This window comes from Actinomadura spongiicola (genome assembly GCF_003432485.1).
GTDB lineage: Bacteria > Actinomycetota > Actinomycetes > Streptosporangiales > Streptosporangiaceae > Spirillospora > Spirillospora spongiicola.
Map to the genome: position 1 here is coordinate 230,687 of NZ_QVNQ01000007.1, position 57,186 is coordinate 287,872.

General features: G+C 68.8%; 51 protein-coding genes, 1 tRNA gene and 1 pseudogene (1 of these 53 running past the window's edge). 24 read left to right on the forward strand and 29 right to left on the reverse strand.

The window, feature by feature from the left end:
- Positions 1-274: 274 nt before the first annotated feature.
- Positions 275-1,438: an FKBP-type peptidyl-prolyl cis-trans isomerase gene (locus D0T12_RS23060; RefSeq protein ID WP_117401765.1), complete on the reverse strand. Its 1,164-nt coding sequence runs from the start codon at positions 1,436-1,438 to the stop codon at positions 275-277.
- A 280-nt stretch (positions 1,439-1,718) separates the two neighbouring features.
- On the opposite strand from D0T12_RS23060, the gene D0T12_RS23065 reads away from it, so the two are divergent.
- Positions 1,719-2,546, forward strand: a complete 828-nt coding sequence (locus D0T12_RS23065; RefSeq protein WP_117401766.1) for an exodeoxyribonuclease III — start codon at positions 1,719-1,721, stop codon at positions 2,544-2,546.
- 30 nt (positions 2,547-2,576) lie between these two features.
- On the opposite strand, the gene D0T12_RS23070 is transcribed toward D0T12_RS23065, so the two are convergent.
- From D0T12_RS23070 to D0T12_RS23100, 8 genes are all read right to left on the reverse strand, one after another.
- Positions 2,577-3,338 carry a class I SAM-dependent methyltransferase gene (locus D0T12_RS23070; protein ID WP_158581600.1) on the reverse strand — a complete coding sequence of 254 codons (762 nt, stop codon included), beginning with the start codon at positions 3,336-3,338 and terminating at the stop codon, positions 2,577-2,579.
- Between the two features lie 26 nt (positions 3,339-3,364).
- Positions 3,365-4,411: a hypothetical protein gene (locus D0T12_RS23075; RefSeq protein ID WP_117401768.1), complete on the reverse strand. Its 1,047-nt coding sequence runs from the start codon at positions 4,409-4,411 to the stop codon at positions 3,365-3,367.
- A gap of 176 nt (positions 4,412-4,587) precedes the next feature.
- Entirely contained in the window at positions 4,588-4,758 is a 171-nt protein-coding gene (locus D0T12_RS35495; protein WP_158581601.1) for a hypothetical protein, read from the reverse strand.
- Complete coding sequence (locus D0T12_RS23085) at positions 4,755-5,273, reverse strand: ATP-binding protein (RefSeq protein ID WP_158581602.1); 519 nt, start codon at positions 5,271-5,273, stop codon at positions 4,755-4,757. Before D0T12_RS23085 ends, D0T12_RS35495 begins: the two co-directional genes overlap by 4 nt.
- A 225-nt stretch (positions 5,274-5,498) precedes the next feature.
- The gene (locus tag D0T12_RS23090; RefSeq protein WP_233526237.1) at positions 5,499-7,661 is read right to left on the reverse strand and encodes a transcriptional regulator; all 2,163 of its coding nucleotides are present in this window, start codon (positions 7,659-7,661) and stop codon (positions 5,499-5,501) included.
- Between the two features lie 20 nt (positions 7,662-7,681).
- Positions 7,682-7,753: transfer RNA gene (locus tag D0T12_RS35500), tRNA-Glu, on the reverse strand.
- Complete coding sequence (locus tag D0T12_RS23095; RefSeq protein ID WP_158581603.1) at positions 7,744-8,844, reverse strand: restriction endonuclease subunit S; 1,101 nt, start codon at positions 8,842-8,844, stop codon at positions 7,744-7,746. The genes D0T12_RS35500 and D0T12_RS23095 overlap by 10 nt, the downstream gene beginning before the upstream one ends.
- A 16-nt stretch (positions 8,845-8,860) precedes the next feature.
- Complete coding sequence (locus D0T12_RS23100; RefSeq protein WP_117401971.1) at positions 8,861-10,279, reverse strand: type I restriction-modification system subunit M; 1,419 nt, start codon at positions 10,277-10,279, stop codon at positions 8,861-8,863.
- Positions 10,280-10,348: 69 nt separating this feature from the next.
- On the opposite strand from D0T12_RS23100, the gene D0T12_RS23105 reads away from it, so the two are divergent.
- From D0T12_RS23105 to D0T12_RS23135, 8 genes are all read left to right on the forward strand, one after another.
- Complete coding sequence (locus D0T12_RS23105) at positions 10,349-11,512, forward strand: glycosyltransferase (protein WP_117401773.1); 1,164 nt, start codon at positions 10,349-10,351, stop codon at positions 11,510-11,512.
- 71 nt (positions 11,513-11,583) lie between these two features.
- Positions 11,584-11,958, forward strand: coding sequence for a DUF6221 family protein (locus D0T12_RS23110; RefSeq protein ID WP_147339604.1), 375 nt, complete (start codon positions 11,584-11,586; stop codon positions 11,956-11,958).
- Between the two features lie 179 nt (positions 11,959-12,137).
- On the forward strand, positions 12,138-15,740 hold the full coding sequence (gene metH / locus D0T12_RS23115; protein WP_117401775.1) for a methionine synthase: 3,603 nt from the start codon (positions 12,138-12,140) through the stop codon (positions 15,738-15,740).
- A gap of 19 nt (positions 15,741-15,759) precedes the next feature.
- Entirely contained in the window at positions 15,760-17,076 is a 1,317-nt protein-coding gene (locus tag D0T12_RS23120; RefSeq protein ID WP_117401776.1) for a HEAT repeat domain-containing protein, read from the forward strand.
- Between the two features lie 183 nt (positions 17,077-17,259).
- Positions 17,260-18,048, forward strand: a complete 789-nt coding sequence (locus D0T12_RS35505) for an RpnC/YadD family protein (RefSeq protein WP_158581604.1) — start codon at positions 17,260-17,262, stop codon at positions 18,046-18,048.
- A gap of 279 nt (positions 18,049-18,327) precedes the next feature.
- Positions 18,328-18,591, forward strand: a complete 264-nt coding sequence (locus tag D0T12_RS23125; RefSeq protein WP_117401777.1) for an RpnC/YadD family protein — start codon at positions 18,328-18,330, stop codon at positions 18,589-18,591.
- Between the two features lie 21 nt (positions 18,592-18,612).
- Entirely contained in the window at positions 18,613-19,431 is an 819-nt protein-coding gene (locus D0T12_RS35955) for a hypothetical protein (RefSeq protein ID WP_199487636.1), read from the forward strand.
- A 122-nt stretch (positions 19,432-19,553) separates the two neighbouring features.
- Positions 19,554-20,534, forward strand: coding sequence for a suppressor of fused domain protein (locus tag D0T12_RS23135; RefSeq protein WP_158581605.1), 981 nt, complete (start codon positions 19,554-19,556; stop codon positions 20,532-20,534).
- A 696-nt stretch (positions 20,535-21,230) separates the two neighbouring features.
- Here D0T12_RS23135 and D0T12_RS23140 read toward each other — a convergent pair.
- Positions 21,231-21,593, reverse strand: a pseudogene (locus D0T12_RS23140) (ATP-binding protein); the annotation flags it as partial.
- A 233-nt stretch (positions 21,594-21,826) separates the two neighbouring features.
- On the opposite strand from D0T12_RS23140, the gene D0T12_RS23145 reads away from it, so the two are divergent.
- A complete protein-coding gene (locus tag D0T12_RS23145) occupies positions 21,827-22,636 on the forward strand; it encodes a helix-turn-helix domain-containing protein (protein ID WP_267900421.1) in 810 nt (269 codons plus the stop codon).
- Complete coding sequence (locus D0T12_RS23150; protein ID WP_117401781.1) at positions 22,575-22,766, forward strand: DUF397 domain-containing protein; 192 nt, start codon at positions 22,575-22,577, stop codon at positions 22,764-22,766. The genes D0T12_RS23145 and D0T12_RS23150 overlap by 62 nt, the downstream gene beginning before the upstream one ends.
- 130 nt (positions 22,767-22,896) lie before the next feature.
- Here the strand turns inward: D0T12_RS23150 and D0T12_RS23155 are convergent, their stop codons facing one another.
- Positions 22,897-23,811, reverse strand: a complete 915-nt coding sequence (locus tag D0T12_RS23155; RefSeq protein ID WP_117401782.1) for a hypothetical protein — start codon at positions 23,809-23,811, stop codon at positions 22,897-22,899.
- Between the two features lie 584 nt (positions 23,812-24,395).
- Here D0T12_RS23155 and D0T12_RS23160 point away from each other — a divergent pair.
- Complete coding sequence (locus tag D0T12_RS23160) at positions 24,396-24,755, forward strand: hypothetical protein (RefSeq protein ID WP_233526238.1); 360 nt, start codon at positions 24,396-24,398, stop codon at positions 24,753-24,755.
- A 522-nt stretch (positions 24,756-25,277) separates the two neighbouring features.
- Here D0T12_RS23160 and D0T12_RS23165 read toward each other — a convergent pair.
- Both D0T12_RS23165 and D0T12_RS23170 read right to left on the reverse strand, forming a co-directional pair.
- Entirely contained in the window at positions 25,278-25,727 is a 450-nt protein-coding gene (locus D0T12_RS23165) for a hypothetical protein (protein WP_117401784.1), read from the reverse strand.
- Positions 25,724-26,182, reverse strand: a complete 459-nt coding sequence (locus D0T12_RS23170) for a hypothetical protein (RefSeq protein WP_147339607.1) — start codon at positions 26,180-26,182, stop codon at positions 25,724-25,726. The genes D0T12_RS23165 and D0T12_RS23170 overlap by 4 nt, the downstream gene beginning before the upstream one ends.
- Positions 26,183-26,357: 175 nt before the next feature.
- On the opposite strand from D0T12_RS23170, the gene D0T12_RS23175 reads away from it, so the two are divergent.
- A complete protein-coding gene (locus D0T12_RS23175) occupies positions 26,358-27,002 on the forward strand; it encodes a hypothetical protein (protein WP_147339608.1) in 645 nt (214 codons plus the stop codon).
- A gap of 354 nt (positions 27,003-27,356) precedes the next feature.
- On the forward strand, positions 27,357-27,521 hold the full coding sequence (locus D0T12_RS35510) for a hypothetical protein (protein WP_158581606.1): 165 nt from the start codon (positions 27,357-27,359) through the stop codon (positions 27,519-27,521).
- Positions 27,522-27,814: 293 nt separating this feature from the next.
- Here D0T12_RS35510 and D0T12_RS23190 read toward each other — a convergent pair whose 3' ends face one another.
- Entirely contained in the window at positions 27,815-28,654 is an 840-nt protein-coding gene (locus D0T12_RS23190) for a hypothetical protein (protein WP_117401789.1), read from the reverse strand.
- A gap of 922 nt (positions 28,655-29,576) precedes the next feature.
- Between D0T12_RS23190 and D0T12_RS23195 the strand changes: the two genes are divergently transcribed.
- The 4 genes from D0T12_RS23195 to D0T12_RS23210 all read left to right on the forward strand — a co-directional run bounded on the left by D0T12_RS23195 (position 29,577) and on the right by D0T12_RS23210 (position 33,415).
- On the forward strand, positions 29,577-29,756 hold the full coding sequence (locus D0T12_RS23195) for a hypothetical protein (protein ID WP_117401790.1): 180 nt from the start codon (positions 29,577-29,579) through the stop codon (positions 29,754-29,756).
- Between the two features lie 74 nt (positions 29,757-29,830).
- On the forward strand, positions 29,831-31,369 hold the full coding sequence (locus D0T12_RS37185) for a Scr1 family TA system antitoxin-like transcriptional regulator (RefSeq protein ID WP_158581607.1): 1,539 nt from the start codon (positions 29,831-29,833) through the stop codon (positions 31,367-31,369).
- Positions 31,369-31,884, forward strand: a complete 516-nt coding sequence (locus D0T12_RS23205) for a hypothetical protein (RefSeq protein ID WP_233526239.1) — start codon at positions 31,369-31,371, stop codon at positions 31,882-31,884. Before D0T12_RS37185 ends, D0T12_RS23205 begins: the two co-directional genes overlap by 1 nt.
- 127 nt (positions 31,885-32,011) lie before the next feature.
- Positions 32,012-33,415, forward strand: a complete 1,404-nt coding sequence (locus D0T12_RS23210; RefSeq protein WP_117401792.1) for a DHA2 family efflux MFS transporter permease subunit — start codon at positions 32,012-32,014, stop codon at positions 33,413-33,415.
- A 126-nt stretch (positions 33,416-33,541) separates the two neighbouring features.
- On the opposite strand, the gene D0T12_RS23215 is transcribed toward D0T12_RS23210, so the two are convergent.
- The 9 genes from D0T12_RS23215 to D0T12_RS23260 form a co-directional block, all read right to left on the reverse strand.
- A complete protein-coding gene (locus D0T12_RS23215; RefSeq protein WP_117401793.1) occupies positions 33,542-34,120 on the reverse strand; it encodes a snapalysin family zinc-dependent metalloprotease in 579 nt (192 codons plus the stop codon).
- Positions 34,121-34,204: 84 nt separating this feature from the next.
- Complete coding sequence (locus D0T12_RS23220) at positions 34,205-34,951, reverse strand: S1 family peptidase (RefSeq protein WP_199487637.1); 747 nt, start codon at positions 34,949-34,951, stop codon at positions 34,205-34,207.
- Positions 34,952-35,261: 310 nt separating this feature from the next.
- Entirely contained in the window at positions 35,262-36,488 is a 1,227-nt protein-coding gene (locus D0T12_RS23225) for an acyltransferase family protein (protein WP_199487638.1), read from the reverse strand.
- Between the two features lie 500 nt (positions 36,489-36,988).
- A complete protein-coding gene (locus D0T12_RS23230) occupies positions 36,989-39,553 on the reverse strand; it encodes a glycosyl hydrolase family 18 protein (protein WP_117401974.1) in 2,565 nt (854 codons plus the stop codon).
- 9 nt (positions 39,554-39,562) lie between these two features.
- Positions 39,563-40,195, reverse strand: a complete 633-nt coding sequence (locus D0T12_RS23235; RefSeq protein ID WP_158581608.1) for a DUF305 domain-containing protein — start codon at positions 40,193-40,195, stop codon at positions 39,563-39,565.
- Between the two features lie 190 nt (positions 40,196-40,385).
- Positions 40,386-41,282 (reverse strand): lytic polysaccharide monooxygenase auxiliary activity family 9 protein, encoded by an 897-nt coding sequence (locus tag D0T12_RS23240; RefSeq protein WP_117401796.1) that lies wholly within the window; start codon positions 41,280-41,282, stop codon positions 40,386-40,388.
- Positions 41,283-41,387: 105 nt separating this feature from the next.
- A complete protein-coding gene (locus D0T12_RS23245) occupies positions 41,388-43,154 on the reverse strand; it encodes a chitinase (RefSeq protein WP_117401797.1) in 1,767 nt (588 codons plus the stop codon).
- A 28-nt stretch (positions 43,155-43,182) separates the two neighbouring features.
- The gene (locus D0T12_RS35960) at positions 43,183-44,757 is read right to left on the reverse strand and encodes a chitinase (RefSeq protein WP_233526240.1); all 1,575 of its coding nucleotides are present in this window, start codon (positions 44,755-44,757) and stop codon (positions 43,183-43,185) included.
- Between the two features lie 248 nt (positions 44,758-45,005).
- On the reverse strand, positions 45,006-45,896 hold the full coding sequence (locus D0T12_RS23260; protein WP_117401976.1) for a phosphorothioated DNA-binding restriction endonuclease: 891 nt from the start codon (positions 45,894-45,896) through the stop codon (positions 45,006-45,008).
- Positions 45,897-46,160: 264 nt separating this feature from the next.
- Between D0T12_RS23260 and D0T12_RS23265 the strand changes: the two genes are divergently transcribed.
- Positions 46,161-46,634, forward strand: coding sequence for a nitroreductase family deazaflavin-dependent oxidoreductase (locus D0T12_RS23265; RefSeq protein WP_117401977.1), 474 nt, complete (start codon positions 46,161-46,163; stop codon positions 46,632-46,634).
- Positions 46,635-46,703: 69 nt separating this feature from the next.
- Here D0T12_RS23265 and D0T12_RS23270 read toward each other — a convergent pair whose 3' ends face one another.
- Complete coding sequence (locus tag D0T12_RS23270; protein WP_199487639.1) at positions 46,704-47,651, reverse strand: chitinase; 948 nt, start codon at positions 47,649-47,651, stop codon at positions 46,704-46,706.
- A gap of 481 nt (positions 47,652-48,132) precedes the next feature.
- Here D0T12_RS23270 and D0T12_RS23275 point away from each other — a divergent pair, with 481 nt between their 5' ends.
- Positions 48,133-48,969 (forward strand): N-acetylmuramoyl-L-alanine amidase, encoded by an 837-nt coding sequence (locus tag D0T12_RS23275; protein WP_233526241.1) that lies wholly within the window; start codon positions 48,133-48,135, stop codon positions 48,967-48,969.
- 56 nt (positions 48,970-49,025) lie between these two features.
- Here the strand turns inward: D0T12_RS23275 and D0T12_RS23280 are convergent, their stop codons facing one another.
- Positions 49,026-49,463, reverse strand: coding sequence for a MarR family winged helix-turn-helix transcriptional regulator (locus D0T12_RS23280; RefSeq protein ID WP_199487640.1), 438 nt, complete (start codon positions 49,461-49,463; stop codon positions 49,026-49,028).
- Between the two features lie 65 nt (positions 49,464-49,528).
- Between D0T12_RS23280 and D0T12_RS23285 the strand changes: the two genes are divergently transcribed.
- The 3 genes from D0T12_RS23285 to D0T12_RS23295 all read left to right on the forward strand — a co-directional run bounded on the left by D0T12_RS23285 (position 49,529) and on the right by D0T12_RS23295 (position 52,444).
- Positions 49,529-50,578 carry a substrate-binding domain-containing protein gene (locus D0T12_RS23285; protein ID WP_117401799.1) on the forward strand — a complete coding sequence of 350 codons (1,050 nt, stop codon included), beginning with the start codon at positions 49,529-49,531 and terminating at the stop codon, positions 50,576-50,578.
- A 48-nt stretch (positions 50,579-50,626) separates the two neighbouring features.
- Entirely contained in the window at positions 50,627-51,634 is a 1,008-nt protein-coding gene (locus tag D0T12_RS23290; RefSeq protein WP_117401800.1) for an alpha/beta fold hydrolase, read from the forward strand.
- Positions 51,635-51,766: 132 nt separating this feature from the next.
- Positions 51,767-52,444, forward strand: a complete 678-nt coding sequence (locus tag D0T12_RS23295; RefSeq protein WP_117401801.1) for a peptidylprolyl isomerase — start codon at positions 51,767-51,769, stop codon at positions 52,442-52,444.
- Between the two features lie 48 nt (positions 52,445-52,492).
- Here D0T12_RS23295 and D0T12_RS23300 read toward each other — a convergent pair whose 3' ends face one another.
- The gene (locus D0T12_RS23300) at positions 52,493-53,443 is read right to left on the reverse strand and encodes an aldo/keto reductase (protein WP_117401802.1); all 951 of its coding nucleotides are present in this window, start codon (positions 53,441-53,443) and stop codon (positions 52,493-52,495) included.
- 6 nt (positions 53,444-53,449) lie between these two features.
- Positions 53,450-53,782: an Atu4866 domain-containing protein gene (locus D0T12_RS23305; protein WP_117401803.1), complete on the reverse strand. Its 333-nt coding sequence runs from the start codon at positions 53,780-53,782 to the stop codon at positions 53,450-53,452.
- A 146-nt stretch (positions 53,783-53,928) separates the two neighbouring features.
- On the opposite strand from D0T12_RS23305, the gene D0T12_RS23310 reads away from it, so the two are divergent.
- The gene (locus D0T12_RS23310; protein WP_117401804.1) at positions 53,929-54,792 is read left to right on the forward strand and encodes a helix-turn-helix domain-containing protein; all 864 of its coding nucleotides are present in this window, start codon (positions 53,929-53,931) and stop codon (positions 54,790-54,792) included.
- A 59-nt stretch (positions 54,793-54,851) separates the two neighbouring features.
- On the opposite strand, the gene D0T12_RS23315 is transcribed toward D0T12_RS23310, so the two are convergent.
- Positions 54,852-56,315, reverse strand: a complete 1,464-nt coding sequence (locus D0T12_RS23315) for a benzaldehyde dehydrogenase (RefSeq protein ID WP_117401805.1) — start codon at positions 56,313-56,315, stop codon at positions 54,852-54,854.
- Between the two features lie 40 nt (positions 56,316-56,355).
- Positions 56,356-57,186 carry the 3' portion of an NAD(P)-dependent alcohol dehydrogenase gene (locus D0T12_RS23320; RefSeq protein ID WP_117401806.1) on the reverse strand. The gene runs 285 nt beyond the window's last position, so 831 of the gene's 1,116 nt are visible here — the last part of the coding sequence; the start codon falls outside the window, past its right edge; its stop codon occupies positions 56,356-56,358.

Here is a 57,186-nt window from a genome sequence, read left to right on the forward strand (position 1 = left end):
GGTGTGATCCGCGCCGTCCGGATCCTTCCTGCCGTTGCTCACAAGCCCCCCGTGATGAATGCGTTACCGACCATACCTGAGGGGGTAGGTGGGACGGGCCGCCCAATGCACAGTCCCGAGGCTTCCCTTTAGGAGGACGGGCAATACGCCACTCCGGTTGTCGTGACGGACGTCGCACCACGGACTTTTCGAAACGCCGAGCGGCGGGAACCCGTCCGGGTTCCCGCCGCTCGGCCGGTCCAGCGAGGGATGGCGCGGCCCTGCCGCGCCCGCCTCACTTCTTCTTGATCTTGTCGATGACGTCGATGACGAACACGAGGGTGTCGTCGCCCTTGATGCCCGCCTGGGGGTTGCCCTTCTCGCCGTAGCCCTCCTTGGGCGGCAGGATCAGCAGCAGCCTGCTCCCGATCTTCGCGCCGGTGAGGCCCTTGTCGAAGCCGGGGACGGTCGCGCCGGTGCCGACCGCGAACTTGGACGGCGCCTCGCCCGCCCAGCTGGAGTCGAACTCCTTGCCGGTCTTCCAGATCTTGCCCTGGTAGTGGACGACCGCCTCGTCGCCCTTGGCGAGCGCCGGGCCGGTGCCCTCGACGAGGGTCTTGACCTGGAGCTTGTCCGGCGCGTCCTCGTCCTTCGGGATCGTGACCTTGGGGGCCTTCCCGGCGCCCTGGTCCTCGACCTTCGGCAGCTTCTTGTCGTTGAGGGGCTTCTTGGCGCCCTGCGGGGACGTGTTCTTGGGGACGACGGCCTGGATGTCCACGACGAACACGACCCAGTCGGTCTGGGCGAGGCCGAGCTGTTCGGCCTCCTTGCCGAAGCCCTCCTTCGGCGGGATCTGCAACACGACCCGGCTGCCGCTGGTCTGGCCGACCATGCCCTGGTCGAAGCCCTTGATGCCGCTCTTGCCGACGACGAGCGGCCGCGTCGGCTGCCCCTGTGCCTCCTGCTGGTAGGACGAGCCGATCTGCTTGTTCTTGCTCTTCTTCGAGCGGTCCTCGACGTCCTTGTCCTTCGACCACTGGTAGAAGGTGTACTGGGCGAACAGCGTGTCACCGTTCGCGATCTTCTGGCCGGTGCCCCTGATCGGGACCGTCACCTTGCGTCCACCCGCGGGAGCGAGATCGGTGGGGATCTTGACCTTGGGCTCGGACCCGAACTTCCCGGTCACCTCGATCTTGGGACCGGGCCGGTTCGCCCACCACACGATCACGCCCGCGATCGCCACCGCGACGGCCACCGCGCCCGCGATCATCATCATCCGCCGTTGGCGGGCCTTCTTCGCGGTCAGCGCGGACGGCGTGGACCGCCGATTCAGGCCGCTGCCGCGCCCGGCGCTGATGCCGTGCGGGGTGAACTCGGGGCTGCGAATGTTCTTGGCGTTCGGGATCTTGGCTTTCGCTTTGATCGCCGGTTTGCCCCCGGGCTTGTCATCCTCGGACATGTTTCCTCACTCGCTCCGGGTTCGACGACATCACGAACGGGACCACCCTTCCAGGGCGGGTCTAAGCGCAGCGTGAAAACCACGCAAAAACGGCCGACCCGCAATCTATCGGTCACGCGGCCGTGCGTGGCGCCGTGTGACCGGGACGGAGCCGACCCGCAATCTACCGGTCACCCGGCCCTGCGAGGGCCGTGCGCCGGACGGCGGGGGGCCGCCAGGATACCGCCGTCCGGGGCCGCGATCACGTCCTCTCGTCAGCCCGTGGTGGCAGGCTTGGAGGATGCGCCTCGCGACCTGGAACGTCAATTCCGTCAAGGCCCGGCTACCGCGCCTTCTCACCTGGCTGGACGAGCACGAGCCCGATGTCGTCTGCCTCCAGGAGACCAAGTGCCGGGCGGACCAGTTCCCGGCCGCCGAGGTCGAGGAACTCGGCTACACCACCGCCGTGCGCGGTGACGGCCGGTGGAACGGCGTGGCGATCCTGTCCAGGGTCGGCGTCGAGGACGTCTCCACCGGCTTCCCTGGCGAGCCCGTCTACGAGGGCGCCGCCGAGGAGCCCCAACTCGAACTGACCGAGCCCGTCGTGCTGACCCCGGAGGCCCGCGCGATCGGCGCCACGTGCGGCGGTGTCCGGGTGTGGTCGCTGTACGCGCCGAACGGCCGCACGCCCGACTCAGCCCACTACGTCTACAAGCTCGAATGGTTCGCGGCGCTCCGCGAGGCCCTCGCGACCGAGCTGGCCTCCGGCGCGCCGCTGGTGGCGTGCGGCGACTACAACGTCGCCCCCACCGACGACGACGTCTGGGACCCGGCCGTGTTCGCCCACTCGACCCACGTCACCCCGCCCGAACGCCAGGCGCTCGCCGACCTACGGGCGGTAGGCCTCCACGACGTGGTGCCGACCCCCATGAAGGGCCCTCACCCCTTTACCTACTGGGACTACCGCGCCGGCGCGTTCCACAAGAACATGGGCATGCGCATCGACCTGTTCTACGCGAGCGAGGACGTCGCCGGTCGCGTCCGGTCCGCGTACGTCGACCGGGAGGCACGCAAGGGCAAGGGCCCGTCCGACCACGCCCCCGTCGTCGTCGACCTCGACCCCGCTTAGACTCCGTGCCCGCTCAGACCCGGCGCTCGCCTAGCGGAGCTCCGCGGTGAGCAGGATGAAGATCGCCGTGGGGAAGCCCTGGCGCCACCACGGGTCGTCGCGGAGCTGCTCCTCGGTGGGGTGCGGTTCGCGGAGGTCCGCGATGACGAAACCCGCGTCTCGGAGCGTTCCAGCGTAGAACTCCAGCGGCCGAAGCCAAGAAGTGATCATGGACGGGGACTCCAGCCCGTCCACAAGGAATCGCTGGTCGATCCCGCGCGCCCCGAAGTACTGCGTCGCCGGGACGCTGTCCCGCGCGCCCCGCTCGGAGTGGTGCACATAGAAGCAGGGATGCAAGGTCAGCAGGATCAGTCGCCCGCCGCTCTTCAGCACCCGGGCGAACTCGCGGAGCGCGTGCGTCGGGTCCGGCAGGTGGCTGAACAGATGGTTGCAAACGATCAGGTCGTAGACGTCGTCCTCGAACGGCAGATCATCGACGCTGGCGCAGACGAACCGCGCCGCCCCGGGCGGGGACGGGTACGCGTTCGCGGCGTCGATCAAGCTCTGGCAGGCGTCGACGCCATCGACGTCGGCGCCGTCACCGGCGAGTCGCCGGGACAGGTAGCCCTCGCCGCAGCCCGCGTCGAGGACGCGCAGGCCCGCGCAGGGGCCGATGGCGTCGAGGACGGCGGCGTCGGTCAGTTCGGTCCGGTACCGGTCGCGGCCCTCCCTGATGACCTTGACCCAGTAGTCCGCGTTGGCCTCCCATCTCTCCAGCGTCCGACTCGCGATGACCTCCGCAGTGTCCTCCACCCGGCTCCCCATTCTCCAAAGCCGGTTCAGACGATGCTCTTGAGTCGCCGAACCAGCGTGTTGCAGGTCTGTCTGATCCGTCTGTCCTGGCAGTCGATCCCGCGTAGCTCCAACGCCTGGATCAGCTCGGCGAGCTTGCCGCCGAACGCGAGGTCGCGGTTCAGCGCGAGCGGAATGTACGTCGACACCAGGTAGTAGAAGTAGGCGTCGTTGTACACGGCTATCTCGCGTAACACCTCGGTGGCCGTGTTGCGCAGCGACAGACGGCTCGGCAGGGTGAAATCGCTGCTGAGGCGGCCGTCCCGTGTGTAGGTCGGGAAGGCCCACTCCTCCAGCGCCCGGTACACCGGCGTCGCGTTCAACTCGCGGTGGTACTTCTCCGCCAGCTCGATGTCGTTGGAGCTGATCAGGGAGCCCATGATGACACCGCGGGTCGTGAACGCGGTCTGCCGTGCCGGGCCCTCCGTGCCGAGATCGGCCTCGATTCCGTCGCTGACCTTGCTGACCTGGTGCGAGATGACGTTGACGGCCAGGATCGAATGAAACGAATACGTCTTGCGGTTCAGCCGCGGCGCCAGATCGATGGACGACTCGCGAAGGATTTGCGGGTCGCGCAGAATTCCCCGGCCCGGCTCGTCCGAATAGACCAGTTCCAGGGCGCGGTCCTGTTCGCGTCCCCAGAAACGGGCGATGAAGGACGACGTCTTCTGCGTCGGCTCACCGCGGACGATGCACAGGGCCGCCTCAAGGGCGTTCAGCAGGTGCGGCTGCGGCACCGGCGAGTTCTCCAGGGCCTCCAGGTCGACGAGGAGCCCTTCGGCGCGCAGGTGGCCGAGGAGCACGTCGCGGCGTTTTCGGACGGAGTGCGCCTGCGAGTACTCGGCGATGCCGGGGATGGACGACATCAGGCTCTGGAGTGATCGTCCGCTGACCCGGTCGAGCCATTCGACGTTGTCCCAGAGCCGGAACACGGTGCTTTCGTCGAGGCCGGAGAAGGCCGCGACGTCGGACATGTTGAGGCCCATGTCCTTGGTGATCTCGGAGAGGGACTTCGGCTCGCCGTCCGGGGTCATCGCTCGCCCTAGATGTGGCACGTGTTGGCGCCTCGATCGTAGCGAAGCGCCGCGCCCTTGGCGCGAGCCGACGGAGGATATTTCCGTCGTTCTTTCGTCGATGACGGCGATCATCGCGAGCCGTCACACCCTTCCGGTCCCGTGGCGGAGCGGAAGGCGCGCGGGACACCTCTCCCTCATCGAGAGGCTCCCGCCGCCGCGCCGTCCAGGAAGCCCCTGTACACCTGGACGAACCGGGCGACGCCGGGGGCCGACGCGTCGAGCGTTCCGCGGGCGCCCGCCTCGCCCTCCCGCGGCTCGTCGAGCTCCGCCCGGAGGGCGAGGCTCGGCGTCGGCCCCTGCGTCACGGCAGTCGCCACCCTTCCCGGACACCCACACCGAACCAGAACGTGGCTCCGTTCTTGGTCCTGTGGGTGCCGAAATCGGTGGCGAGCGCCTTCATCAGCTGGAGCCCCCGCCCGTGTACTGGCAGTGGCTCCTGCACGCCGCGCGGACGTCCGAGCGCGGCGCCCCCGTCGGCGACCTCGACGCGGACGTACCGGTCGATGTGCATGACAGAAAGCGTGATGGTGCCGTCCTGACGCGGTCGCGCGTGCAGGACCGAGTTGGTCATGGCCTCACTGGTGAGCAGTTCGAGGTCGCGGAGCTCGGACCGGTCGGCGCCGAAGTGCTGCCCGACGAGTTCCCTGACGTAGGTTCTCGCGAGCCGTACCGCGGCGGGGGTCGCGGCGAGATCGAGTTCACCGATGAGGCGCCCGGACGACTTGCCGTTGTTCCAGGCGGACGGAATTCCGAGTTCCAGCGAGGGAGCGGGGGCCGGTACGAGCACGGGAGTCCCGGACCACGCGTCTGATGAGTTCATGGCGGTGTTGGCTTCACGTCTCCGTGTCGGGCTGTATGCGAACATGTGTTCTTCGGCCTGGTCGAAGTGTGGACGTGTAAGTGAGACAACACACACTCTGACGTACTGCGCTCTGCACAGTCACCAACGCTTGCACGCATGCAAGAGCCCTATCACACGCTGCGAACTCTCACCGTCCGCTTACAATCTAGTCACTCTCCGCAATTCCGTGGGATGTGACGTGTGTCACGTCGTCATCCAGTGCTTTCCGAGCGTCCAGCCGAGGAAGCGACGACGGTGCGGGTTCGGGTCGTCCAGGTCACCGCCGGCGAGCACGTGCCGGAGCCCGGCGAGGACGGGATCGAGGCGCCGTACGGTCGGCGCGGGCTGCCGGTCCAACTCGTCCTGCATCCACGCGACGACGGCGAACTGCTCCTTCAGCCCGCACAGGGCCAGGAAGAAGACCGTCTGCCGCCACGCGTAGGCGGCGTCCTTGACCGTGCGGAGCGGTCGCGGGTTCCCCTGCACCCTGCGGACCAGGCGACACGTGACGCCGAAGGCCCGCCGGGCGAGTCCGTCCCAGCCGTCCGCGGGGTCGACGCCGATCGGGTCGACGAGCGCGGCGAGGTTGTGCGTGGTCAGGATCTGCGCCTGCTCGATCACCGTGCCGTTGGCGGCGACCGACCACCCCCGGACGTCCTTGGTCCGCTGGCGGCAGAGCCGGTCGAACCCCTTCCCGAGCCTGAGGACGGCCGCGTAGTCGATGCCGTAGTACCGGTCGTAGAGCGAGTCTTCGAGGAGGTCGCCCGCGAGCTGGGCGGCGTCGAGGAACTTCGACGTGAACGTGCCCATGAAGATGTCGGCGGCGAGTTCCTCCACGAACGGCACCCGCAGCTCCGCCCGCCGGGCCAGCGCGTCGAACTCGGCGACCATCGGGTTGGGCACGATGCTTCCCGGGAAACCGCGCAGGGTCAGTTCGCCGAGTTGCACCAGCGTGGCGCGTGCGTTCTGCGTCGCGGCCCTGTCCGCCCGGCGGCGGTGCTTCCCCACGGCCTTCACCCAGGGCAGTTCACTCATCCGTACCTGATGCTCCAGGTTGAGGAGCAGCAGCGACCGCCGATTCCGGAACGCCCGGTAGACGGCGGCCATCAGACCCCGCAACGCGGGGTCCGGGTAGGACAGCGCCGTGGTCGACGCCACCAGTTGCGGCACAAGCTGCGCCAACACCTCCGCCGACGGAATGACGCCGCGTTCGACGAGCGTGCCGACCGATGCCTCCAGACAGTTCTCGACGATGCGCCGCACCGACTCCGGTATCTCGGTGCGGACGTCGCCGTCGATGACGGGCGCGACGAACGCGTCGACGGACGGCACGCCCGCGTCCTGCGGGAGGTCGTCCAGCCGCGCCGCCACGGCCTGCGCCAGCGCATGATGGGTGGGCCGGGCGGCGAGGGCCGCCTGCCCTTCGCGCAGAGCCGCGTGCTCCGCCGAGCCCGGCGTGCCGCGTTTCGCGACCATCGCGTCAACGGAACGTTGCAGCAGCCGGGAAGGCGGCCGTCCGGCGAGGACCTTCTCCAGGGACGTCCGCAGAATGGCGATGTTCTCCCGTGGCCTGCGATGCTTGCCGCACAGTTCGTGCTTCCGGGCGAGCGTCGAGTAGCGGGCGAGCAGTTCGGCGCCGTCCTCGCGCCAACCCTCGGGGATCTCGGCGAGCACCCGACCGTTCCGGACCGTCCTCAGCCAGTGGCCGAGCAGTTCGTCCGCGAACGGATTCCACACCGAAACGGCCTCGTTCATCCTGGCCACATCGATGTTGGAACGCTTGGCCTTGAGCCGCTCGGTGACCTCCCCGACCGTCTCCCGGCACACCAGGGAGGAGTCGGTAGGCGCTTTTCCTGGACGCGGCAGGAAACGCAGGCGACCCGCGAACGGGCCGATGGCCTCAAGGACGTCCAGGGCCCCGTTCCGGTCACCGGCGCGCAGCAGCCAGGCGACGACGAGCAGCGCCGCCTCCTCGGGCTGGACGATGTCGTAGCGGCCGCTGTCGAGACGGGAATGCAGCTCCCTCAGGCCCGCGTCCGTCAGGTGATGGTCGAACAGTTCGCGCCGATTCCGGTCGTCCAGGCCGAGGCGACGGGCGAGCTGCCGCTCGTCGTCTGCCAGCGGCCCTCCTGCGGCGGCGTTCCCGGTGGCGAACCCGCCGCGAACGACCTCGGGGGTGACCCAGGCGGGGAGGCCTTTGACGGGCGTCCTGGAACCGATGTCCAGGGAACCGTCCTCCATTCCGGAGATGACGCTTTCCCAGCGCCTGATCCTTTGCTCGGCCCTTCGGCGCGTCGCCGAGTCCTCATGGGCCAGTGCCGTGACGAACGCTTTGGCGAGCTGCCCACTCGCGTACTTGGAATTCACCTTGACTTCTTCGTTCATAGCCAGCGTGGCGGGTGCCGCCCCCGCTCCCTCCGGGTAGAGAGCCCGGTGCTCTGCTGCTGAGCTACACGCTGCCGTCGCCATTGACGCTAAAGTCCGCCAATGCGTTTCGCAACGCATTTATCGGGCCGGTCAGGGGGATCAGGACGGGCAGGAGCGTGTCCCGCAGATCCACCAGGATCCTGTTCTCGGTCATGGCGGCTTCAACCCTCACGACCAGTGGCTTCACCAGCTCGTCGAACCGGCGGGCGCGGTCGACGCCGGGCCAGGGAACCTCGTACGCGGCGATGTCCGGCCATTTGGCGCGCGGCATCCGCGTGCCCTCGGAGACGGCCGACGCGTGCGCCACCACGTCGTCGCTCGACAGGGCCGCCAGAAGCCAACTCCGGTGGACGTCCCGTTCCGGCCGGACGACGAGAATGTCCGTCGACGCCACACCGCCGACGAACGCGAGACCGACCTTGTGGAAGTAGGGGCGGAGCCTCCCGAACAGCACATCACCGGGTTCGAAACGCCTTTTCGCGCTCGTCGAAGCGGACGCGGCCGTCCAAGTCGAAAGCCACATGTTCCGTTTCGGCATGTGCTCCAGCGCGATGTAGTTCTCGTCCGCGCGTATCCGCCCGGCGGGGACGTTCGCCGTCACCGCCGACCCCAGCCTTCCGATGCGGATCGACTCCGTCGCCGTGGCCGCCAGCTCTTCGTAGCGGGCGCGAACGACCTGGTCGGCCAGGTCGGCGATGCGATCGTTCACGGCGATCTTGTCGTCGAGGGCGCCGAGGAGCGACGCCGCCGAGTCCTGCTCCGCCCGTGCCGTGGGCGCCACGGCGAGGCGGCTCAGAATCCCCTGGGTGAGAAGCGGCTGGCCCGATCCGATGCGGTACCGGTTCAGGTCGAGTCTCTTGAGCAGGTAGTAGACGTAGCGCGGATTCACGCCGTCTTTCGCGGTGGCGATGATGGCGTTGTCGGTGACCCAACACCGGTCACGGCTGTAATGGACGGCTCCGCAGTACGAGCCGACACGTCCGACGATGGTGGTGTGGGGGTCGGCGTTGGAAAGCCCGGTTCGGCCGATGACGCCGTTGGCGCCGTAGGTCGTGTACGCGCCACCGCCACTGCCACCGGGCGGTTTCGCCTTGCCGTTGGCGAAGTCGACAAGGTCGCCCAACAGCCTCGGAGTCGCATCAACCATTCAGCCGACCCAGTTCACTACGGACGACCTGGTCGAGGCGCGCCGATTCCTCGAACTGCGCGAAGAGTTCCTTGGTGAGCCGCTCGGCCCTGTCGGCGGCGGGCTCCTCGCCGGGGTCGGTCTCGGCGGTGCCGACATAGCGTCCGGGGGTGAGGACGTGGTCATGGGAACGAATCTCGTCCAACCCGGCCGAGTAACAGAACCCCGGCACGTCCGAATACGCGCGGTCGCGCCACGAGCGATACGCGCCCGCGATGGCGCCGATGTCGCCGTCCGACAACACGCGTTCCCTACGGTCGATCATCGTTCCCATGGCCCGCGCGTCGATGAACAGAACCCGATTCCGCAGCGCCTTTCCCTTGTCGAGTATCCAAAGGCACGCCGGTATCTGCGTGCTCCGGAAGAGTTGACCGGGCAGCGCCACGACGCACGCCACGAGATCCGCCTCCACCAGCGCCGCCCGAATGGCGCGCTCGGCGGACTGCCTGGACGACATCGACCCGTTGGCCATCACGACCCCCGCGACACCGGCCGGGCCGAGTTTCGCGACGATGTGCTGCATCCACGCGAAGTTGGCGTTCCCCGCGGGCGGGACGCCGAAGCGCCAGCGCGGGTCGCTCTCGTCCCGGTACCAGTCCGACATGTTGAACGGCGGGTTCGCGAGCACGAAATCGGCCTGGAGCGCAGGGTGCCCGTCGTCGTAGAAGGTGTCGGCCCACCGGCCGGAGAGGTCGCCGGTGATGCCGTGAACGGCCAGGTTCATCTTCGCCAGCCGCCAGGTGCGCTCGTTCGCCTCCTGCCCGTGAACGGCGATGTCGTCGCGGCGCCCCCGGTGGCTGAGAACGAACTTCTCCGCCTGCACGAACATGCCGCCCGAACCACAGCACGGGTCGTACACCCGCCCCCTGAACGGCTCCAGGATCTCGACCAGAACCTTCACCACGCTGGACGGCGTGTAGAACTCCCCGCCGCGTTTCCCTTCGGCCCGCGCGAACCTCTCCAGAAAGTATTCGTAGACCTCGCCGAGAACGTCACGCGCCGACCTGTGACCGTCCCCGCCGAAACGCAGATCGCCGATCAGGGCGACCAGTTCGCCGACGCGCCGCTGGTCCACTTCGTCCCGCCCGTAAAGCCGCGGAAGCACACCGGAAAGCGGGGGGTTAGACCGCATGACCGCGTCCATAGCCGCATCGACGCGCGACCCGATCGTCCCCGAATCAGGCCCCGCCGCAAGATCCGTCCACCGCGCCCCCTCCGGCACGCGGAAAGCGCCCTCGCCGGACGCGTCCGACACGTACTTGAGGAACACGAGCCCGAGCACGAAATCTCTGTACTGTGCCGCGTCGACGGAACCGCGCAGTTTGTCGGCGGCCTTCCAGAGGATCTCCTTGAGGTCCGGCTCAGGGTTCATGCGCTGATTCTCGCGTGCCCGGGCGCGGTCGTTGGACGGACGGCACGGCGTGGTGCGAAGCTGCCGAACGTGGTGGTCCTGGGCGTTCTCGCGCTGGCGGCGCTGGCGGGCTGGCTGTACCTGGCCCTCGGCCACGGCCGTTTCTGGGCGCCTGGCCCGGGGCTTCCCGACGCTCCCGACCCGCCCGCCGGGCCGGACGTGGTCGCCGTCGTCCCAGCCAGAGACGAGGCGTCCGTCCTGCCCGAGACGCTGCCGACCCTCCTCGAACAGCACTATCCCGGCCGTTTCCGTGTGGTCCTGGTCGACGACGCGAGCAGCGACGGCACCGCCGAGACAGCCGAACGCCTCGCGGGCGGCGCCCCGACCCTCCACGTCGTCCGGGCGAGGGAACGTCCCGGCGGCTGGGCGGGCAAGGTGTGGGCGATGGCGGAGGGCGTCCGCGCGGCGGGCGAACCGGAGTTCCTCCTGTTCACCGACGCCGACATCGCCTACGCGCCCGGCACCGTGACCCGGCTCGTCCGGGCCGCGCTGGCCGACCGCCGCGATCTCGTGTCGCAGATGGCGACGCTCCGCACCCGCACCGGCTGGGAACGCGTGATCGTCCCGGCGTTCGTGTACTTCTTCGCGCAGCTCTACCCGTTCCGCCGCGTAACCCGCGACGGGGCGCGCACCGCCGCCGCGGCGGGCGGCTGCATGCTCGTCCGCCGCGAGGTCCTCGCCCGCGCGGGCGGGCTCGAAGCGATCAGCGGCGCGCTCATCGACGACGTGGCGCTCGGACGCCTGGTCAAACGCGGCGGCGGGCGCTGCCGCCTCGACCTGAGCCGCGACGTCGTCAGCCGCCGCCCCTACCCTCACCTGTCCGACCTGTGGACGATGGTGGCCAGAAGCGCCTACGTGCAGCTGCGCCGCTCACCGGTCCTGCTGGCGGGCACGGTCCTCGTTCTGTTCCTGATGTACGGGGTACCGCCCGCCGCGACCCTCGCGGGTCTGACCGGCCTCGCGGTCGGCGTCGCCGACGCCGCGCTCCCCGCCACGGCGGGCCTCCTCGCCTGGACGATCATGGCGGCCACGTACACGCCCATGCTCCGCCACTACCACCTGTCGCCCCTCCGCGCCCCGGCCCTGCCCCTGGTCGCCGTCCTGTACGCGGCCATGACCGTCGACTCGGCCCGCAGGCACTACGCGGGCAAGGGCGGCGCCTGGAAGGGCCGGACGGCGCCGTCCCCGCCCTGAACCACCTGGCCCGTTTCAGTCTCCGGAACGGTCGAAGAGCCTTCGGAACCCGCGCTGTGCAGGATGGCCGCATGGAATTAGTGGAGTTCCTCCGTGACCGGCTGGCCAAGGACGAGCAGCTCGCGCGGGCCTGCGCCGCCTCTTCGTGGCGGGCCGAGCCGTCCGGAAGCGTCGCCGTGGACGCCGAAGACCCCGCCTTCGTCGCGACGGCGGAGAACCAGGCGTACGTCGAGCACATCGCCCGCCACGATCCGGCCCGGACCCTGCGGGAGGTCGCGGCCGCCCGTCAGATCGTCGACGACTACGAGAAGGAGAGCTGGATCCTCGACCAGGGCCACCGGACCCCGGAACTCGTAGCCGCCCACGCCGCCCGCGAATCGGTGCTGCGCCTGCTCGCCCTTCCGCACGCCGCTCACCCCGCCTACCAGGAGGAATGGCGTCCCTGACCCGCCCGCAAGGGTTCGGCCGTCCAACTATGCGGGACGGGACTGACACATCAGACCGTCGCCCTGTAATCTCGGTGGGGGGGCCGAGAGGCGCTGCAACGGGCGGGAGCCCGCCACGCTCGGCCCCGAACTCCGGTACGAAACAAGGGCGCCTCCCACGTCACTGGGAGGTGCCTGAAATGACCGAGAACAAACTCCGCGAGCTGCTGGACGACCGTATCGCCGTCCTCGACGGCGCCTGGGGCACGATGCTCCAGGGCGCGAAGCTCACCCCGGACGACTACCGCGGCGACCGCATCGGCGGCGACCACCCGAAGGACGTCACCGGCGACCCCGACCTGCTGAACCTGACCCGCCCCGACGTGATCCTGGACGTCCACCGGCAGTACCTCGACGCCGGAGCCGACATCACCACCACGAACACGTTCACCGCGACGAGCATCGGCCAGGCCGACTACGGCCTCGAACACCTCGTCCACGAGATGAACGTGCGGGGCGCCCGGCTGGCCCGCCAGGCCGCCGACGAGTTCGGCGGACGTCTCGTCGCCGGATCCGTCGGCCCCCTCAACGTCACGCTGTCCCTGTCGCCCCGCGTCGAGGACCCCGCCTACCGCGCCGTCACGTTCGACCAGGTCAAGCACGCCTACGCGGGCCAGATCACCGGCCTCGCCGAGGGCGGCGTCGACTTCCTCCTCATCGAGACGATCTTCGACACGCTGAACGCGAAGGCCGCGATCGCCGCCGCCCGCGAGGTCGCCCCGCACCTGCCGCTGTGGATCTCGGTGACGATCGTCGACCTGAGCGGACGGACGCTGTCCGGCCAGACCCCCGAGGCGTTCTGGCGTTCCGTCGAGCACGCCGGACCCACCGCCGTCGGCCTGAACTGCTCGCTCGGCGCGGAGGAGAACCGCTCCCACGTGGAGGAACTGGCGCGGGTCGCCGACACCTTCATCGCCTTCTATCCGAACGCCGGTCTCCCCAACGCGTTTGGCGGCTACGACCAGTCTCCCGAGGAGATGAGCCGCAAGCTCGCCGAGTGCGCCACGTCCGGCCTGGTCAACGCGGTCGGCGGCTGCTGCGGGACGGGCCCCGCGCACATCGCCCGCATCGCCGACGCCGTCCGCGGCACCACCCCCCGCACGGTGCCGACGCCCGCCTCCGCGCCCCGCTTCAGCGGCCTCGAACCGTTCGAGATCGGCCGCGACACCGGCTTCGTCATGATCGGTGAACGCACCAACGTCACCGGCTCCAAGAAGTTCCGCAACCTCATCGAGGCGGGCGACCACCAGGCCGCCGTGGACGTGGCCCTCGAACAGGTCCGCGGCGGCGCGAACCTCCTCGACGTCAACATGGACGCCGACCTGCTCGACAGCGAGCGGGAGATGACGACGTTCCTGAACCTCATCGCGACCGAACCCGAGGTCGCCCGCATCCCGATCATGGTCGACAGTTCCCGCTGGTCGGTGCTGGAGGCCGGGCTGAAGGCCGTCCAGGGCAAGGGCGTAGTCAACTCCATCAGCCTGAAGGAAGGCGAGGGCCCGTTCCTGGAGCAGGCCCGCCGCATCCGCGACTTCGGCGCGGGCGTCGTCGTCATGGCGTTCGACGAGACGGGCCAGGCCGACACCACCGAACGCAAGGTCGAGATCTGCGCCCGCGCCTACGACCTGCTCACCCGCAAGGCCGGGTTCCCCGCCGAGGACATCATCTTCGACCCGAACGTCCTCGCCGTCGCCACCGGCATCTCCGAGCACAACGGCTACGCGAAGGCGTTCATCGACGCGCTTCCGCTCATCAAGGAACGCTGCCCCGGCGCCCGCACCAGCGGCGGCATCTCGAACCTGTCGTTCTCCTTCCGCGGCAACGAGATCGTCCGCGAGGCGATGCACTCGGCGTTCCTGTTCCACGCCGTCCGCGCCGGACTCGACATGGGCATCGTCAACGCCGGACAACTCGCCGTCTACGAGGACATCCCCGCCGACCTCCTCGAACTCGTCGAGGACGTCCTGTTCGACCGCCGTCCCGACGCCACCGACCGGCTCGTCTCCTTCGCCGAGAACGTCAAGGGCAAGGGCACCAAACGCGAGGTCGACCTGTCGTGGCGGGACGCGCCCGTCGCCGAGCGCCTCTCCCACGCCCTCGTCCACGGCATCATCGACTTCATCGAGGCCGACACCGAGGAGGCCCGCGCCCAGGCCGCCCGTCCCCTCGACGTCATCGAGGGCCCGCTGATGGACGGCATGAAGATCGTCGGCGACCTGTTCGGCTCCGGCAAGATGTTCCTCCCGCAGGTCGTCAAGAGCGCCCGCGTGATGAAGCGCTCCGTCGCCTACCTGGAACCCTTCATGGAGAAGGAGAAGCAGGAGGCCCTCCGCGCCGGACGCGTCACCAGCGACCGCGGCCAGGGCAAGATCGTCCTCGCGACCGTCAAGGGCGACGTGCACGACATCGGCAAGAACATCGTCGGGGTCGTCCTCGGCTGCAACAACTACGACGTCGTCGACCTCGGCGTCATGGTCCCCGCCGCGAAGATCCTCGACACGGCCATCGCGGAGAACGCCGACGCCATCGGCCTGTCCGGGCTGATCACCCCGTCCCTGGACGAGATGGTGTCCGTCGCCGCCGAGATGGAGCGCCGTGGCCTGCGGCTCCCGCTGCTCATCGGCGGCGCGACCACGTCCAGGCAGCACACCGCCGTGAAGATCGCCCCCGCGTACGACGCGACGACCGTGCACGTCCTGGACGCCTCCCGCGTCGTCGGCGTCGTCTCCGACCTCCTCGACGAGGACCGCGCCGCCGCCCTCGACGCCACGAACCGCGCCGAACAGGAACGGCTCCGCGAGCAGCACGCGACCAAGCAGCGCAGCCCGCTCCTCACCCTCGACCGGGCCCGCGCGAACCCCGAGAGGGTCGACTTCGGCGACCTGCCGACCCCCGACTTCACGGGCGTCCGCGTCGTCCGGCCCCACCTGTCGACCATCCGCGAGATGATCGACTGGCAGTTCTTCTTCCTCGCCTGGGAGCTGAAGGGCAAGTACCCGGCGATCCTCGACCAGCCCGTCGCCCGCGAACTGTTCGACGAGGGCAACGAACTCCTCGACCAGATCATCGCCGACAACGCCTTCGAGGCCCAGGGCGCCTACGCCTTCTGGCCCGCCCACTCCGAGGGCGACGACATCGTCCTGCCGCAGGCCCGCTTCCCGATGCTGCGCCAGCAGACCGCCAAGCCGGAAGGCCGCCCCAACCGCTGCCTCGCCGACTACATCGCCCCCTCCGGCGACCACCTCGGCGGCTTCGCCGTGACGATCCTCGGCGCCGAGGACCTCGCCGCGAAGTACGAGGAGAACAACGACGACTACAAGTCGATCATGGTGAAGGCCCTTGCGGACCGGCTCGCCGAGGCGTTCGCCGAGTACGTCCACCTGGAGGCCCGCCGCGCCTGGTTCGAACCGGACGCCGACCCCGCCCTGGAGGACCTGCACGCCGAACGCTTCCGCGGCATCCGCCCCGCGCTCGGCTACCCGGCGAGCCCCGACCACAGCCTCAAGCAGACCCTGTTCGACCTGCTGGACGCGGGCCGCCTCGGCATGAAGCTCACCGAGTCGTTCGCGATGACCCCCGCCGCCAGCGTCAGCGGCCTGATCTTCGCGCACCCGTCGTCCCGCTACTTCACGGTCGGACGCGTCGGCAAGGACCAGATCGAGGACTACGCCGCCCGCTGCGGCCTCCCCGTCCCCGAGGTCGAACGCTGGCTCGCCCCGAACCTCGCCTACGACCCGGAGTGATCCTGAAATCATCCACTCTGTGGATATTCAGACCCTGATCACCGAGCTGACCGCCCCCGACCACCGTCCCGCGTCGGACGCCCTGGTCGCGCTCGGCGCCGCCGCCGTCGCCCCGGTCCTGGACGTCCTCTGCGACGAGGACTCACCCGTGGACTGGAGCAAGAGCGCCGTGGTCCTCCGCCGCATCGGCCTGCCCGCCCTCGACCCCCTGATCGAGGCCATGGCGACGGCCCCCACGGCCGAGGTGGCCCGCCGCTGCGGCTGGGCCCACTGCGGTCTGGAGATCGACGACCTGTCGGCGTTCGTCCCCGGCCTGCGACACCCCAGCCCCAAGGTCCGCGGCAACACCGCGTACGTCCTCCAACTCAAGGGCCCGGCCGCGCTGCCCCACGCCCCCGACCTGATCGCGCTGCTGGACGACCCGGACGACGGCGTCCGCCTACGCGTCCGCTGGGCCCTCCAAGACATCGGCCCCGACGTCGCCCCCCTCCTCCACGAGGTCCGCCGCACCCGAGGCACCCGCACCCGCCGCCAAGCCCTGATCGCCCTGGCCGACATCGGCGGCCCCGCGGCCCTGGACGACCGCGACCAAGCCCTCATCCGACGCCTCATCCGCTACAAAACCGCCACCGAGACGCCAGAACCCATGCACCTGTGCGGCACCTGGTTCGCCGTCCCCACCGACGACAGGCAGGCCGTCCTCGACGCGTTCGACCTGTCCGACCCCGAACCGGTCACGATGCGGCTCGGCGCGCACGCCTGGAACCACGACCACCACGCCTACGGCCGTGACCACACCAAATGCTCCCGCGTCTACGTCACCCCACTCCTGGACGGCTGGACGCTCCTGTTCGGCGACCCCATGGACCCACACGAGGACATCGAAACCGAAAAAGTCCTCGGCCATTGCCGCGACCTCAGCCGCCGCCTCGGAACGGTCCACTGGTACGGCGCCAGCTGCGGCGACGAATGGACGGCCTGGTGCGTCGCCGAAAATGGCGAGATCGTCCGCTACTACGACATTTTCGACCCCGACGACCAGATCGGCGCCCACCCCGCCGAGGACGGCTACCTACTCCCGCACATCGACGCCTTCCCCGAGGACGCCTTCGACGGCATCGACATCGGCGACAACGCCGCCTTCAATGTCCGCTACAACGAGGTCAAGGAAGCCCTGACCATCCCCGACCCCTGCCACTCGACCCTTTTCGCGGCCCGAGCCTCAGTCGACCCGTCCGCCCTAGGCCCCCAAACCACCGTTCAGGGCCAAGCCCTCCTCGCCTTAACCGCCTGCGGCCGCCAACACGGCCACCCCCGCGGAGCAGTGGAGATCTGACGCCGCCCCGAACTTCTGTTCGCCAAAGCCGTTGAAAACACTACGTGACCGTCCCATTACCTATAGTCTCCTCTCGTGCCTACATCCGCGCACGAGCTGCCGCTGGAAATGGTCCGCGCCCGGCCGCAGCTCGCCCCCACGCTCCTGCGGGCCGTCTTCGGTCTTGATCTGCCCGAAGGAGAAGTGAGCAGCCTGAACTCGGAGAGTTTCACGGAGACGAATCCGGCCGAGCTTCGCTGCGACGCCACCGTCATGCTGGGCGAACAAGGAAAGGGTTTCGCCCACGGCATCATCGTCGAGTCGCAAATGCGCTACGACAACCACAAAGCCTTCAGCTGGCCCGCCTACCTGGCGTTGCTGCGGCTTCGCCACGAGTGTCCGGTGACCCTGCTGGTCATGTGTCCCGACCAGAAGACCGCCAGGGCCTGCGCGGCACCGATCCGCATGGGACACCCCGGATGGTTGCTCAAGCCGCTGACCTTCCACCCCGGCCTGATCCCCCCGATCACCGACATCGACCAGGCATGCCGACTCCCCGAGCTCGCGGTCCTCAGTACGCCCGCCTACGCCGACGGCCCCCACGGCGAGGACGTCCTGGCCAGCGTGGCCGCCGCAATCGAGGTCGCCGCCCGTGATAAGGGCAACGTGTACTCTGAGTACTTGGAAGGTGTCCTCTCCGAAACCGCCCGCAAGCTCCTGGAGGAGATCGTGAAGACCGCCGGCTACACGTGGCAGTCCGACTTCGCCAAGTCGCACATCGCCCAGGGCAAAGCCGAAGGACGCGCCGAGGGACGTGCCGAAGGACGTGCCGAGGGCGAGGCTGATGCGCTTTTGGTCGTGTTGGAGGCGCGTGGCATCGCCGTTCCCCACGATGTCCGCGAGCGTGTCATGGGCTGCACCGACGTCGAGCAGCTCAAGGGCTGGCTCAAACGCGCTGTGGTCATCGACAACGTCGAGGAGCTCCTCGACTGACGCCTGAGCGTTCTCAGCGGTCGATGTGGACATCAAGAACTACGACTGGCAGTCCGATTTTGCCAAGTCCCACATCGCCCGATAGCGGAGCCGAGGGACGCGCCGAGGCGCTCGTGTATGTGCTTGAGGCGCGTGGTCTTGTGGTTCCCAACGATGTCCGCGAGCGTGTCATGGGCTGCGCCGATATCGACCAGCTTGTCGGTTGGCCCAGGCGTGTCGCGGTCATCGACAAAGTCGAAGGTCTCTTCGCCTGACGCCTGAACGTTCTCAGCGGTCAAAGTGGACACCAAGAATTACGGGTGGCAGTCCGACTTCGCCAAGTCGTACATCGCCCAAGGCAGAGCCGAGGGACGTGCCGAGGGACGTGCCGAGGGACGTGTCGTTGGACGTGTCGACGCGCTCCTGTATGTGCTGGAAGTGCGTGGTGTCGAGGTTCCCGACGAGGTTCGCGAGCGCGTCACTGGCTGCACGGACACTGAGCAATTGGACCGCTGGATCAAGCGCGCGGTCGTCGTCGACAAGGCGGAAGACCTCCTCGACTGAGCTGCGTTCTTAGAGGTCAAGGTGGATATCGAGGACTACGAACGGGAGTTGGAGCAGGTCAAGTCTCACATCGCCGTAAGTGAGGCCGCTAGCAAGGCGAGAGCGATTCTGCTTGTGCTCGAGGGGCGTGGCGTCACGGTTCCCGACGAGATTCGCGAGCGCATCACCAGTTGCACGGACACTGAACGACTAGACCGCTGGATCAGGCGCGCGGGCATTATCGACATCGCCGAAGACCTCGTGAGTGTGCCCCGCGAGAAAAGAGATGGTCTGTTCAGCAGAAGGCACAATGGGAGGTTGCGCTGGCATTCTGACTTCGCCAGGCAGCATTTGTCCAACGGTAAGGTACACGGCCTGGTTCGGGGCCACCGCAGAGGCAAGGCGAGGGGTCTGGCGAAGGGTGTGCTCATCATCATGGACGCCCGTGGGCTCGACGTCTCGCACGCACTCCGCGAGCGTCTCCTGAACTGCACGAATCACGAGCAACTGGAGCGCTGGGTGGAGCGCGTTCGCTTCATCGACGCCGCCGAGGAACTCTTCAAGGTGGACCTCCAGAAAGCGGTGACACCCAGGCTGGTCCGTCCGCGGCCCAGGAATTGGAGGGAAGACCACGCCGAGGGGCATTGGTGCGAAGGTCTGTGGACCGGCCTGTCGAGTGGGCTTTGGCGCGGCGAATTAGGAGGCATGCAGACGGTGCTGTTCCGCCTCCTTTGGGCTCGCGACCTTCGTCCCCCGGACCCGGACACGCAGCGCATCCACGGCTGCAGGGATCAGGCCGAGCTTGAGCGGTGGATTCGGCGGGCCGTGTTCATCGACGACGCGGAGCAACTCGTCACCTGATCCCACCAGTGGGGTCAACGCCAGTTGGCTGGGCGGTCGGGGAACCGGTCGCCCAGTTGGTGTTCGGGATGAAATCCTGGGCCGCGTCGGTCGGGGGACATGCAGGTCTGCGAAGGGATGCGATGCTGAACGTCCGCGGCTGGGAGGCGATCGATGCGGTGCTGAAGGCTCGATACGGGGACGTGGAGCGGTTGGAGTGGGACGCGCCGATCGCGCACCGGCCGTTCGGTATGCCGGTGCCGATGGGGCAGTTCGTCACCAACACGATCGCGATATATCCGCGGGACGAGCCGGTACCTCACTGGCATCTGATCGGCTATGCGTTGACCGCACCGCACGAGGAACGCGGGTACGAGTTCACGCTGCGCGTGCCGCGTGGTACGGAGGACCGGCAGCCGCCGAACTGGGCGCTCTTCCACCTGGAGAACCTGGCGTCGTACGTGTCCAAGAGCGGGAACGACTTCAGGGCCGGGCACTACGTCGAGTTCCCGGATCCGATCGACCCGGATCGTCCCGACTCGGTGATCCGGGCGGGCGCGTTCGTCGTCGATCCTGAACTCGGCGGCGCGCGGACGTCCCTCGGCGAGGTCGAGTTTCTCCAGTTCGTCGGCATCACCACCGACGAGCTGCACGCGGCGCAGTCATGGAACGTCGTCGGATTCGTCGACGCGCTCGCGCCGCATCTACCGCACCTGGTCACCGACCTTGACCGCACGTCGCTGGCCGGACTCCCGGACGTGGCCCACACCGTGCGAGAGGGCTCCGCCCGCGACGGGTCCGGCACCGGGTTCCTGTTCTTCCACCGGTTGGACGCCGACACGTCCGATGGCGTCGCCCTGGAGTTCGGTGAGCAGCACGTCCCGCAGCTCGTCCGGGTGCTGCCCGCCCGCGTTCCGCACGGCAACCAGCTGGTGTTGCGCGGCCCCGGCAAGCCCGTGGTTCTGCTGCCGGGGGAGGAGTTCACGCACCGGCACACCGACCAGGCCCTGGAGATCACCCTTCCGGACGCCGTCAGCCACGCCATCGCCGACACCGTCCGCCCCGCCCCGGGCACCTACCGGATCCCGGCCGCACCCGCCCTGACCGTAACCGTCGTCCCCTGAACGTCCGGCCGCGCACCTCGCTGGCCCGCGCCCGCTGCGCAGGCCAGTGCGGTGAGGTCCTGCCGGTAAGCCGGAGCGTAAGACACTGCCGTCCCGTTCCTGTCCGAGGGCGAACAGGGTCGAGTCAGCTGGTTGGCGTCGCCCTCGCGCTCAACGCGCCTGGTGTGACGATGTTCGGGTTGGCGAGTCGGCCGAGGCGGCTTCTCGAAGTGGGCTTCCAGTCGCGCGCCAGCGTCCGACAGAGGGGGGCATTTTGCAAAGTGCCGTTGATCTCGCTGACGACCGGCTCCGGCGTGAAACCTCAGGCGAGCGCTCCGACGGCACTTTGCGAAGCGCCCAGTGGCGAAGGGCCGTTCCTGTGCCAAGGCGGTCGTGCGGTTCTCATCGTGTGGTCGGTAGGGAGTGCCGGTGTCCGCCGCACCCACGGCAGTGCGGAACACCCGTTCGGGGTGTATCTCCTTGCGATCGTGTCGTGCCCACGCCGCGCGAAGGCCCAGCAGTCTTCGACGAATACCACCACAACGGCTCTTGGGCGAGTTTCGCCGTACTGCGGGGAATCCTGAACGACCAGCGGGCGGTACATCGCTGGGTACGGCTGCTTGCTTCGAGCGTGAGCGGAGGCCGGACTGCATGACAAGAAGGGGAATATAGGCGGGCGCCGCTGGTCGGGATGGTCGGTCTTTGGGCGTAAGCCCTTTACGGGAGCATTCGCGCCCAGACCCATTTGCCTCCGGCCGGGTCTCGTGTGGCTCCGCATCGGACGGAGAGGGCGCGGACGATGTGCAGGCCCCAGCCGCCGTTGTCGTCGAAGGCCTCCTTGGAGATGTCGAGGTCTTCGAGGTTGAGGACGACGTGCGGCTTGGGCCGAGGGTACTCCGGGTCGCCGTCCCACACGGCGATAAGGAGGCCGTCCGCGTCCCGACTGACCTGGACACATATCTCCTTGTTCGGCGTCTGCTCGGTGGCATTGGTCACGAGCTCCGACACGATAAGAAGTGCATCGTCGACAATGTGGGAATAGTCCCAATTGTGCAGCCGCGAGGCCGCGAGCGTCCTTGCAAGCCCTACCGAGGCGGGCGTTCACATGAGGAGAAAGATCATTTTTCCTGTCGTCGCCATCACCATCGTTTCCGTCCTTGCCTGAGGTTCCGATTTCCCGTGACAAGGATCACTGTGGTGTTCTATGTTTCGCCTGTAGTCGTCCGAGACGGATACAGCGTAGGATGTAAATACCGATCGTGCGCGAGCCTCTCGACCCCAAGATCTCTATGTAGGTCTTTCTGGCCTTCTACCTGCGGTTCTGGCGTGAGAAGATGGGTCTCTCGCTCACCCAGTGCGGGCAAATCATGGGGGTGACGCGCGGCACTGTATCCAATATCGAAGCGGGGCGGCGACGTCTCCAGGACGATCACGCACGGGCGCTCGACAGGCATTACGGAATGGGTCTGCTATTTCAGCTCTTGCTCTGGTTTGCCCGAATGGCCCACGACCCCATGTGGGGAAAGCAGCTCGTCAAGTACGAGCATAAGTCCCACCTGATCCGGACCTATCACGGTCAGGTGATCCCGCTGGCTCTGCAGACCGATGAGTACACCCGGTCCTATGTCCAGGTCGGTAGCTGGAAGGACTTCGAAGCGGAGATGGCGGAACGAGTCGCTCGGAAGAAGTCCTTCTTCGACAGGGGAACCGACGTTGAGATGTGGGCGACGCTCGATGAGAGCGTGCTGGCACGTGAGGTTGGTTCTCCGGAACTGATGAGGGCTCAGTTGGAACACCTGTTGGTTATGGCAAACCTGCCGCAGGTTACCCTCCGTATCGTTCCCTTTAAGTCGGGCGCGCACGTGGGCGTTGACGGGTCGCTCCAGGTTCTCTCCTTGGAGAGCCGCGACATCGCCTATTCGGGTGCCCAAAACGGTGGCCGTTTGATCGAGGCGCCTGGCGAGGTCCGCGAAGTGTCGGTTATGTTGACCGTATCGGCGCGAAGGCGCTCTCTGAGGAGGGCTCCCGCGAGATCATCAAGCGGTACTTGGAGAGTTACGAATGAGTATTCAGTGGCGGAAGAGCACTCACAGCGGCGGAGCAAACGACCAGCACTGTGTTGAGCTGGGGCGTTTCACGTCCAAGATCTGGGTGCGGGATTCGAAGGCTCCGGAGGCGGGTCACCTCGCCCTGACCGCCACTCAGTTCGCTGTCCTGTTGGCTGAACTCAAGCAGGGCGGCCCGGCCCACTGACCGTCCCGGGCGCCGTGCCGCGCGTCTTCTACGACTTGTGCGTTTTACGAGGCGCAGGAGAGTGACCGTCCTTTCGCCATGTGGATGAGGGGTTGCTGGGGCGGCGGCGACGTTGACGGTGTGCGTGTCGTTAGTCGAAGGGGTTCCGTTCCAGGAGGGTGACGCCGACGGCGACGCCCCGGAAAGGGGCGCCGGGGGCGGGCGTGCGGGCGGTCTCCGCTTCGCGGGCCAGGCACAGGGCCAGCAGCCGGATCGCGGTGGCCTTGTGGAGCGTGAGCGGCTCTTGCAGGGCGAACACCGGGGTCGCGATCGCTTCGAGTCGGCTCACTGCTTGCTGTGCCCATGCACTTTGTGTCGTGCCGTCGATCGCGCGGCGTCCGTCGCGGATGTTGTCGGCCAAGTCGCCGAGAGCGGCCTTGTTGGCGCGACCCAGCTTGGCGCACGCCGCAGCGTGCAGGACATTGGCGACGCGGCGGCGCCACTGGCGTTCGGGCTCCCGGCTGAACAGGTGGTAGCGGGCCTGGTAGTAGAGACCTCGTTTGAAGACGTGGTCGAGGGCGCGGTCCAGCAGCACGCAGCCGGTCTCGCCGCTGCCCAGACCTGCGGGCATTCCATGGCGGGCCTCGCGAAGGAGTCCCCGCTGCTCCTCCCACTCGTCGCCCAGTTCACCGGCCCGCCTCTTGTCGATGGAGATGTCGGGATCGGTGGCCATTGAGTATCTCGCGTATGCGTTGTCCTCACTGCTGATGGCGTGGCTCAGCCGCCGGGTCGCGGCGATCGCGGGAGTGAGGTCACGGTCGGCGTCATGGCCGGGGACCAGCGCGCGGGCCAGTTCCCGTGTGACCGCCCCGGCCGCTTCGAGTTCCGCGCCGCAGTCGGCGGCCACGTCCCTCGCCACCCAGAGGGCATGCCCGCCGCGGTGGTGACGGATGTTGGAGACCGCCCGCACGAGCAGTATCCGCGCGAGCAGCGGCGCCGCCCGGTCGACGTCCGCGGCGATATGGCGGGCGAGCACCCTGCGGTCGATCCCACCTGGCACGTCCATGAAGGCTCCCATCCGCCAGCGAAATCACGCCCTGCCGGAAGCCTAATCACCGATCGAACCGGCGACCCGAACCACAGACAGCTGCTGGGACGCCCAGCGGCCGGGCGGCCCGGCCCACTTACCTCCCCTTGCCCCGGCGACGTGGCAGCCGTCCAGAACGGACGCCATTTCTGCGCACAACCGGCCCGCCACCCTGGCAAGCCGCACCGTCGAGTCCAAGCGGGATTCACCGGGGCCCTGGCGCAGTACGAGGAGGCCCAGCAGTACGGCCCTCACGCGCCACGACAGCCGTTGCTGACCGTATTTGGACGGCCGCTGGAGGTTTGGCTTCGCATTGTCGCAGGCAGCAAGCCCATTTCGCGTCCACACGCCGTCCATTGCCGCCCGACCAAGACTGTGTGTAACAAGTCGAATGCGGAAAGTGTGCAGACACTGACTGTGATCGCATGAATACTTGTCGTGTCCAACCCTCAATGGTCGACTCGCCCGCCAGAGGTCACGGCACACCCATGGGTCCCAGGTGTGTCGCTTTCAGGCCCACCGGTGGGGCAGAGACCACCGACGAAAGAGAGCCCATGCCGTCCATGAAGACCACCGCTCTGGCTCTGGCCACGGCAACCGCGGCGACCTGCCTGGCCACGGCCGGGGTAGCCGCCGCGCAGAGCACCCAGTCCCCGGCCAAGCCGACCGCGCCGCAGGCCGCCGTCCCGCCCGGCTACCAGATCGTCACCCTGCCGAACGCCAACGTCCCCAACTTCCAGCGCCGCGTGGTCTACTGCCCCAGCGGCAAGTACGTCCTCGGAGGCGGCGGCGAGGCGCAGGGCAACGGCGCCATCCTGGTCGGCTCGTTCCCCACCCCTGACGGCCGCGGCTGGATCGCCCTCGGCCGCCAGATCGGCTACGACACCGTCGGCATCAGCGCCTACGCGATCTGCGCCAGCTAACAGATCCGCCCGTTACACCGGTCCCGTCCGCCCACCGCTGCGGCCGGGACCGGTCGCGTTCCCCACCGGCTTCCCCAACCACATGGCCAACCCGCCGGGCCACCCACGACCGTCGTCCATCCCAGAGCGCTGCCGTGCACCTGCCTCTGCCTTCGGTTCTCCGCCCGGAGCCACCGCCCACCCACTCAACCGCCCGCACCCGCCCGGCCTGCCCGTCCACGATCTGCGGTCCCGGTGTGCGGAGTCCTCGGCCCCACCGCCCACTCACTCATCCGGCGGTGCCCGACCCGCTCCGTGCATTATCAGCTGTCTCGGTTTGCGGAACCTTTGGCGTCAGCGCCGACTCCACCAGGCCGTGCCCGGTCCGCACCCGCCCGGCCCGTCCGCCATCCGCCGCCCCGGTCGCACAACCCTCGGCGCTACCGCACACCCGGACCGCGAATACCGCCCCGCCCACGGCACCCATCCGACCCAGCCGCCGATGGGGTCAACTCACTTCGCAGCCGCCTGTTGAACCTCCAGCTATCGCCGGGCATAGTCCGTCGACTCCTGCAGGAACTCCTCCACCTCGGGTCCGTCGAGCTTCGCCTGGTGGCAGAGGTCCAGCAGAATGAGAAAGCTGGCGCTGGCCATGGTCTCGTTGTCGGCCCCAAAGGGAGCGGTGTCCGTGAAGGTTTCGTCTTGAAGGACCTCGCGTATCAGACCCTCCGCGACACGGGGGTTGATCTGCAACGACTCGTCCGCGACGACGGCTTTCCGTAGGTCGGTGACGTATCGGATGATCTCCGGGACCGAGTAGGTCGGGGAGAACTTCCGCAGCACCGCCACCGCGAACGCCGAGTAGGCCATCAAGTTGTGAGCGATGGCATCCTTGGCGGTTGGCTCGTTCGGTTCCGAAGGATCGTCGCTCAGAAACCGGCGGAGGTGCTCAATGTGTTCTTCCTGCACCTCAATGCCCGTCAAGTCGGTCATGAGTGTATTTCATCCGCGATGAAGCGTGCTTGCACGAGAAAATTGTCGAGTTCGTTCGAGGTGAGTTCCGCGTCCCCGATCAGCCCTGCGAGCAACAGGATCTGGGTCCCGTGGCCGACGTCGCCGCTAATGTTCTTCCGGGCCTCGCCGGGGAGCTTGCCGAGAGCGATCTTGATCATTATTTCGGCCGCGTTCGGGTCGAGCTTGCCTTCCTCCTCTTCGAGCCTCAGCCGTACCGAGGTGACGAAGTCGATGATCTCCGCGTCATCCGCTGGCTTCCCATCCTTGACGAAGTGCCGCTGAACGGCCTCGAAGAAGGCACCGGTGACCAGCGCCGTGTATCCGACATTGGCCGACTTCGGGTCAAGCTGATGTAGCAGCCGAAGATGCTCTTCGTCCTGGCCGGCGAGTTGAGCACGCAGCGTGGCCACCTGATCATCGGTCACTACTGCCATCGTTCCTCCCTAGGATTCTGGTTCGGGTCGCGCGAATGCCCTGGAGCACGCTGTGCATGACCATAACAGCGGCAACGACCCCCATCGCGGCACTGGGAATATTGGCCGAGTGGTCCGCGTCTTTGGCAGGGGGGCTGTTGTCCCTTGTTTCGGTCCGGAGGTCCGTTGGCGGCCGGTGCTTGGTCAGCTTGAGCGTGGCGTTGCTCATGTTGTCACCGGTCTTGATGGCGTCCTCGGCGTCATTACTGAGGCTACGTGCCAATTTCCTCCAGCCCGAGTCTCTCTCCGGATCGGGTTCGCGCAGGTCTTGGTTTTCGTTGACCGGGTTGAGGGGTTCGCCGCGGTCGGCGGTGAGTTCTCCGGTGGTGGCGGGGTCAAGGTCGGTGCGGGTGGGGAGGCCCGCGAATCGGTCGGTTTCGTCCGGTCGTTCCTGTTCTCCGTCCCGGAACGGCTGGGGATCATCCCGGTCGGCGGGCCGATCTTCGGTGTCTTGGACGGGTTCCGTGGCGTCCTCGTGGTCGAGTGGCGCGCCCTCGCCTGTCCTATCGTCGGGTTGTTCGGCGGCCTCGCCCGGCGGTTCGGACTCCGGCTCCCCGGTGTCAGGGCGTGGTTCCGTGTCGTCCCCGACGGTGGGTTCCCGGTCTGCGTGCAGTGGCTCGGCACCTTCGGTGCTGGTGTCGTGGACGGGCGGTGCGAACTCGGTCTTCCGCTAGCTTCACAATGCTGCGATAGGGGGATGCGGCTCGCTATCACTTGTCGCCTGCCAATTGCTCCATATGACACGTGGACGTGCGAGCCCGGCTTAACGGGGAGTTGGTAGGTGGGACGACGCCCCCCGGAGCGCCATCGCCGTCATCACCGTCACCGCCTCCTTCATCACGGTCTTCGTCAAGATGAAGGACCTGGGCTGGTGGTGGTCGGAGAAGGCCGAAGCGACAGGCGGCGTTACAACACCATCGCCGCCGGGGCCAACGAGGACCACCCCAGAACCGGACACGGACATGCCCTCCCCGGAACCGGAAGAGGAGACGCCGACTCCGTGTCCGTCCAGCCCTGATTTCACCGTCGTGTCCTCCGACTGAGACGGCCCGTGTTCGCTGTCCCAGGGCTGTGACGTCTCCGGAACGTTTTCAACCGAGGCGGCTACGGAAACGCGACGGCGACCTTCTACGTCATGGACGATCTCAGATACGGCTACCTCGCCAAATGCACCACCGCCGCGCCCTACGCCGACAGCGGCGGCCCGGTAACGGCGTCGTGTCGCGCGTCCAGCTCCCCACTACAAAATTGGCTGCTCAGCGGACGAACGGTATACCTGAACGTCACCGTCCATCCCTGAAACGATCCCAACCCCATTCACCTGGCCCACAACCGGGCATACTCCATTCGGCGAAGCGCCGGTGGACGGTCTGCCAGGACGCACCGAACACTGGCGGCACCTGCCGCCAGGTAGACCTGGCGTTTTCCACGAAAGTGATCCTGGGCACGACGGCGGCCACCACCCTGCGGATGCGTCGGCGGAGGCGGCACCCACCCATTGGAACAATCCCACAGCTGGTTTTGAACAAGATGCTCCTGCCGCCGCGAATCACTATCGATCACACCGGCTGAGATGCGGCCGCGGTGCGCTCATCATTCTTCACGCGGCGTGGGGCGTCTTTGTTCGACGGGGGTGTCCGCGCGCCCCGGCCACAACTGCACCCTGTGTTCTTCCTGGGCGCTGCCGATATCACGGACGCATAGCCGCACGCGGTACACCACATGCGGCCACACCTCGGTGGACAGTTCCCATAGCTCCGTGCCCTTCTGGTCGGGGACAGCGAGGACCAGTTCGGGATAGGGGAAACCGACCCAATGTTGGCTGATCTCCCCAACGTATTCCCACGCCGCGACGTCGAGGTCCGGCGCGGCGGGCACGGTCTGCACCGTGACGTCGACGGTGGGAGTGCCCGTGGCGACGGCCAGGCCCCGGCCGGGCACGGCGGACCGAATCGGCGGACCGGTGGCGGCGTCCGGTCGTCCGTAGGTGAAGCCGGTGCGCCAGCCACCCCGGGGCGGCTGGAACAGCGTGTAGTAACCAGCGTCGCCGGGCTCCAGGCGCTGCCGCGCGATCGCGGTCCGCCCATGATGTGCGGGCAGATCCCGCCCGACTTGGGCGAGCACGGCATCACGGGCCCGCATGCACTCGCGTGCCTGACGCTCCTCCCCGTTCTGCAGCAGGGTCAGGGCGCCCCGGTCGAGCTCCGCGACGATCACGTCCCATTGCCGCCTGGTGAGCGCCACCCGAAAATTCTGCTCGCCGGGGTCGTGCCAGCCGAGGATTCCGCTGACGGCCAGGCAGTCGCCGGAGATACCGCGCGGATCGCCCCACTGCGGTTCCGCGCCAATGCCCGAGTCCAGCGCCAGCGCGATCGTGTTGGCCTGCGTGGGAGTGAGAGAAACGGGAAGCGCGTCTTCGGGGGCGGGAAGCACTGGGCTCACGCTCCTCTTGTCGGACCGCCGGAAGCAGCGGCCAGAGTATCGCCAACTGTTTCCCTCTTGGGATCTTGCTTTTCATGGAGCGTTGACCACCCATACCCAATACGGGGCACCTGCGATGAGGGCAGGAAGGATCCCGTTCGGCTAAACGGGCACGTTCTCCAAGGCGTCGCCATGCGCGGGAATTCTGGCCGCATACGGGAGAGTCGACGGAACGGCCGGCGGTACCACTGTGGAACCGCGGCTCCCACACAAGCGGGGTCGGGCCTCTGGTCGACCTCGGCATCCCGCGTCGCATCGACGTGAGGGCCTCCCGCGGCAACGGGAGGCCCCTGTCGATCGGTCCCGCCCGAGCCATCAGACGGATGCGTCGATCGGGTCGTCCGGCCGTGGGGCACGGCGGCCACCATGTGTCGGAGACGTCTCAAGGTAAGTCGGCTTGGGCGTTGTCCGGCAAGTCCCAGGACGGTCTGGACCCGGTCGTTTCGGAAAGGGGACGAGTGTCAGGCGGTTGACCTGCGGAAATGTGTGCGGCTTGAGCGGTCTTGGTGTTTCGGGTTCTCGGAGGAACCGGCGTTGTCCAGACTTTGCATGAACGTCTGCTCATGCTTCGGGGGAAGTTCCGAACAACCAGGCATTGACGCGAGCCTGTTGTGGAGAGTATGTGCCCCGCCTCGTTCAGACTCCGAACAACGCGTAGGGCCGAATGCTTCCCGATTCCAGACGCCATCCGCCACGATGATGCATAAGACGGGAAATGGGCGGCACGCTCGGCGGCAACCGGGCGGGTCCGACGAGCCCCGTGTCCCGTCATGTCTTCGCCCGAGCCATCAAACGAACCAGCCCGGAAAGAGATGCGTCGATGTGTTCTTCAGTTCTCCGCCAGCCCGGTCGGGCATGGCGCGGACACCGGTCGTTGATCATCGTGATCCTGATCGTGGTCATGGCGATCACGATTCCGGCCGTGGCAGGGGCCGACCCCTACCGGACCGCCGGCGTCGCGGCATACGCCGCGACGGTCATGGCCGAGCTCGCCGCCCTGTTCGGGTGCGCACGGGTCCAGCGTCGTCCGGTTCCCGCCCCGGCGGTCCCATGAGTCCCGGGAATCACGCGTGGGGTTCTCGGTGACGGGGCGGGCCGATGCCACGACCAGAGAAGCCTCTGGATCCCATGGAGGGGCCGACGGCGGCGTTCGCGGTGGCGCTGCGGAAGCTCCGCGCCGACGCGGGCGGCCCCCCTTACCGCTCGATGGCCCGCCGGTCGTTCTACGGCCACACCACACTGGCCGAGGCCGCGTCAGGGCAACGATTCCCAGGCTGGGAGGTGACCCGCGCCTACGTGACCGCCTGCGGCGGTGACCTGGCGGAATGGGAGCGGCGGTGGCGTGAGACCGCGGAACTGCTCAACCGTTCCGGAAAGGGGGACGGCGACAAGAACGGGGAGCGGTCGCCGCCGCGCCGCAGGTCGTCCACCTTCAGCAGTTCACCCGCCTCGGTCGATCCGAGGCGGGCCAGGACGCTGCACGAGCTGATGGGAATGCTCGACGAGTTGCGCCGGCGCGCGGGCCTCAGCCTGCGTCAACTCGTCGACCGTTCCCGAAGTGAAACGGGCCCGGCGGACGCCCCTGCTCTGGCGCGGACCACCATGTCCGAGTTCCTCCAGGGGGCACGGCCGCCCCGGGTGCGGGACGTGCTCCGGATCGTGGAGCTGTGCGGTGGCACGCCGTCCGATCTTCGGAGATGGGAGGCCGCCTGTTGGCGGCTCGTCCCGGTGTCCGAAGGCGATGGTCCGGTGCCCGCGGTGCGTCCCGTGGGGGTGGAGACGGCGATGCGCGCCGGGGAGGGTGAGTCATCCGGCCCGCGTGGGGGGCCGACCGCGCGGCGAATCCTGCTCGGGGCGCGGCTGCGCGGTCTGCGCGAGGCCGGCGGGTTCTCCATCGAGGACGCGGGTCGCTTCATCCGGTGCTCCGCTTCGAAGGTCGTCCGGATCGAGCTGGGCCGAGTCGGCGTCAAGGTGCGGGACGTCGCCGACCTGCTCACCCTCTACGGTGTGACCGATCCCGCCGCTCGCGCGTCGCTGCTGCGGCTCGCCGACGAGGCGAACCGTCCCGACTGGTGGCAGTGGTACGGCGACACCCTGCGGCGCGGGTTCGAGGTGTACCTGGGGTTGGAGGAGGCCGCCTCGGTGGTGCGAACCTACGAGTTGCCGTTCGTTCCCGAGCTGATGCAGACCGAGGACTACGCGCGTGCGGTCGTCCGGCTCGGTGCCCCCGGCGCCTCGGAGGACGAGGTCGAGCGGCGGGTCCGGTTCCGCATGATGAGGCAGGAGCGTTTCGTCGCCCGCGAGGCGCCGATGCTGTGGGCCGTGCTGGACGAGGCGGTCGTGCGCCGCCCGCTCGGCGGCCGCGGGGTGCTGCGAGCCCAGATCAGGCGCCTGATCGAGATGGCGGAGCTGGCCCACGTGTCGCTGCAGATCGTGCCGTTCAAGGCGGGCTGGCACTCGGCGGCGGGCGGCCCGTTCACGATCCTGCGCTTCGCCGAACCCGACCTGTCCGATGTCGTGTACCTGGGCCGGCTCACCGGCGCTCACTTCGTCGACAAGCGGGCGGAGGTCGACGTTTACACCAAGGCCATGAACGACCTGTCGGTCACCGCGGTGAGTCTCGAGCGCTCGGTGAGATACCTCGTGGATCTCCTGAAAGAGATCTGATGCTCGTTCGGACTCTCCACGGCCCGCCGGAGCGCATCAAGGTGGTGTCGTGGGGTAGCGGGGGCGTTATGCGTACCTTTATCAACGGGGTGATCGCGGGGGCCGTGGGGACCAGCGCGCTCAATGCCACGACGTACCTCGACATGGCGGTGCGGGCGCGCGGGGGGAGCAGCACGCCGCAGGACACCGTGCAGAAGATGGCGGACGACGTGCGCGTCGGGCTCGGCGAGGGGGAGAAGGCGGAGAACCGGAAGGAGGCGATCGGGGCGCTGCTCGGCTTCGCGACGGGGGTCGGCGCGGCGCTGTGCTACGCGCCGTTGGCGCGGCGGCGGGTGCCGTGGCCCGTTGGTGTGCTCGCCCTGGGGGGACTGGCGATGGCGGGGTCGAACGTTCCGATGACGGCTCTGGGGGTCACGGACCCGCGCGAGTGGTCCGCGTCGAGTTGGATGTCCGACGTGGTGCCGCATCTGGTGTACGGGGCCGCGACCTACGCCGCGTACCAGCGGCTGCGCTGACCCTGTCGGCGGTGACCTACGGCGTCTGGTCCTCCAGGGGCGTCGGAGGTCCTACGTCCATGTGACCTTGTGGTTTGGGTCTGGGGGAGGACGCGGGGGAGGGGCCGGCTGGTGCAGCCTGTCAGGTATGACCACGACCCATGACCCCCAGATCGCCGGGAAGGCGGTGGAACGTCCGTCTACTCCCGGTTGGGCGGCGCTGCTGGCCGCGTCCATCGGGCAGTTCCTCGTCGTCCTCGACATCTCTGTTGTCAATGTCGCGTTGCCTGAGATGCGCGCCGGGCTCGGGCTCGGCGCGACCGGTCTCCAGTGGGTCGTGAACGCCTACTCCGTGACGTTCGCCGGGTTCCTGTTGCTCGGTGGGCGTGTCGCCGACCTTTTCGGACGCAGGAACGTCTTCCTCGTGGGGCTTGGGTTGTTCACCGTGGCGAGCCTCGCGGGCGGGTTCGCGCAGGACGCGGGGACGCTGATCGGTGCCCGCGCCGTGCAGGGCCTCGGCGCCGCGATCCTCGCGCCGGTCACGTTGTCGCTGGTCACCGCCACCTTCCCGGACGGGCCCGCGCGGACCAGGGCGATCGCCATGTGGACGGCCGTCGGCACCGCGGGCGGCGCCACGGGCGGGCTGGTCGGCGGGCTGCTCACCGACTATCTGAGCTGGCGCTGGGTGTTCCTCATCAACGTGCCCGCCGGGGCCATCGTGGCGGGCATCGCGCTGATGTGGCTGCGCGGCGACCGTCCCGCCGCCGCGCGGCAGCGCCTCGACCTGCCGGGGGCCGTGCTCGTGACGTCGGGCGTCGGGCTCGTCGCGTTCGGCATCGGCCGGACGGAGGAGCACGGCTGGTCGGCGCTGCTCCCGCTCGCGGCGGGTCTCGTGCTGCTGGGCGCGTTCGTCGCCGTCGAGGCTCGGTCGGCGCAGCCGCTCGTCCGGTTGGGAATGTTCCGGCTGCGGAGCGTCGCGGTCGGGAATCTCACCACTCTCGTCATCATGGCGGCCGGTTTCGCGTTGTGGTACTTCCTGTCGCTCTACATGCAGAACGTCCTGCACTTCAGCGCGGTCAAGACAGGCCTGTCGTTCCTGCCGCACACCATGGGGATCATCATCGGTTCCCGGTTGGTGCCCACCCTCATGGCCCGAATGGACCCCCGGCTCCTCGCCGGCGCGGGCGGGCTCCTCGCCGCCGCCGGGTTCGCCTGGCAGAGCGTCGCCCTGGACGAGGACGGAACGTTCCTCGGCTCGATCCTCGGGCCCGGCGCGGTCATGGCGCTCGGCTTCGGGCTGCTGATGACACCGCTGGTGGAGGCGTCGACCGCGGGCGCTCCGTCGTCGGAGGCGGGTGCCGTGGCGGGCGTGGTCAACACGTCCCGCGTCATCGGCGGCGCCATCGGCCTCACCGTTCTCGGTACGGCCGCGGCCCGCTCCGGCACCGACCTCGTGGACGGGTACTCGACCGCCTTCGTCGTCGCCGCCGTCATCACCGCCGCCGGCACGGCGCTCGTCCCGTTCCTGCCCCGCCCGAAAAAGGGGACCTGAGGGCGCCTGCCGGAAGGAACGGACGCCCTCAGGTCCCGTCAAGGGGCGGGGATCGGTGAACCCTCCTCATCCGGCGTCAAGCGGGGGCACGGCTCCAGTGCGCCCCGGCCGGACACGGAGAACGGTTCAGTGGCGGGTGAGGACCGGCGCCTCGCTCAGGACGGTGCCGGGCTTGACGCCCGAGCGGCCGAACTGGAAGTTGCGCTCGACCTCGGCGATCTCCGCCGGGTTGGGGTTGGGGTTCTTGCAGGCCGTGCCGGCGCTGGCGCCGGACATCAGGTCATCGCAGCGGCCCGTACGCCGGTCCGGGAGACCGAGGATGTGACCCAGTTCGTGGGAGGCGATCCGGATCACGTAGTGGCCCTGCTGGGTGGCCTGGCGGCCCATCCAGACCGTGCCGCGGCCGAGGCTCTGCACCTGCGCGCGGGGCCAACCGTTGTCGGCGAGGATGGTGATCTCGGCGGGAGTCCCTGGAACCAGCTGGACGTTCTTGACGTGCTCGTTCCAGATCTTCGCGCCCTCGTCCCATGCCTCCTTGAACTCGGCGGCCCGGCTCGTGTCATACCGGAGGGTGCGGACGTTGACGGACTGCTGGGTGGACTGCTCCGGCGCGGGCGCCGCCGAAGCGGACACGCCCGTGCCGGTCACGAAGGCCAGGCCGATCAACGACGCGGCACAGACCCTCAGAATCTTTCTGGCGACCATGAATACCTCAAGGTGGGGGAGCAGGGTGGGTACCCTCCGCCGGGCACCGCGCTCCGGCGGAGGGCACGTTCGGTTCCGCGAAGGTCAGCGAGCGACGGTCGCGGTGCCACCGGTGATCCGGAGGATCTGGTCGCGGTAGTAGGCCGTGTCGCTGTAGATCGCGGGGCCCTGCGCGCACGTCTGGCCGCCGCGGCTGGTCGCGCCGACGAGCTGCCAGGCGCCCGGTCCGCCGGTCACGGCGGGGCCGCCGGAGTCGCCGTAGCAGGCGCCCTTGCCGTTGCCGCCGTCGGTGCAGATCTCCTTGGCGGCGTCGATGCCGGAGCACCGGCTGTCGGCGACGATGGTGGTGTCGAGCTGCTGCAGCTGGACGGGAGCGCCCCCGCAGCCTCGGGTCGGACAGGTCTGGCCCCAGCCGATCAGGCGGGTCGCGGACCCGACCGGAGCGGTGGAGGCGATGGGAATGGGCGTCATCGTCGACGGGCTGGACAGGCGGAGAATGGCGAGGTCGCCGCCGATGACCTGGCGGCTCGCGACCTGGCGGGTCTCACCGCCGGCGTTGTAGGTCTTCGTGCCGATCCGGACGGACGAGGGCTGACCGCAGTGCGTCGCGGTGATGACCCACTGCGGCGCGACCAGGGAGCCGCCGCAGCTGTGCCGTCCGTTGTTCTGCAACGAAGTCATCCAGGTGTACGTCTCCGTGGCGGGCACGCCGCCGACGATGTTGGTACGCGGGGGCGGCGACGGCTGCTCAGCCGCCGCGTTCGCCACCGACGTACCGGTCAGAGTCAGAACCGCGATGGGCATCGCGACCAACAGTCTGCGCTTCCTCATGAGCGGGGGGTCCTTTCAGGGGGTGGAAGAAGAAACGTGGCGACCGCCTGGCCCTGCCGGTCCCCGGCCGATGACACGTCAGGACGTGGCACCGGCCTCGTACACCGACTATTGACCACGGATACGGAAATGACCACATGCGAATTCGGCGTCCGGGCCCGAATAGAACGCCTTCTAGCCGGAGAACATAGGCGACCTGCGACGCTTCTAGCGGTATGCCTTCAGACTGAACGCAGGCCCATTTTTTCAATTCCGGCGCTGAGCTGTGAAAACGGCGCCGGGACGGTCCTCGCCTGTGAACGCGGACGGCTCAGGACGCGAGCACCTGCGGCTGGACGTTCGTGTCCCGCCGCGCGGGACGGCCGAGCCGGCGTCCGAGACGGCGTCCGAGACGTTGCGCGGGCGCCTCGATCCAGCGCTGCGACGCCCAGCTCAGCGCCAGCAGCACCAGGACGAAGAACGCCAGGCCCACCACGTCCTCCCGTCCCGACGCGTCGAGGAACTGCGCGGCCACCATGAGCAGCAGCGGGTGCAGCAGGTAGATCGAGAAGCTGATGGTGCCGAGGCCGGTGGCCCAGCGGGGGAACCGGCGGTGCCGCGACCGCCACGCCACCGCGAACGTCACCGCCGCCGCCAGCAGCGTCGCGCTCCAGGAGAGCTGCGCGCGCCAGCCGAAGGGCGCCAGCTGCCACACCCCGTTGCCCAGGGCCCCCGCCAGGACGACCAGCGCCGTCGCCGCGCCCACGCGCCGACCGATCTGACCGTGCTCGGCGCGGTGCACGGCCGTCCCCGCGAACATGATCGCGAGCATGGTGAGGCCCTCCCATGTCTCGAGGCGCCCGTTCGCGGCGACGAGCAGGGCGGCGAGCAGCCCGCCGAGCAGGCCGCCCGCGACGCGCGGCGCCGAGCGGTTCGACACGGCCGCGGCGATCGCGACGATCAGGGCGACGGCGGTCACGGCGACGACGGGCCCGGTCCCGGCGTTGCGCGACAGCAGTGTGACGGGGCGCCCATCGGTCAGCACACCGGCCGCGGTGAGCGCGGCGGCGGCGACCGCGCCGAGGGTGAGGACGGTGGCCGCGGACGCCGACCGGCGATGCCCGCCCACCACGAACAGCGCGACGACCAGCAGGTAGAACGCCATCTCGTAGGACAGCGTCCACAGGACGTTCATCACGTTGGGGACGTTCAGGATGTCCTGGAGCATCGTCAGGTGCGCCAGGACGGCGGTCACGGGGGAGTACTGTTCCAGCCCGCCGCGGAGCCCGAGCACGCCCAGCAGGAAGGGCAGGATCGCGAGGAGACACGTCACGGCCAGCAGCGGGTAGATGCGGAAGAACCGCCCGATCCAGAATCCCCGCACGCTTCCGCGCCGCTCCAGCGACGCGGGAATGATGTATCCGCTGACCAGGAAGAACACCAGCACCCCGTACATGCCGGGATCGAACCAGCCGATCATCTGGATCCGCAGTGACGGCAGGTACACGTAGCTGGCGTGGTGGAGCGCGACGGCCAGCGCCGCACCTCCACGAAGCACATCAAGCCACCCGAGACGGGATGAGGCGGGGGGAACGCCCGAAGCGGGAACCATTCCGACAGAGTAGACGGCCCCGTGGCCCCGTCCGGACGCGTGCGCGGGGAAAGGGCGGCGCCGCCACGTCACCCTCAACGGAACCGCTGACCACTCTCGTTCCGCCACGGACGATCGACGCGTGCGTCCGCGAACACCTCGCAGAGATCGCCGCCGGGGGAACGACGCGCGGAGCCGCCCCCGCCCTCATCATTCGTCCTCGGGAAGCGCACGGATGTCGGCGCCGATCGCGGACGGCAGGTCATGGGCCTCGTCACCGTGCGCCGCCGCCTCACCGAGCCTGGACACCTCGAAACGACAACAAGATCAAGCAACGGCGCTTCGGTCGTGTGGAAAATCGCGCCTTCGTTCCCGGGCATGGGTCAGGGCCGGTGCCGTGCTGTTCGCAGCCGGCACCGGCCCTGGGTTCAGCGGATCAGTCGATCAGTGATCGGCGGATCGGTAAATCATTTGCCGAGGCTCTCGTCGAGAGTCCTGGTCAGGACGCCCGGGTCACCGGACATCTCCCAGATCATCGCGCCGAGCATGTTCTTCTTCTTGAGCCAGTCGACCTTCTTCTGGATCGACCACGAGTCGTCGAACGTCCACCACTGGCCGTTCTCACCGGTGTAGCAGGACGTCGCGACCGCCTGCTCGTCATGGACGATCCGGCAGTTCGGGACGCTGGCGAGCAGGTTGCTGTACCCGCGCGTTCCGGCCTCCTCAGCGAACTGGCCGGGGGCCGCGCCGTTCGCGTCCTGCCACTCGCCGCCCTTGCCGCCGTCCTTCACTTCCTTCCAGCCGCGGCCGTAGTAGGCCAGGCCGATCGTCAGCTTCCGCGGGTTGATCCCGGCGTCCAGGTACGGCTGCACAGCGTTCTCGACGCTGAAGTGGAACGAGTACGGGTCATCTTTGTCGGTGTACAGGTTGCCCTGGTGGCCCGTCCGCTTGGGCTCCCAGGAGTCGTCGCTGCCCGCGCCGTGGAAGTCGTAGCCCTGGATGTTGAACATGTCCATGGACTTGGCGACCTCCGCCAGCTCCCAGCCGGCCTCGATCTTCGCCGGGTCGGCGGGGGTGAACGCGGTGAGCAGGTAGCGCTGGCCGGTCGACTTCGTCATCTCGTCGAGCTGACGCCGGAACTCCTCGATCAGCAGCGTGTTGTTGCGCTTGTCGTCCGGGCTGACGTGGTTGCCCGGGTGCCCCTCGGCGCCCGGCCACTCCCAGTCGAGGTCGATGCCGTCGAAGATGCCCGCGCCCGTCCCGGGGCCGCCCGCGCCGTTGTACACGGGCAGGTTGCCCTTGATGTAGATGTCGAGGCAGGACTGGACGAACTTCTTCCGGGACGCGTCGGTCTTGGCGACGTCGGAGAAGTACTTGGAGTACGTCCAGCCGCCGAGCGAGATCAGCACCTTCAGGTGCGGGTACTTGGCCTTGAGCTTCTTGAGCTGGTTGTAGTTGCCGCGCAGCTTCTCCCAGCCGGTGTCGCCGACGCCGTCCACCGACTGTCCGGCGCTGAACGGGCGCCCGTAGTCGGCCTCGGCGTCGCCCGCGCCGTCACCCTGGTTCGGGTCCTGCGGGTTCTGCGAGGTGCCCTTGGTGACGCCGTGCAGACACGTCAGGTTGCGCGGGTCGATGTTGCCGAAGGCGTAGTTGATGTGGGTCAGCCGCCGCGCGTTCCCGGTGGTGTCCAGGTTCTTCACGAAGTACTGGCGGCCGTAGATGCCCCACTGGACGAAGTAGCCGACCTTGGCGTAGCCGTCGCCGACCACGTCGGCGGTCTGCACCTCGATGGCGGAGCCGGCCTCGGACACGTTGTCGTACTTGTCGCGGGCCTTGACGCTGAAGCTGTACTTCGTGGACGGCGACAGCCCCGCGACGTTCGCGGACGTCTCCGTCACGGTCGTCGCGACCTTGCCGTTCACCAGCACGTCGTAGTTCGCCACGCCGCTGTTGTCGGTCGAGGCGTTCCACGCCAGCTTCACGCTGCCGGAGTCCTTGCCGGTGCTGCGCAGCCCCGTCGGGACGGACGGCGCCACGGTGTCGTCGGCCGGGTTGTTCGTCTTGACGGTGAGGGGCGAGCTGGCCGGGGACAGGGTTCCCTTGCGGTCCCGGGCCTTCACCGTGAAGGTGTACTCGGTGTTGGGCGTGAGGCCCGTGACCGTGGCGGCCGTGTCCGGCACCGTCGTGGCGAGCGTGTCGCCGTTGTACACCTCGTACGCGGTGATGGGCAGGCTGCCGGCCTTGGCCTCGTCCCAGTCCAGCGTGACCGTCTTGGTGGTCTTCACCGGCGAGGTCAGGTTGCCGGGCGCCGCCGGGGGCGCGTCCGCCGAGCCGTCGCAGTTGACGTCGTTGACGCGGCAGGTGGCCGGCTGCGCGCCCGACCTGCTCACCGTGAACGTCGGGCTGTACGGCTCGGTGGTCCGTCCGGCCCCCACGGTGCTGTTGTAGTGGGCGGGGGACAGGGTCCACGTGTTCCCGGTCTGGGTGAGCGACCCGTTGTCGGCGTTGCTGGCGGTGACGCCGGCGGGCAGGGTGAACACGATCGACCAGGACTGGATCGTCGCCGAGGAGTTGTTCGCCACGATGAACTTGGCGCGCGATCCCTCGACGGAGTACGCGGCGGTGACGCCGTCCGCCGTCGGCGGCGCCTCACCCGAGCCGTCACAGTTCGCGCCGTTCAGCTTGCAGTTCGCCGGCTGGGCCGCGGAACTCAACGTGAACGTCGGGCTGTACGGGTCGGTGGTCGCGCCGCCGCGGAGCGTGTCGATATAGAACAGCGGGCGGAGCGTCACCTTCGTGCCGTCCTGCGACAACGTGGCGTTCTGCGGGCTACTGGCGGTCACACCCGCGGGGAGCTCGAACGTCAACGTCCAACCGCTGATAGAGGACGAACCGGGATTGGTAACCACATATTTTCCGGTCGTCCCGGACAGGCTGAAGGTCGCCGTGAGGCGGTCCGCCGCCCGCGCGGGAGCGACGGCGAGCGCGGCCACGACGACGAAGGTGAGCAAGATTCCGATCATTCGGCGCATGCCGAACACCTACTTCCGGTGGGAGTCTTCCGGGGGTCGGGGTCCTTCCGAGGATGGGGGGCCGAGAATCGCCAGCATCTGATCGATCTGCGCCGACCGTGACCGGTCGACGCGTGCCGCCAGGTTCCGCGTCCAGGCGTCCTCGCCCTTGCCGGTCTCCAGGCGGGCCATCTGGACGGCGTCGTCCTGGTGTCCGATCAGCAGGTTGAGGAACGCGCGCTCGAAACGGTCCGGCGGGTTCCGCACCAACACCTCCAGTTCGGCGTCGGTGGTCTGGGGCATGCCGCCGTGCGCGGCATGTTCGTGCGACTGCGCGCGCAGCGGCCGTCGCCACTCGCGCAGGCGTCGCTGCATCTGTTCCGCCTCGGCGATCTGCGTGCTCTCGATCGCCAGGGCGAGCGTCCGCACCCGCGGACTGACCGGATGGTCCTTCGCCAGCCGCACGAGCTTCACGCCCTGCTCCTGGTGGGGAAGCATCATCTGGAGGAACATCACGTCCTGGGAGTTGAAGCCGTCTCCGCCGCGTGACGCTGGGGCGGGGCCGCCGGACGGCGAACCGCCGGCGGCCCCGCACTGGGCGAACACCAAGGCGACGCACGCGATGAGGAGCGCCACCGCGCCGTATTTGACTACGCCGCGCATAGCCGCGGGACGTTCCGACGTTTCGCCGTCCGTCACAGGGGGTGCGGCCGCAGGGGAAACGGCCGTATGACGGTCGGTCGCAGGGAGGTCGGTCGTCCGGGGGCCGGCCGCGGGAGGTACGGCCGCGGGGCGTTCGGTCGCGTGGCGCTTCATTGGAGGCAACTCATCGCGTTCGGTCATCCTGCCGCGCTCAGACCTTCTGCCAGAGCGCGGTGGTGTTCGCGGGTTCCCAGCCCGCGAGCGCGGTGTGCGCTTGCAGGCACTTGTAGGACGCGCCGCCGTACGTCACCTGGTCGCCCGGTTCGTAGGCCGTGCCGGCGGTCCAGGAGCCGCTGCTCGGCGGGTCGGTCGGCGGGTCCGTGGGCGGGTCGGTCGGTGGGTCGGTGGGCGGGTCGGTCGGTGGGTTGGTGGGCGGGTCGGTCGGTGGGTTGGTCGGAGGTGTCGTCGTTCCTCCGAAGTCGACGTCGGAACAGGTGTAGAACGCCTCCTCGCTGTACAGCACCCGCTGCCAGATCGAGTAGAGGACGTGCCGGCCGCTGCGCGGCGGAATGTTGATCGTCCACTTGGTGAACGTGGTCGGGTTCTGGCTCTTGAACGTCTGGATGTGCTCCAGGTCCGACCAGCGCAGCGGCTGCGTCGGGTCCCAACCATGACGGGTGATGTAGAACTCGAAGTTGCTGCCCCCGTGCGGCGCGGTCGCGTGGTACGTGATCGTCTGCGGGCCGGACGACATCGGCTTGGCCGGCCAGTCGGCGCGCGGCAGGTCGAGGCCGCGGAACTTCGCCCGGCCGGCGCCGCACAGCTGCCCGTCCGGGATGAGCTCCCGGTGCTTTCCACCGGCGTTGATCAGCGACACCTCGTTCCAGTCGTAGAACGGCTGGGTGCCGCTGGCGGCCACGGCCGCCTTGCACGCCTCGGACTTCGGGCTCTCCGGTCCCTCGTTCTTACAGACGTACACGCGGCTCGGCGGGTCGGACATGGTGCCGTGCGCGCTCGCGCCGGTCGCGGTGCCGAGCACCACGAGCACCGACGCCGCCGGGACGGCGACCGTGACGGCGGCCGCCTGTCTCGCTCGGTTCGATCTCATCGGGGTTCCTTCCGGTGGGGTGGGTTTCTCCGAGGAGGCCCGGACGCGGAGGTCCGGGGCCTCCTCGGAGGTACGGGACGGCTCGCGAAGCGCGAGGCCGAGGGGTTACGGAAGGCCGTTGAGGAAGGGTCGGTGGCTGTTCATGAACTCCCACTTGTAGTAGCGGTCCCAGTTGATCGACCAGGTCATCAGCCCGCGGAACGCCGGGGACGTCCCGCCGCGGAGCTGGTACGAGCCGCAGCCCTGCCCCTTCACGAGGCAGTTCACGGCCTGCTGCACCTGGGCGGGCGGCGTGTGGCCGTTGCCCGCGCTGACCGCGGCGGGGAGGCCGATGCCGATCTGGTCGGGGCGCAGGCCGGGGAACGTGTGACCGGTCTTCGCGACCGGGAACCCGGCCTTCACCATGTCGGTCATCGCGATGTGGAACTGCGCGCCGCCCATGTTGTGGTACTGGTTGTCCAGCCCCATGACCGGCCCGGAGTTGTAGTCCTGGACGTGCAGGACGGTCAGCGCGTCCCGCATCGCGTGGATCACCGGGAGGTAGGCGCCCGTCCGGTTGTCCGCGCCGCCCGAGCCGCCGTAGAACTGGTAGCCGACCTGCACGAAGAACGTCTCCGGGGCCATCGTCAGGACGAAGTCGTTCCCGTACTTGGCCTTCAGCGTCTTCAACGCCGAGATCAGGTTCACGATCACCGGGGTGGTCGGGTTCCGGAAGTCGGTGTCACCGCTGTTGAGGTAGAGCGAGTGGCCCTCGAAGTCGACGTCGAGACCGTCCAGCCCGTACCTGTCGATGATCGCCGACACGGACCGGACGAACGCGTCCCGCGCGCCCGCCGAGGTGAGCTGCACCTGGCCGTTCTGGCCGCCGATCGAGATCAGGACCTTCTTGCCCTGCGCCTGCTTCGCGCGGATCGCGGCGGTGAACTCCTCCTCGCTCTCCACGTTCGGGCATTCGCTCACCGGGCAGCGGGTGAATCGGATGTCACCGGACGTGGACGAGGTCGGCTCGCCGAACGCGAGGTTGATGATGTCCCACGAGTCCGGGACGTCCGCCATCCGCACGTAACCGGACCCGTTGGCGAAGCTCGCGTGCAGGTAGCCGATCAGCGCGTGCTTCGGGAGACCGGTGTCGACGCAGCCGCTCGTCCGGCCGCCGACCGCCGCCGACCTGGACGACTCGCCGACGTCGTTGTACGCGACGACCGTGTAGCTGTGCGAGCTGCACGTGTCCAGGCCCGAGATGGTGGCGCTCGTGCCGGTCACCGTGGCCCGGACGGTGGAGTCCTCGTACACGCGGTAGCCGGTGACCGTTCCGGGTGCCGGATCCCACGACAGGGCGATCGAGTCGTCGGTGACCGTCCCGACCCGCGGGGACCCCGGTGCGCCGGGGACACCGGGCTGGGGTTCGCCGCCGGGCCCGTCCAGCACCACGTCGTCGGCGTAGTACGCGCCGTTGCCGTACCAGCCGTGCAGGTAGATCTCCACGGTCTTCTGGTCGGCGCCGGTCGTGAACGACAGCGACAGCTTGGTGTAGTCGGACGCGGACGGCGCCCACGTCCGACCACCGCCGGTCACGCCCATGTACACGTAGCTGCCGCGCACCCACGCGGACAGCTCGTACGCGGTGTTGGGCTTGACGCTGACGGTCTGCGAGCACTGCCCGGTGCTTCCGGCGCTCACGCCGCCCGCGAGGGCGTACGAGCCCGTCCGCACGGGGGTGGTCACGGCAGTGCCGCCGCCCGAGCAGGTCCAGCCGTTCAGCGACCCGCTCTCGAAGCCGGCGTTGGCGAGCACGTTGGCCGCCTGCGCCGGGTTCGGGAGCCCGATGAGCAGCCCGGCGGTCAGCACCGCCGGGGCCCAGATCTTCTTCATGTCCGTCCCTCTGGGAGAGCGTGTCCGGCTACGGAAGCGTGTCGAGGTGCGGGCCCACCGTGCCGGCGAACCTGCCGCCGTTCGAGAGGTCCCAGTTGATCGACCAGGTCATCGCGCCGCGAATGCCGGGGTAGGTGCGGGACGGCTTGTAGGAGCCGCAGTTCGTGCCCTTGGCCAGGCAGTCCAGCGCGTTGTTGACCAGCCCCGGCTGGACGACACCGCCGCCCGCCGCGCCCGCTCCGGCCGGAAGGCCGAGCGCCACCTGGTCGGGACGGAGCCCGTTCTCCAGCTGGATGCAGGCCAGCGCGGTCATGAAGTTGAGCGTTCCCTGCGAGTACACCTGCTGGTCACAGCCGAGCATCGTGCCTGAGTTGTAGTACTGCATGTGGACGACGGTGAGGATGTCCTTGATGTTCAGCGCGAGCTGGAAGTAGCCCGCTCCGGTGTTCTGCATGTCGACCGTCTGCGGCGCCATGGTGATGATCATGTCGTTGCCCACCTTGGCGTGCAGCGCCCGCAGCGCCTGGCCCATGTACTGGGCGCTGATGCCGTTCTCCAGGTCGATGTCGACGCCGTCGAAGCCCCACTCGTTGATCAGCCCGTACATGGAGTTGGTGAACAGGGTCGCGGCGTTCGCGTTGCCGACCCAGATCGCGCCCTTCTCGCCGCCGACGGACAGGATGACCTTCTTGCCCTTGGCCTGGAGCGCCTTGATGTCGGCCTTGAACTGCTCGTCGGTGTAGCCGCCGACCGCCTTGGCCAGTTCGGGGTCGACCCGGAACGAGACCTCTCCGTGGCGGCTGGTCGACTCGCCGAACGCCACCGCGACGACGTCGTACTCGTCGGGGACCTGGGAGAGCTTGATCTCACGCGCCGCGTTGACGAAGTCGTGCCAGTAGCCGGTCAGGAAGTGCTTGGGCAGCGGGCCGGTCACGCATCCGTCGGTCGTCCCGGTGACGGCGGTGCTGGCGGGCGACTCACCGGCGTCGTCGTAGGCCTTGACCGTGTAGCTGTGCGTGGAGCACTTGGCGAGCCCGCTGATCGTGGCGGTGGTGCCGGTGACGGTGGCCCGCAGGTCGGAGCCCTCATAGACGCGGTAGCCGGTCGGCGAGCCGGTGCCCGCCGCCCAGCCGAGGGTGAGCGAGGTTTCGGTCTTGGCGCTGATCGTGGGGGTGCCCGGCGTACCGAGCCGGTCGGGCTCGCCCGAGCCGCCGGTACAGGGACCACCGTTGAACGTGCAGTTCTCCGGGACACCGGGACCGTTCCCGAGGAACCCGAACGTGACCGAACCGCCCGCTGGGATGGTGGCGTTGTAGTCGCGGTTCTGGAACGTGTGGCGCTGACCGTCCTTGGTCAGCAGGGCGTCCCAGTACGAGCCGACGGAGGAGCCCGAGGGCATGTCGAACTCGACACGCCATCCGTTGATCGCGGCGTCGGACGCGTTGGTGAGGGTGAATCGTCCCTCCCATCCGGCACCCCAGGTGGAGGGCTTGCTGAACGTTGCGGTCGGCGCCTCGGCCTGCGCGTAGGAGGCGCCGGCGAGCGGCGCGGCGAGCGCGAGCAGGAGGACGGTCAGAACACTGAGAACAGAGCGGGGGCTCAAATCTCACTCCATCGGTCGGAAGCTGGCGGATTCCCCCGAACCCCGAGTAGAGCGCTATTCGATAGGAAGGTTTCCTATCAGTTTTGAAGCAAGGTAACCAGCGACCGTGACCCGGGCAAGCCCTTCGCCCAATATCGTCCATTTGCGCAGGCCAACCAGCCCAGCTTGTACACCGAACCAGCCTCAGCGCGTGCGAATATCGGCACTAGTCGACAATGTCATGCCCTTTCGCGGGCGAAGTTCGACAATCAGGCCGCTCGGGCCGGGCCGCGGAAGACCTGCTGGGCATGCCATTCGATGTGCGTGGGCTCCACCCGGGCCAGGCCCGTTTGGGGGTCGCGCGCCGGTCGTCCCACCAGTTCGAGGACCAGGTTTCCGGACGCCGCCGTCCGGCCGACGTACTTGCGCGACACGGTGATCACGCGGTCGCCGGTCAACCCGACGACGCCCCGGTCGAACAACCGGTGGTGCAGCGCGCACAGGCAGATGCCGTTGTCCAGGCGGTCGGGGCCGTCATAGGTTCGCCAGCGCACGTGCGCGGCGTCCAGGCCGACGGGCGCGCCGTTCAGCCAGCCCTCGTAGCCGCAGAAGGCGCAGCAGAACTCGTACGCCTCCAGCACCTCCAGTCGGAACGCCGGATCACGACGTCCGAGCTTCTCCTGGACGGCGGCGGGCAGCTCCGCGTCCTCCAGCTCCAGGCCGACCATCTGGCAGATGTCGGCGTGCAGCGACGGCGCGAAGTTCGCCTCCAGCAGCGCCCGCACCAACCGGGGCAGCAGCGCCGAGTCGCCGGCGAGCGCCGCCGCGAGACCCGGATGCAACCGGCCCGCCGCGCCCCGGGACCGCAACGGGCCGACCGCGGAACCCGGACTCGGTCCGCCGTCGGCCGTCCTGACCTCCCAGAGGCCGTCGTCATTGGTCAGATGGTGGAACGGATAACCGGGACTGGTCGTTCGGGGCGGCCCGAACTCCGCCAGCAGGCGCCGCAGATCCTCTTCCGCCGCCGAGAACTCGATGGCGCGCGGCCCCTCGTGCCGGAACCGTCCGAGCGCGTACAACAACAGCAGGGGTTTGTGCGGGGCGCGTTCTCCGTCGCGCGAGTATTGACGGACGTTCAGCACCCGCTCGACCCATTCCACGCCCGCCACCCTAGCCCGGTTCGCGCCGGGTGTGACGTGCGGCGCCTGGGGTACCCGGCCCCGCGTGACGAGACCGGTCAGGAATCGAGAAGCGCCTGTTCGGAGGCCGCGACTAGCGTGACCGTCATCGACCTCGGGATTCATGACCGGACGATTTCGGGGGACATTGTCGGAGGTCTGATCACAGGCCTGATCACGGTCTGATCTGGCAATGTCGCGGAGATGTCGGTGGCACGAGTCGAACGAACTGAACGGAGGCGGATGATGGCACGCGAACGGCAGGCGGAGCGCACCGAAAAGCGCAGGCCGGGTACGCCGGGCGCGTTCTCCCGGTGGGCGCAGCACCGGATGAACGCCCGGATGAACCGCAAGATCCGGCGTGGCCGCGGGACGTTCATGAAGATGGACGTGCTGATCCTGCACACGGTGGGCCGGCGGAGCGGGGAACCGCGGGAGACGCCCGTGGCGTGGTTCACCGACGACGAGGGCGCCCGGCTGGTCGTCGCGTCGGGTGGTGGAAGCCAGAACCCGGACTGGTACGCCAATCTGATGGCGTATCCCGACCGGGCGGCGATCGAACTGCCCGACCGCGACGCCGTACCGGTGACGCCGCACCGGCTGGAGGGCGACGACCGGGAGCGGGCCTGGCGGCGCATCGCCACCGCACAGCCCCGTATCGCGAAATATCAGAGCAAGTCGGAGCGGAAGTATCCGGTCGTCCGGCTCACTCCGCGGTGAGCGGCGCGGGCCCGGACAAGGGCGCGGCCCGCGTCCCCGGAGCTGGGACGCGGGCCGCCTGGGGGTTGGTCAGAAACCGGCAGTGATCTTGGAGAATTCCCAGTTCTGCTGGTCGGTGCCGCTGCCCGGACGGTCACGGTTGACCGCCCAGAACGTGAAGCGGGACAGGCCCTTGGCCTTGGACCAGTCGCGGATCTGGGTCCAGATCGCCGTGGTGGTGATCTCCCCGACGTCGGACTTTCCGTTCATGCCGGAGATGCCCATGTGGGAGTAGGCGACCTCGTCCGACCACTTGAACGCCGACTTCAGCGTCTCCTTGAGGCCCTCGGACGACTTGACGGTGTAGCCGTACATGTCCGAGTGGCCGCTGAAGTTGAACGGCATGATCGTCCACACGTCCACGGGGACCTGCAACTCGGCCGCGCGGTCGATGAGGCGCTTGCCCCAGGAGTTCGGGCCGGTGTTGAGGGTCGGGAACGTCATGATCGTCTGAATGCCGGGGTTCTTCTGCTCGACGATCTTCAGGGCGCCGAGGATCCGGTCCTGGACGGCCGCGCTCTCGAACTCGTCCTTGTTCTCGATGTCGATGTCGATGGCCTTGAGCTTGTAGGCGTCGATGACCTTCTGGTACGCGCCTGCGAGGGCCTCGGGCGTCTGGCAGTTCGGGCCGAGCTTGTTGCCGGACCAGCCGCCGATCGACGGCATGATGTCACCGCCGGCCGCGCGGATCTTCTCGATCGTCCGGTCGTCCACGCTGCCCTTGAGCGGACGCTGGCTGTCCCACGCCGGGTTACAGCCGTTCTGGGCCAGGATGAAGGCCATCGTGAACATCTTGGTCCCGGACGCGTTCATCACGGTGACCGGGTCCGGCGGGTTGCCCCAACCCATGTAGAGGTAGGGCGCGGCGTGCTTGGTGACGTCCGCCGAGGGGGCCGCGTTCGCCGAGCCCGGGACGAGCAGGGCCGCGACGAGGGAGCAGAGCGCGGTGATCAGGACGCCTGGGAGCAGTCTTCTCATTTCTTACTCCGGGTGGGAGGTGTGGACACGTGGGAGACCCCGAACCCCGAGATGCATGGTGAAGCGACATGGCGAAGTGACCTTGGCGGGGGGCGATCGGGGCACAGATGTGACCTCGAATCTTTAGGAAACTTTCCTGTTAATCGACTGAACCGTAACCAGACCGACGCCGCCCGGCAACCCCCGTACCGAACAGACGTCCCAAGCCAGCCCAGCTAATGGACCGAACCACGCGCCCGTCCAAAGAATGTCGGCACTTCTCGCCGATGGTCGTGCCTTTCTGTCGGCAAGATCGTTCGAAGGCGTTCATCGGCGTCCGGCATCGCCGGGTTTCTGCGGTGTCCTCATGGCGACCGACGATGGTCCGGGACGCTCGACGGTGTACGACCTGCGCGATGGCGGCGGGCGGTCATTGTTTAGGCGGCTCCCGGACGTGCAGATTGTGGGAGGGGATGCGCGAGCTGTCACGGGGGGATGGCCGGTGCGGATTCATGGATTCCTGCCCGCGGTCGCCGGTACCGGGCTGTGTCTGGTGATGCTGGCCGCGTGCGGCGACGGTTCCGACGACGGGGAGTCGCCGCCCGCGACGACGGGCGGCGCACCCACGTCCACGCCCACGTCCACGCCCGCGTCCACGCCCGCGCCCACCGCGACGGGCGGCTCCGCGGTGAAGGGGAAGGTCATCGTCATCGACCCGGGTCACAACGGCGGGAACGCCGACCACCCGGAGGTGATCAACAAGCGGGTGTTCGTCGGGAACGGTTACAAGCCGTGCAACACGGTCGGCACCAGCACCCGGGACGGTTACAGCGAGCACGCCTTCGCCTGGGACGTGGGTAGGCGGCTGGCGGGCGTGCTCCGGCGGCAGGGCGCCAAGGTGACGTTGACCCGCGAGAACGACACCGGGGTCGGTCCGTGCATCACGCAGCGGGCGGCCATCGGCAACCGGGCTCGCGCCGCCGCCGTCGTGTCGATCCACGCCGACGGGGCGCCCACGTCCGGGCACGGGTTCCATGTCATCGAACCCGCCCCGGTGGGCCGGAACGCGTCGATCGTCGAGCCGTCCCACCGGCTCGGTATAGAGATCCGGGACGGATACCGTTCCGGCACCGGGATGCCTTACTCGACCTACCGCGGGGAGAACGCGCTGGACCGGCGGGACGACCTCGGCGGTCTGAACATGTCCACGGTCCCGGCCGTGTTCGTCGAGTGCGGCAACATGCAGAACCCGGGCGACGCGGCGAAGCTGTCCAGCGCGTCGTTCCGGCAGCGCGCGGCCGAGGGCCTGGCCACCGGGCTCGGAAGCTACCTCCGGTGAACCACAATGGTTCCGCAGAGAAATATTCTGCGCGTACCAGTCGCTCCGGCGGGGGGTCAGGCGAGCCGCGCGGACATCCGGGTGAGCAGGACCTGGAGCAGCGCCAGCTCCTCCCGGCCCACCGCGTCCTGCACGCGCCGCCACTCGTCCTCGATCGCGGTCGTCAGTCTGCCCAGCGTCTCGCGGCCGTGTTCGGACAGGAACGCCAGCACCCTGCGGCGGTCGGCGTCGTCCACCCGCCGGAACACCAGCCCCGCCGACACCAGACGGTCGACCACCTTGGTGAGGGTCGGCGCCGGGAGCAGCGCGAACTCGGCTATCTCGGTCATCGTGTGCCCGGCGCCGTCGGAGAGCAGGGAGATCACGCGCCATTCCTCGACGGTGGAGCCGGCCGTCTTGAGCGCCGTGCCGAGCCGGGCCGCGATGCCGCGTTCGACCCGCGCGAGCACCCTCGGCAGGTCCAGCTCGTCCTGCGCCATACCTGTTGTAGTCATCGCGAGACCTAAGATTACCGTCTCTTCGAAACTATTTTGGTCGAGGATCCACTAACGTCCAGGTTATGGACGACTTGGGCGTCGCCCTGGTGGTGCCGCGCCAGGGGCCCGCGGGACTCTTCGGACCCTCCGCGGAGCTGTGCGCTCGGCTCGCCGAGGAGGAGATCAACGCCGAGGACGGCGTGCACGGCCGCCGGCTGCGGCTCACCGTCGTCGACGGCGGCGCGCCGCCCGACCGGGTGGCCGACGAGGTCGGCGAGCTGGTCGCCTCCGGTGCCGTGCAGGCGGTCACGGGCTGGCACGTCTCGACCGTCCGGCAGCGGATCGTCCCGCGGGTCGCGGGCCGCGTCCCGTACGTCTACACCGCGCTCTACGAGGGCGGCGAGCGCTCGCCTGGCGTCTTCCTCACCGGCGAGACGCCCGAGGGGCAGCTGCGTCCGGCGCTGGGCTGGCTGTCGTCGGAACTCGGCGTCCGGCGGTGGACGATCGTCGGCGACGACTACGTGTGGCCGCGCGGCACCGCCCGCGCCGTCCGGTCGTACCTGGCCGAACTGGGCGCCGTCCTGTGCGACGAGATCTATGTCCGGCTCGGGACACAGGACTTCTCGGAGCCGCTGCGCCGGATCGACGCGAACGGCTGCGAGGCCGTCCTCATGCTCCTGGTCGGGGACGACGCCGTGGCCTTCAACCGCGCGTTCGGCGCGTCCGGGCTGTCGCAGCTGCGCTTCAGCCCGCTGATGGACGAGAACATGCTGCTCGCCTCGGGTGTGGAGGGCACCCGGGGCCTGTTCTCCGCCGCGGGGTTCTTCGAGACGCTGCCGACCGGCGACGGCCTGGACTTCGGCGCCCGCTACCACCGGCGCTTCGGCCCGCAGGCGCCGCCGCTCAACAGCATGGGGGAGTCCTGCTACGAGGGGGTGCGGCTGCTCGCCGAGCTGTTCCGCCGCAGCGGGGGCGAGCCGGACGTCCGCGCGATGACGGCCGCCTCGGAGGGGCTCGGCTACGACGGCCCGCGCGGTCCCGTCGAGGTCCGCGACCGGCATCTGCGGCAGAAGGTCTTCCTCGCCGCCGCCGACGGGCTGGAGTTCGACGTGTTGTACCAGCTCACCCCTTGACCATTGATTCCAGAAGAAATATTTTCAGCGGAAACTTAAGGGGGGCTCATGGCCACGACATTCGAACTGGGCGACTTCGTCCTGCAAGGCGGCGCGACCCTGCGCGGCGCCCAGCTCACCTACGAGACCTACGGTGAGCTGGCGGCCGACAAGAGCAACGCGATCGTCTATCCCACCTGGTACTCGGGCCGCCACCAGGACAACGAGTGGCTCATCGGCGAGGGCATGGCCCTGGACCCGTCCCGGTACTTCATCATCGTGCCGAACATGCTCGGCAACGGCCTGTCCAGCTCGCCCAGCAACACCCCGCCCCCCTACGACCGTGGTCGCTTCCCGAACGTCACCATGTACGACAACGTCGAGGCCCAGTACCGCCTCGTCACCGAACACTTCGGCATCGAACGGCTGCCCCTCGTCCTGGGGTGGTCCATGGGCGCGGGCCAGACCTACCAGTGGGCCGTCAGCCACCCCGAGATGGTGGAGCGCATCGCCCCGTTCTGCGGCTCGTCCCGATGCAGCTACCACAACAAGGTGTTCCTCGAAGGCGTGAAGGCCGCGCTCACCGCCGACGACGCGTTCCAGAACGGCTGGTACACCAGCATGCCCACCAAGGGACTGCGCGCCGCCGCCCGCGTCTACGCAGGCTGGGGTTTCTCGCAGGCGTTCTACTGGGACCGCCTCTACGAACGGCTCGGTTTCAGCTCCCTCGAAGACTTCCTCGTCGGCTTCTGGGAGGGGTTCTTCCTCGACGACCGCGACCCCAACAACCTGCTCACCATGCTGTGGACGTGGCAGAACGCCGACGTCGGCCGCACCCCGGGCTTCAACGGCGACACCAAGGCCGCGCTCGCGTCCATCAAGGCCCGGGCGATCGTCATGCCCGCCGAGAAGGACCTGTACTTCCCGCCCGAGGACGAGGCGTGGGCCGTCCAGCACATCCCGAACGCCGAACTCCGCGTCATCCCCGGGGTCTGGGGCCACTTCGCGGGCAACGGCATCAACGCCGAGGACACCACCTTCATCGACACCGCCCTGAAGGAGCTCCTCGCGACCTGACACCGATGGGCGTCGGCGGCTTCCGCCTTGCGGCCTTCCGCGCGGCCGCAAGCGGACGCCGGTCCCATGGTTCACGGGGTTCGTCGGTTTTTGCCACTACTCCGGTGGCGAGTCGATCACTACGGTGGCGGCATGAGACCGCGTTGGACCGTCACCGCCCTCGCCGTCGTTCTCGCCGCCGCGCTCGTCCCCGCGGGCACCGCCCAGGCGGCGCCCGCGGCCCCCGCCGGTGGCGGGCACAAGGCCCGGTGCGAGTTCAGGCCGACGCCGGAGAAGCCGCCCGCGAAGGCGGTGCGGCTGCCCCGGCCCACGGCGCCCGCCCGTGGTGACGTGCACGTCGTCCTGGACACCAACTTCGGCGACGTCGCCATCGAGATGGACCGGCGGAACGCCCCGTGCGCCGTGCACAACTTCGAGAGCCTGGCCCGGCAGGGGTTCTACGACCGCACCCGGTGCTGGCGGTTGACGAACTCGCCTCGGCTCGGCGTCCTCCAGTGCGGTGACATCTTCGCCGCGGAGGAGGGCGGCCCCGGCTACGAGTTCGACGACGAGCTCACCGGCAAGGAGACCTACCCGCGCGGGACGGTCGCCATGGGCAACTGGGGACCGGACACCAACGGCAGTCAGTTCTTCCTCGTCCACTCCCGGGCCGACATCCCGCCCGCCTATACGGTCCTGGGCAAGGTGACCCGGGGCCTTTCCGTCCTCGACCGGATCGTGAAGGGCGGGATCACCCCTGGCCCGAACGGGCCCAACGACGGGGAGCCCACCGAACCGGTCAAGATTCACCGCGTGTCCGTGCGCGGCTGACCCCGGGCCCGCAGGCACCTGGTGCCGGTTCACCGGGCAATACCGAGGTCAGTAGCGGTCGCCGGTGACATGGTCGGCGAGGGTGGCCAGCGCCTCCAGGTTCGCGGCGGTCAGGTGCAGGTCGGCGGCGGCGAGGTTCTCCTTGAGCCGGGTCAGGCGCCTGGTGCCCGGGATCGGCACGATGTCCTCGCCGAGGGCGAGCACCCAGGCCAGCGCCACCTGGGCGGGGGTCGCGTTCCGGTCCCGCGCGACGTCGGCGATGGCGGTGACGATCCCCCGGTTCCGCTCGATCGACTTCGCCTGGAAACGCGGGTTGCCCCGGCGCCAGTCATCGGCTTCGAGCTGGTCGACGCTGGTCAGCGCGCCGGTGAGGAAACCGCGGCCGAGCGGCGAGTACGCGATGAACGCGGCGTCGTGCTCCCGGCACCAGGGCAGGACCTCGCTGAGCTCGTCCCGGCTCCACAGCGACAGCTCGCTCTGCACGGCGGCGATCGGGTGGATGGAGTGCGCGGCGGCGAGCTGGTCCACCGTCGCCTCGGATATGCCGAGGTGACGGACCTTGCCGTCGGCGACGAGTTCCCCCATGGCACCCCAGCTGTCCTCGACGGGGACGTCCGGATCCACCCGGTGAAGCTGGTAGAGGTCGATGACGTCGACGTTCAGCCGCCGCAGCGATCCCTCGACCGCGGCGCGGATGTGGTCGGGCCGGCCGATCGGTGTGATCTCCCCGTTCCGCACCACCAGCCCGCACTTGCTGGCGAGCACCACCTCGTCGCGCCGGCCGCGCAGGGCGCGGCCGACCAGTTCCTCGTTGGTGAACGGGCCGTAGACGTCGGCCGTGTCGATCAGTGTGACGCCCTCGTCGATGGCCGCGTTGATCACGCGGATCGACTCCTCGTCGTCGCGGGTGGCCGGGTCGTAGGCGAAGCTCATCCCCATGCAGCCGAGGCCGATGGCCCCCACGGTCAGGCCGCTCGATCCAAGAGTCCGTTGTTGCATGTTCCGCTATCCCTTCCTGGTGAGCGTCGATCCGCTGAGGGAGATCGAGGCGCCGTTGATCGTCCCGTTGGCGGTGACGCCGGTCTTGTCGTTGAGCGTCAGCGTCGAGCCACTGACCGTGTACTTTCCGGCGTAGGCGGCCTTCCGGCCGTTGAAGTCCTCGACGAACGTGCCGTCGGCGTTCAACGCCAGGCGCAGCGTCCCGTCGTCGCTTCCCCAGGTGCCCACCAGCGTGCCGGTGCGGGATGCCGCCGCGGGACGGTTCTCCTCGTCTGCACATGCTGTGGCAGTGAACAGCGCCGTGGCGGCGAGCGCCGTGCCGACGCCGAGCGAGAACATCCTGGACACATGGGCCCCCTTCGCCGTGGTTCCGGTCAGTCGCGGGCCTTCATCGTGGGACGCGCGGTGGGAAGTACCCAGGGCTCTGCGTTTCCTGGGTCTGACAGGAACAGGCAACGGGACGGGAACGAGGCGACAATGACCTCATGGACCAGCGAACCGAACTCGGTGAGTTCCTTCGGTCCAGGCGGGCTCGCCTGCGGCCCGAGGACGTCGGACTTCCGGACTTCGGACGACGCCGGGTACCCGGGCTGCGCAGGGAGGAGCTGGCCGGCCTCGCGGGAGTCAGCGTCGACTACTACGTCAGGCTCGAACAGGGCCGTGCGCGGAACGTCTCGTCCGCCGTGCTCGACGCCGTCGCGCGGGCGTTGCGGCTGGACGACGACGAGCACACGTACCTGCGCGCCATCGCCAGGCCCGTTTCCGCGCGGCGGCGAACGTCCCGTCCCGAGCGGGTGCGTCCCGGGCTGCAACGGCTCCTCGACGTGAGCGTGAACGTCCCGGCGTATGTGGTCGGCCGCCGTGTCGACGTCCTCGCCTGGAACCGTCTTGCCTGCCTGCTGTACACCGACTTCGCGGCGCGTGCCCCGGAACGGCGGAACTGGGCCCGCATGATCTTTCAGGAACAGGAGATTCGGGACCTGTTCGACGACTGGACCGTCAAGGCGCGTGAGACGGTGTCGTACCTGCGCATGCGCGCCGGTGCCCATCCCGCCGACCCCGACCTGATCGCGCTGGTCGGCGAGTTGTCGGTGACGAGCGAGGAGTTCCGGCACTGGTGGGCGAGCCACGAGGTGCACGACAAGAGCCACGGCCGCAAGCGCCTGCGCCACCCGGTCGTCGGCGACCTCGTCCTCGACTACGAGGCGCTACGGCTGCCGTCGGATCCCGACCAGGTCCTCGTCACCTACACCGCCGAGGCGGGTTCCGCATCGGAGGAAGCGCTCACCTTCTTGTCGAGCTGGAGCGCCGACAGCCCGGACCACGCCGAACGCGCCCCCGGGCACTGAGCGAACCCGCGTGGGCGTAGCCGGACCGCTGCCGCCACGCCCACGCGCTCGGCGCGAGGTCAGAGCGGATAGTGGGCGGGTTCGCCTCGCATGGTGATCCAGCGGGTCTCGGTGAAGGCCTCGATGTTCGCGGCGGCGCCGCCGAAGCGGGAACCGGTGCCGGAGGCCCGGACGCCGCCGAACGGCACGTTGGCCTCGTCGTTGACCGTCTGGTCGTTGATGTGGACGATGCCCGTCGGGATCTGCTCGGCGACGGCCAGACCGCGCATGGCGTCCCGGGTCACGATGCCGAGCGACAGGCCGTACTCGCTGGCGGCGGCGAGCTCCACCGCCTGCTCGACCGACGACACGCGGGTGACAGGGGCGACCGGGCCGAAGACCTCCTCGGCGAACGCGGGCGCGGTCAACGGGATGTCGGCCAGCACCGTCGGCCGGTAGAAGAGCTGCTCGTAGGTCCCGCCGGAGGCCAGTTTCGCGCCCTGGTCGACGCTGGTGGAGACCAGGCCGTGGATCTTGTCGCGCTGGCCGGCGTCGATGACGGGGCCGAGCGCGACCTCGCCCGCGGCGGGGTCGCCGACCACGAGCCCGCCCGCCCTGGCGGCGAGGCGTTCGACGAAGTCGTCGTAGAGACCGTCGGCGACGAGGTGACGGCCGGTGGTCATGCAGATCTGGCCCTGGTGGAAGAACGAACCCCAGGTGGCCAGGTTCACCGCCGCGTCCACGTCGGCGTCGTCCAGCACCAGGAGGGCGGAGTTGCCGCCGAGCTCCAGATGGGCGCGCTTGAGGTGTTTGCCCGCCAGCTCACCGATGCGGCGGCCGACCGGGGTGGAGCCGGTGAAGGAGATGACCCGGACGTTCGGGTCGGTGATGAGCGCCTCGCCGACGTCCGCGCCGCCGGGCAGCAGGTGCAGGACGCCCGGCGGCAGCCCCGCCTCCTCGAACAGCCGGACCATCAGGGCGCCGCCCGTGACCGCGGTGCGCGGGTCGGGCTTGAGGAGGACGGCGTTGCCGAGCGCGAGCGCCGGGGCCACCGACCGGATGCCGAGGATGATGGGCATGTTGAACGGCGAGATCACCGCGACGACACCGGCGGGCATCCGGCGCGCCATGGACAGCCGCGGCTCCTCCGAGGGCAGGACCTCGCCGATCGCGCGGGCGGGCAGGGCCGCCGCCTCGTAACACTCCTCGGCCGCCACGTGCAGGCCGAACCCGGCCACCGGCGGGACGGCTCCGACCTCGCGGATGTTCCAGCCGCTGATCTCCTCGGCGTGCTTCTGCCACAGGTCACCGGCCCGCCGGAGAACCGCGGCGCGGGCGGTGTGCGGCAGGGCGGCCCACTCCCGCTGCGCCCGCGCGGCGCTGGCGGCGGCCTCGGCGACGTCCTCGGGCGTCGCCTGCCCCATCCGGCCGAGTTCGGCGCCGGTGGCGGGCTCGACCACGGCGTAGTCGCCGCCGCGTCCCGCCGTCCACGCACCGTCCTTGAAGATCTTTCCTTGCCAGTCGACGCTGTCGAGCAGTCCCACGGGTCGGTCCTCCTTCTCTCTGTCGTGTCTCAAGGGTCTTTCAGTGCTTCATGCGCAGGACCGGTTTCAGCACCTCACCGCGGCGGCTGTCGTCGAGCGCCTGTTCGATGTCGGGCAGCTCGTAGAAGCGCACCAGCCGGTCGAACGGGAACCGGCCCTGGCGGTTCAGTTCGACCAGGGTGCCGATGAGGACCTGGCCGCGTCCGCCGCCGCCGAGCGTGCCGACGATCCGCTTGCCCCACAGCGTGTCCAGATGGTCGAGGGCGAACTCCGCCCCTGCGGGCGCGCCGCCGATGAGCACGCAGGTGCCGAGCATCCCGACGCTGTCGGCGGCCTGCCGCACCACGTCGATCACGCCGGTGCACTCCAGCGCGTGGTCGGCGGGGCCGCCGCAGATCCGGCGCACCTCCGCCACCGGGTCGGTCTCGCCGGCCTGGACGGTGTGCGTGGCGCCGAACTCGGCGGCCAGCGCGAGCCGGGACGGGTGCCGGTCCACGGCGATGATCGTCGTGGCGGGCGACAGCCGGGCGGCCATGACGGCGGCCAGGCCGACCGCGCCGACGCCGTACACGACGAGGCTCGCTCCGGGACGCGGCCGGAGGGTGTGGAACACCGCGCCGGCGCCGGTGGAGATCCCGCAGGCCAGCGGGCCGAGCATCTCCAGCGGGGCCGTGTCGGGCACCACGACCAGGGCTTCCGCCCAGGTCAGCGCGTAGGTGGAGAACGACGACTGGCCGAAGAAGTGGCTGTGCACGGACGAGCCGTCGCCGCGCCGCAGCGCGCTCTGCCCGGCGCGCGGGCCGAGCAGCCGCCCGCCCCCGCACAGGGCCTCGCCGAGCCGGGCGCAGTAGCGGGGCTCGCCGTCGCGGCA

Bases quoted from the DNA above. Each gene is read 5' to 3' on its own strand.
- D0T12_RS23290 (WP_117401800.1), top strand. From the start codon at position 50,627: ATGGCCACGACATTCGAACTGGGCGACTTCGTCCTGCAAGGCGGCGCG.
- D0T12_RS35510 (WP_158581606.1), top strand. From the start codon at position 27,357: ATGGACGATCTCAGATACGGCTACCTCGCCAAATGCACCACCGCCGCG.
- D0T12_RS23100 (WP_117401971.1), bottom strand. From the start codon at position 10,279: ATGAACCCTGAGCCGGACCTCAAGGAGATCCTCTGGAAGGCCGCCGAC.
- D0T12_RS23230 (WP_117401974.1), bottom strand. From the start codon at position 39,553: ATGCGCCGAATGATCGGAATCTTGCTCACCTTCGTCGTCGTGGCCGCG.
- D0T12_RS23075 (WP_117401768.1), bottom strand. From the start codon at position 4,411: ATGACCCCGGACGGCGAGCCGAAGTCCCTCTCCGAGATCACCAAGGAC.
- D0T12_RS23265 (WP_117401977.1), top strand. From the start codon at position 46,161: ATGGCACGCGAACGGCAGGCGGAGCGCACCGAAAAGCGCAGGCCGGGT.
- D0T12_RS23170 (WP_147339607.1), bottom strand. From the start codon at position 26,182: ATGGCAGTAGTGACCGATGATCAGGTGGCCACGCTGCGTGCTCAACTC.
- D0T12_RS23300 (WP_117401802.1), bottom strand. From the start codon at position 53,443: ATGCAACAACGGACTCTTGGATCGAGCGGCCTGACCGTGGGGGCCATC.
- D0T12_RS23235 (WP_158581608.1), bottom strand. From the start codon at position 40,195: ATGCGCGGCGTAGTCAAATACGGCGCGGTGGCGCTCCTCATCGCGTGC.
- D0T12_RS23310 (WP_117401804.1), top strand. From the start codon at position 53,929: ATGGACCAGCGAACCGAACTCGGTGAGTTCCTTCGGTCCAGGCGGGCT.
- D0T12_RS23270 (WP_199487639.1), bottom strand. From the start codon at position 47,651: ATGAGAAGACTGCTCCCAGGCGTCCTGATCACCGCGCTCTGCTCCCTC.
- D0T12_RS23295 (WP_117401801.1), top strand. From the start codon at position 51,767: ATGAGACCGCGTTGGACCGTCACCGCCCTCGCCGTCGTTCTCGCCGCC.
- D0T12_RS23210 (WP_117401792.1), top strand. From the start codon at position 32,012: ATGACCACGACCCATGACCCCCAGATCGCCGGGAAGGCGGTGGAACGT.
- D0T12_RS23110 (WP_147339604.1), top strand. From the start codon at position 11,584: ATGGAATTAGTGGAGTTCCTCCGTGACCGGCTGGCCAAGGACGAGCAG.
- D0T12_RS23160 (WP_233526238.1), top strand. From the start codon at position 24,396: ATGAAGACCACCGCTCTGGCTCTGGCCACGGCAACCGCGGCGACCTGC.
- D0T12_RS23245 (WP_117401797.1), bottom strand. From the start codon at position 43,154: ATGAAGAAGATCTGGGCCCCGGCGGTGCTGACCGCCGGGCTGCTCATC.
- D0T12_RS23150 (WP_117401781.1), top strand. From the start codon at position 22,575: ATGAGTATTCAGTGGCGGAAGAGCACTCACAGCGGCGGAGCAAACGAC.
- D0T12_RS23215 (WP_117401793.1), bottom strand. From the start codon at position 34,120: ATGGTCGCCAGAAAGATTCTGAGGGTCTGTGCCGCGTCGTTGATCGGC.
- D0T12_RS23085 (WP_158581602.1), bottom strand. From the start codon at position 5,273: ATGAACTCATCAGACGCGTGGTCCGGGACTCCCGTGCTCGTACCGGCC.
- D0T12_RS37185 (WP_158581607.1), top strand. From the start codon at position 29,831: ATGGAGGGGCCGACGGCGGCGTTCGCGGTGGCGCTGCGGAAGCTCCGC.
- D0T12_RS23205 (WP_233526239.1), top strand. From the start codon at position 31,369: ATGCTCGTTCGGACTCTCCACGGCCCGCCGGAGCGCATCAAGGTGGTG.
- D0T12_RS23060 (WP_117401765.1), bottom strand. From the start codon at position 1,438: ATGTCCGAGGATGACAAGCCCGGGGGCAAACCGGCGATCAAAGCGAAA.
- D0T12_RS23240 (WP_117401796.1), bottom strand. From the start codon at position 41,282: ATGAGATCGAACCGAGCGAGACAGGCGGCCGCCGTCACGGTCGCCGTC.
- D0T12_RS23065 (WP_117401766.1), top strand. From the start codon at position 1,719: ATGCGCCTCGCGACCTGGAACGTCAATTCCGTCAAGGCCCGGCTACCG.
- D0T12_RS23305 (WP_117401803.1), bottom strand. From the start codon at position 53,782: ATGTTCTCGCTCGGCGTCGGCACGGCGCTCGCCGCCACGGCGCTGTTC.
- D0T12_RS23165 (WP_117401784.1), bottom strand. From the start codon at position 25,727: ATGACCGACTTGACGGGCATTGAGGTGCAGGAAGAACACATTGAGCAC.
- D0T12_RS23135 (WP_158581605.1), top strand. From the start codon at position 19,554: ATGCTGAACGTCCGCGGCTGGGAGGCGATCGATGCGGTGCTGAAGGCT.
- D0T12_RS23155 (WP_117401782.1), bottom strand. From the start codon at position 23,811: ATGGACGTGCCAGGTGGGATCGACCGCAGGGTGCTCGCCCGCCATATC.
- D0T12_RS23285 (WP_117401799.1), top strand. From the start codon at position 49,529: ATGGACGACTTGGGCGTCGCCCTGGTGGTGCCGCGCCAGGGGCCCGCG.
- D0T12_RS23280 (WP_199487640.1), bottom strand. From the start codon at position 49,463: ATGACTACAACAGGTATGGCGCAGGACGAGCTGGACCTGCCGAGGGTG.
- D0T12_RS23220 (WP_199487637.1), bottom strand. From the start codon at position 34,951: ATGAGGAAGCGCAGACTGTTGGTCGCGATGCCCATCGCGGTTCTGACT.
- metH (WP_117401775.1), top strand. From the start codon at position 12,138: ATGACCGAGAACAAACTCCGCGAGCTGCTGGACGACCGTATCGCCGTC.